Origin of the sequence: Pseudomonas sp. NFACC43, from assembly GCF_900119645.1 — a bacterium.
GTDB lineage: Bacteria > Pseudomonadota > Gammaproteobacteria > Pseudomonadales > Pseudomonadaceae > Aquipseudomonas.
Map to the genome: position 1 here is coordinate 57672 of NZ_FPKK01000004.1, position 57543 is coordinate 115214.

Below are 57543 nucleotides of genomic sequence, written 5' to 3' on the forward strand. Positions count from 1 at the left end.
GCATTCACCGACTTCTGGCCGCGAGCCGAATCCTCTACCGTACCGCCGACCTCCAGCAGGTAGCCATCCGGCAACTCGGCCCGAATCGGGTCCAGGGTCGGGAAGATCTGCTGGACCAGGGTCGCCGGTTGCTCCTTGCCGTAAATGTCGGCCCGCACGGTCACGCTCGGCAGGCGGTTGCGGTGCCAGATCACGCCTTCTTCGAAGCCGTACTCCAACGTCGCGATCTGGGACAGCGCAACGCTGGTGCCATTCTCGGTAGGCACCGCGAGGCTGGGCAGCAAGGACAGTTCGGTGCGTTCGTGCACGGTGCCACGCAGCAGGATCTCGATCAGCTCGTTGTCTTCGCGGTACTGGCTGACGCTGGAGCCGATGAGGGAACTCTGGAGGAACTTCGACAGGTCGACGGTGCTCACCCCCAGGGCCCGGGCGCGCTCCTGATCGACATTCAGGTACACGACCTTGCTCGGCTCTTCCCAATCCAGATGCACATTGGCCACGTAGGGGTTTTCACGCACCTTGGTCGCCACTTTCCTCGCCAGGGCCCGGACTTCTTCGATGTGCTCGCCGGTCACCCGGAACTGCACCGGGTAACCCACGGGTGGTCCGTTTTCCAGGCGAGTGACCCGTGAACGCAGGGTGGGAAACTGTTCGTTCAAGGTGCTGATCAGCCAGCTGCGCAACGGCTCGCGATCCTCGATGGTCTTGGCCAGCACCACGAACTGGGCGAAGCTGGGAGCAGGCAGTTGTTGATCCAGCGGCAGATAGAAACGAGGAGACCCGGTACCGACATAGGCCACGTAGTTATCGATGCCCGGATGATCCTTGAGCATCGCTTCCAGGCGCTTGACCTGTTCGGCGGTGTTGCTCAGGGAGGCGCCTTCCTCCAGCTTCAGGTCGACCATCAACTCCAGACGTCCCGACGCCGGGAAGAATTGCTGAGGGACAAAACGGAACAGCACCACTGAGCCGACAAACAGCAGCACCGTCAGTGCGATGACGGTTTTACGCCGACGCACGCACCACTCCACCAGGCGCCGGACGCGCTGGTAGAACGGCGTGCCATAGGGATCGGGCTGACCGTCACGAGTGCCGTGTCTGGCCGCATGGATTTTCGCCAGGTCCGGCAGCAGCTTTTCCCCCAGGTAAGGCACGAACACCACCGCAGCCACCCAGGACGCCACCAACGCCAGGGTCACCACCTGGAAAATCGAACGGGTATATTCGCCGGTGCCCGATTGCGCCGTGGCGATCGGCAGGAACCCCGCCGCCGTGATCAGCGTACCGGTGAGCATCGGGAATGCAGTGCTGGTCCAGGCATAGCTGGCGGCCTTGATCCGGTCGAAGCCCTGCTCCATCTTGATCGCCATCATCTCCACGGCGATGATCGCGTCGTCCACCAGCAGCCCCAGGGCCAGCACCAGCGCGCCAAGGGAAATCTTGTGCAGGCCGATCCCCAGGTAATACATCGCCGCGAAAGTCATCGCCAGCACCAGCGGAATCGCCAGGGCCACCACCATCCCGGTGCGCAGGCCCAGGGAAAAGAAGCTCACCAGCAACACGATCGTCAGCGCTTCCACCAGCACCTGGACGAACTCGCCCACACCGGTCTTCACCGCCGCCGGCTGGTCCGAGACCTTGCGCAGTTGCATGCCGGCCGGGAGATTGTTCTGGATCCGGGCAAACTCGGCCTCCAGGGCCTTGCCCAGGATCAGAATGTCACCGCCGTCCTTCATGGCCACAGCCAGGCCGATGGCGTCTTCGCCCATGAAGCGCATGCGCGGTGCCGGAGGATCGTTGAAACCGCGACGCACATCCGCCACATCGTCGATACGGAACGTACGATCGGCGACCCGGATGGGGAAGCTGCGAATCTCTTCCACGGTCTGGAAATTCCCCGACACCCGTAGCTGCAGGCGCTCGCTACCGGTTTCGAAGAAACCGGCGGTGGACACCGCATTCTGCTCCTCGAGGGCCTGCTGGACCGCCGCCAGGGGCAAGCCAAGGGTGGCCAGCTTTACGTTCGACAGTTCGATCCAGATCTTTTCGTCCTGCAGGCCAATCAGCTCGACCTTGCCCACGTCCTTGACCCGTTGCAGCTGGATCTGCACACGGTCGGCGTAATCCTTGAGCACACCGTAGTCGAACCCGTCGCCGGTCAGCGCGTAGATATTGCCAAAGGTCGTGCCGAACTCATCGTTGAAGAACGGCCCCTGGATACCCGGCGGCAACGTGTGACGGATATCGGCGACTTTCTTGCGGATCTGGTACCACAGCTCGGGGATCTGTGCCGAATGCAGGGAGTCGCGGGCCATGAAGGTCACCTGGGACTCGCCCGGCCGCGAGAACGAGACGATCTTTTCGTAATCGCCGGTTTCCATCAGCTTCTTTTCGATGCGCTCGGTGACCTGCCGCGACATTTCCTCGGCCGTGGCCCCCGGCCAGTTGGTGCGAATCACCATGGCCTTGAACGTGAACGGTGGATCTTCGCTCTGGCCCAGCTTGGTGTAGGAAAGCGCACCAACGATAGCCAGCAGCAACATCAGGAACAGTACGATCTGGCGATTACGCAGCGCCCACTCGGAAAGATTGAAACCCATCGGGATTACTCCTTGGCCGCCAGGTTGACCGCACGGTTGGAGCGATCCACAGGCCGTACCTGCTGGCCGTCGAGGAGCACATGCACGCCCGCCGCGACGACCCAATCGTCGGGGCTCAAGCCTTCCAGCACCGGCACGGTCTTCTCGCCGAAGGCGCCGACGCGCACCGGGACTTTTTTCAGGGTGTGGTTGGCATTGACCACCCAGACATAGGTGGCACCGTTCTCGGCGGTCAGTGCCGAGAGTGGCACCGACAGCGGAACCTTGTCGGCGGCCTGGATAAACACCCGCGCGCTCTGGCCCAGCTCGGCCGGCACGCTGCCGGCCGTGAAGGCCACCCGAGCGGCGAACGTGCGGGACTTGGGATCGGCGGCCGGCGAAAGTTCACGGATACGCCCACTGAAGCGCTGATCGGGCTGGCTCCATAGCTCCACGGAGACCGGCTGGCCGATCTTGAAGCGGCCGAAGCTCTGCTCCGGCAGGCTGATGAGCACCTCACGCTCCCCATCGGTGGCCAGGGTGAAGACCGTCTGACCGGCCGATACCACCTGCCCCACTTCCACCGAACGTCGGGCGACTACGCCATCCTGGGGTGCACGCAATACCGAATAGCTGGCCTGGTTGCTGGCCACGTCGAATTCGGCCTTGATCTGCTTGAGCCGCGCGGCGCCGGAGCGGTAAAGGTTTTCGGCGTTGTCGTATTGGGACCGGCTGACCATCTGCCGATCCAGCAAGGTCTTGTAGCGATCACGTTCGGCCCGCACCAGGTTGAGGTTGGCCTCGGCGGCGGCCACCTGGGCCCGGGTGGCCTCCAGTTGCAGGCGCACGTCCTCGGGGTCGAGCTCGGCCAATGGCTGGTTGGCCTTGACCCTCTGGCCTTCCTCCACCAGCCGGCGGCTTACCTTGCCACCGATACGGAAAGCCAGGTCCGGCTCGAAACGCGCCCGCACCTCGCCAGGATAGCTGTCCGTCGCCTGGGCCGAGGGCTCGGGCTTGACCACCATGGCAGGACGCACGGCAACGGGCACCGGTTCGTCATGGCCACACGCAGACAATAAAAAAGCCAGGCTGACTGGCAGGGCGAGGGACGACGCATAGCGGAACATGACGAGTGACCTTTCGCTAAGGGTGCTTGGAATAATTATACTGGCGAGTATGTTATTAATAGCAAACTCACCAGTCCAGTATTAACGCGAAGAATGTCGAACAATCTTTCATCCCCCAGCGGCCCCGGCCGTCCCAAGGACCTGGCCAAGCGCCAGGCCATTCTCGACGCCGCCAAGCGCCTGTTCCTGAGCATGGGCTACGCCAGTACCAGCATGGAGGCCGTGGCCGCCGAGGCTGGTGTGTCGAAACTGACGGTCTATAGCCATTTCAACGACAAGGAAACGTTGTTTTCCGCCGCGGTGATCGCCAAATGCGAGGAGCAGGTTCCCTTGCTGTTCTTCGAATGGCCGGAAGGCGTGCCGATTGAAAACGTGCTGCTGACCATCGCCCGAGGCTTCCATCAACTGATCAACAGTGACGAGTCGGTGAACCTGCATCGGCTGATCATGACCCTGGGCAGCCAGGATCCCAAGCTTTCGACGGTGTTCTACGAAGCCGGTCCCCAGCGGATGCTCACCGGCATGGAGCGTTTGCTGACCAAGGTCCACCAGAGCGGGGCCTTGAGCATCGACAAGCCCCGCCATGCCGCCGAACATTTCTTTTGCCTGATCAAGGGAGCGGCGAACTTCCGCTTGCTGTATGGCTGCGGCGAGCCGCTGGACCGCGACGCGGCCGAGGACCATGTGCGGGAAGTGGTGGGGTTGTTCATGCGGGCTTACCACCCCTAGTCCTCGGCGTATCGAAGGGCCCGATCGTGGGCTGGCCACGATGAAGGCCCCCGGTCTCAGGGCTTGAGGGCTTTCTTGGGATAGATATCGTAGCGGCTGGACTTGCCCTCCAGGCCATGACTCGGCTTGGGTCCTTCGATGCACGGTGCCTTGCGCGGACGCTTGACCACCACCCGATGGCTCGCCAGGGCCAGTGCTGCGGCCAGCAACGCCGGGGCGTCCAGGTCGTCGCCCACCAGGGGACGGAACAGGCGCATCTCCTTCTTCACCAAGGCGGTTTTCTCGCGATGGGGAAACATCGGGTCCAGGTAGATCACCTGGGGGGGCTCGCCTTCCCAGTTACGCATCACCTCGATGGCGTTGCCCTTGAACAGGCGCATGCGGGCCACGATGGGGGCGACGTCGAAATCCTCCGCGCCTCGGGCCAGGCCGTCCTCCAGCAAGGCGCCGATCAGCGGCTGGCGCTCGACCAGGCTCATGTCGCAGCCCAGGCTGGCCAGGACAAAGGCATCCTTGCCCAACCCGGCGGTGGCATCCAGCACCCGCGGACGCACGCCCTGGGCGATGCCCACCGCCTTGGCGATCATTTGCCCGCTGCCGCCACCGTACAACCGGCGATGCGCTGCGCCCCCCTCGACGAAGTCCACCCGTACCGGCCCCGGCGCGTCCGGCCCCAGTTGCTGCAGTTGCAACCCCTGCGCGCCGATCTGCAAGGCAAACTCGCCATCCTCCACCTGCAAGGGCAGCCCAAGCCGCTGGGCCCAGTGCTCGGCCTGTGGCTGGAAGGCCGGGGCCAGGGCCTCGACGTGGATGCGGCAGGCCGCGGTTCGCTCACTCATGGAAAACATGCTCAAAAAATTAAGGATCGGCAAAAACGGCCGATAACAACGGTGAACGGCATTTTGCCAGAGCTGAGCGTCGACCGAGAAAAATGTCAGACATTCAATCCACATCGATAGGCGTCATCTCCCCTTACGGCGATTACAGCCTGCGTAACACCCAAGCGCTGAGCGGCGTCAGTCACCTGTGGCAGGATTTCTTTGCCCGGGCCCTGGCCGATCAACTGGGTGAAAACGCACCGGCGCCCGGCAGCTACCAGCCGGTCGCCCTCGATGAGGCTGTTGAACCGACCCTCGGCGCCGAACTGCTGGACCACATCGTCAGCCAGCGCACCTGCGACGTGACACAAACCCAGGTCAAACCGCCAGAACCGCTGTTCCTGCCCATCGCCGAATTCGAACTCGACCTGCTGGACAAACCCTTCCCGCCCTTCCCGCCGGAAGAAATCGTCGCCCAGCAAAAACAGCAGAACTTCGAAAGCAACTGGGTCCGCCCAATCGTCCTCACCGCTGGCCAGCCACTGCCGGAACCTGGCCCTGCGCCACAACCTCGCCCCCTGCACTTGCCGATCGCCGAGTTCGAACTGGACCTGCTGGACAAGCCTTTCCCGCCATTTCCGGAAGAGGAATTGGTGGCGCAGCAGAAGGCACTGGATTTCGACACTCGCTGGGCACGTCCGATCGTGCTGCAGAACCTGCGTATCGCCGCCTGAGGCTATCCTGACTCTGTCTGGGATATGTCTGCGCGAAGGCCAGGCGTGGCGAAATGAGAACAGCAAGCCCCGTCTCAGGTCAGCATGAACGAGTATCAAGGCTTTTCGAACAGAGCCTAGCGACAGATCCACCAGGGCCCCACGTCCAGATGGAAATGATTGCGGTGCGCCGCGTTGTAGTCCGGGCTCAGGACCACACTGAACATATCGCAGGCGCCATCCCGGGCCTGACGTAGAAAACGCGCATCGGCATTGTCCTTGGGCCAGTCCCTGAGGACGCTGATCGCACGCCCGTCGGCCAGGCGAAACCCGGCTATGTCCAGGGCGCTTGCGGTGGCATGCTGGCTGCGCGCGCCGGTCTCACGACCGTACATGTTGCGGCAGGCAAAACTGCCCAGGTGATCGACCCGCTTCACTTTCTGCCCATAGGCCGCCATGGCCGCCGGCTGCAACGCATGGCGCTCGAACAGGGCGAATGCCACCGCCAGCGGGCAACTGGCCAGGAAGCTGCTGCTCAGCGCCACCTCGCTGCCCTGGACTCTTACGACATTGGTCAATGGGCAATTGCCCCTGGGATCGCTATCGGCCTGGCGAACGACCCGCAGGATAGAGGTCGCGAGGGCCTGGTCACAGAGTTGCGGATCGTTGCGCAGGGCCATCAGCTTGTAACGGGTCAGCAGGTTCGGCGGGCTGTTGATATCCAGCGGCGCCCAGGGGTTCCATTGCGGCGGCACCGCCAGCCAACCTTGCCACACACCCAGCACCGCGCCGCCAACGATCAGCAGCAGACACGCGAATACCTTCAATCCCCGCACAGCCCGACCTCAGCCCTTGAACAACTCGTTGGCCTGCCGGAACGGCATTGAACGCCGGGTAAAAGTGAAGGTGCCCTGCTGCCTGATCTCTTCGGCGGCACGCATGAACTCACCGTACGCCGCCAGGGCCAGGGCAGAGCCGACACTGATGCGCTTGACGCCCAGCTCGCTCAATTGCGCGACCGTCAGGTCCAGTGCGCCGGACATCAGGACATTCACCGGTTTGGGCGCCACCGCCTGCACCACCGCCAGCACCTGCCCGGCGCTGCTGAGCCCCGGTGCGTAGAGCACGTCGGCGCCAGCATCGGCGAAAGCCTTCAGGCGACGAATCGTGTCGTCCAGGTCGGGATTACCATGCAGGAAATTTTCCGCGCGAGCGGTCAGCACGAAGGGATATGGCAGGCTGCGCACCGCGTCTGCCGCGGCCTTCACCCGCGCCACGGCCTCTTCGAAGCAATAGATCGGGCTGCCTTCGCGCCCCGTGGCATCTTCGATGGAGCCCCCGACCGCGCCGGCCTGCGCCGCACGCAACAGATTGCGAGCGCACTCCTCGGGGGCATCGGCGAAACCGTTCTCCAGGTCGACTGCCACCGGCAGGTCAGTGGCCGCCACGATCGCCCGGACATTGGCGAGGGTATCTTCCAGCCCCAGCGCACCATCGGGACGTGCCAGGGAAAAGGCATGACCGGCACTGGTGGTGGCCAACGCTTCGAAACCCAGGCTGGCAAGCATCTTTGCCGAACCGGCGTCCCAGGGGTTGGGAATGACGAAAGCCTCTTCGCGTTCGTGCAGGGCCTTGAACGCCTGGGCTCGACGGGTTTGCGCATCCATGAAGTTCGCTCCTGGGCAGAGGGACGTTCGCCTCAGAGCAAACCCAGTTGCTCGGCGGCGGGCTCTCTGTATAACTCAGGCAGGGCCGGCAAGCCAGGCAATCGATGCATCAATCGCCGGTGAAAGTGTTGCGCGAGTTTTGCCGCCAGCACGTTATCGGCGGTGTGCAGGAAGATGTACGGCGTGCGTCCTTCTTCGATCCAGCCGGCGATTTTTTCTACCCAGGGCGTCAGGAACGGCTCGTTGGCCTCCAGCGCTGGATGACCGATGAAGCGTACCTGCGGGCATTGGGTGAACGCGGCCGGCCGCGGCGGCACCCGGGGCTTTTTCGACTGGGCATGAAGCACGCAGGGGTCGGTCGATGTGCAACTGAACAACGCCCGGGGGTCGAGGCAGATACGCTCCACCTCGCGGTCGAGCAACAGGCGGTTGAGCCGGCGCTCGGCATCGCCCTTGGCGAAGAATTCATCGTGACGCACCTCCACGGCCAAGGGACCTTCGAATGCGTCGATGAACCCTGCCAGCTCCGGCAATCGATCCGGCGTGAAGGCCTTGGATAACTGCAACCAGAACGGCGATACCCGTTCCCCCAAGGGGCGGAGCAATTGCACGAATGTGTCGACGGCGCTCTGGTGCTCACGCAAATCGCCTTGGTGGCTGATATCGCCGGGGAACTTGGCCGTGAAGCGAAAGTGCGAGGGCATGGTTTGCGCCCAACGCTGCACGATGGCCGCAGAGGGGCTGGCGTAGAAGGTCGTATTGCCTTCCACGGCGTTGAACACTTGGGAATAGAGGTCGAGAAAATCGGTGCTTCTGGCGTCCTGGGGATACAGGTAGTCGCGCCAGGCGTTTTCACTCCAGGACGGGCAGCCCAGGTAGTAAGGCAATGCCATCAGATGTAGAGATCGAGGCCCAGCACTTCCATATCCCAATCGACGAAGCCGGCGGTGCTCAGGTAGCTGGCCAGGGCCGTGGCGACGCTACGGGTCATGGCGCGATGGTAAATCATGTCCTGCTGACGGGCGGGAAGATTGCTCAGGCGTTGCGCGCTGGCCTTGGCGGCACGGGCAGCCAGTTGCTCTTCGGACGGGAACTCCAGTTCGCCATCGACTTCGTCGAAGTTCTCCTGATCAGCGATCCTGCCTGTACGAGGCCTGCGCTTGATGGGATAGGACTGGGATGAAACGCCGTCTATACGCATAACTGAATGCTCGGTATCAATGATGGCAATTTAGCGGCACTTTCGCAGCCGCGCAAACGCGCAAGTGATAACTAGAACACAGAAAGCCAAAAAGGTTTAAAAACCGGCAAAAAAAGTGACGACTGGCGATATCGGATGTGACTTTTGCGAGGGCAGATGACTTTGGCGGCGGATGCGCCTGTGCAGACGAATAGATGTGTGGCAAGGGGATTCATCCCCGCTCGAACGGGCAGCATTCGCCCACCAAGCGCACAGCGCAACACTATCGGGAGTCGCTTCGCGCCCCGGCGGGAATGAATCCCCTCGCCACAACCACAGCAGCGTTCTGGCCAAGATCGGTTCTAGCGTTCGGACTTGGGCGTGGCGACTTTGTCCCGCAGGTAAACCGGTTGGGCGTCGTCGGCGGGGATGGCTTCGCCGCGCTCCCAGGCGAAACGCGCCAGGGCCAGCAGGTCTTCGGCGTGCGGCAGCATTGTCGGATCCTGGCCGCTGAGGTTCACGGCGATTCGTGCCCCATAGCCCCATCCGGTGCCAGCGCCGAACCATTGCCCATCCGTTCCGGGCGGCAAAGCCGCGGCCTCGGGCGGCATCACCGCTTCCTGGCCCACCAGGCGCATCTCGCCGTCGATTTCGCGATAGCAGCCCCAATACACCTCATCCATGCGGGCGTCGATGGCGGCGGCCACCTGGCGGGCACCTTGCTCACGCAACGCCCGCTGGGCCAGCACCGCCAGGTTCGACACCGGCAACACCGGGCGCTCCAGCGCAAACGCCAGCCCCTGCACCACGCCGATGGCGATGCGCACACCGGTGAATGCCCCCGGTCCACGCCCAAAGGCAATCGCATCCACCGCCTGCAGGGTGGTTCCGGCATCGCTGAGCAACTGCTGGATCATCGGCAGCAGTTTCTGCGCGTGAAGGCGGGGGATCACCTCGTAATGGCTCGTGACCTTGCCGTCGTGCAGCAAGGCAACGGAGCAAGCTTCGGTCGCGGTGTCCAGGGCCAGCAGGGTGCTCATCGATGTATCCGTCAATCAGGGGAAAAAAGTGCGCCAGTATAAACAACTCCGGCCCGCAAGCGGGCCGGAGTTGGAACAGCGGATCGTTTTTTCAGCTCAGCGCCTTGAGCACCTTGTCGGTGATCGCATCCACCGAGCCGACGCCTTCGATATGGCTGTATTTCGGTTTGCCCTGGGCGGCGGACAGCTTCTGGTAGAAGTCCACCAGCGGCTTGGTCTGGGAGTGGTAGACCGAGAGGCGATGACGCACGGTTTCTTCGGTGTCGTCCTTGCGCTGCACCAGTGCTTCACCGGTGATATCGTCCTTGCCCGCGAGTTTAGGCGGGTTGTAGACGGTGTGATACACACGGCCCGAAGGCTCGTGGACGCGACGCCCGGCAATGCGCTGGACGATCTCTTCGTCATCGACGGCGATCTCGACCACGTGATCGAGCTCCACGCCAGCGGCGACCAGGGCTTCGGCCTGCGGGATGGTGCGCGGGAAACCGTCGAACAGGAAACCGTTGGCGCAGTCGGGTTGAGCGATACGATCCTTGACCAGGGCAATGATCAGGTCATCCGACACCAGGCCACCGGCATCCATGATGCCCTTGGCCTTGACGCCCAGCTCGGTTCCGGCCTTGACCGCAGCACGCAGCATGTCGCCGGTGGAGATTTGCGGGATACCGAATTTTTCAGTGATGAACTTTGCCTGAGTACCTTTACCGGCCCCGGGAGCTCCCAGCAGAATGACGCGCATCGATGTGCTCCTCAATTTTTTTATGTAAAACGCTCGGATTCGCCTCGTGGGGCCAATCTCGGAAAAACAGGATCGTGGCCGCCCAAACGGCCAAAGGCTGATCAAGATACACAGCAGGCCCGACCCACACAAGCCGCCGAAAGTCGGAGGAACCCGCGCTCGACGCGACCTTTGGAGGAGGTGGCGAACGTCGCAACCGGGCAACAAACTGTCGCCTGGTCGACCTGCTTTCCCTGGCTCCTCGCATCGCCCGGCGTCACCGGGCGAGCCGTTTCGCAGCGCTGCCTGAGCTTAGCCGGTGTTGCGCAAACCGGCGGCAATCCCTGCCACAGACACCAGCAACGCCTGTTCCACGGGGCTGCCCTGGGCCACCTCCTGCTGCCGCGAGCGCGCCAGCAGTTCGGCCTGCAGCAGGTGCAACGGGTCGAGGTAGGTGTTGCGCAGGCGAATGAATTCCAGCGTCTCTGGGCTATGTGCCAGTAGTTGCGACTGACCGGTCAACCCCAGGACCACGGAACAGGCCTGCGACAATAGGTCGCGTAAATGCGCACCCAAAGGTCTCAGCGCCGGTTCCACCAGACGCTCGTCGTAGGAGCGCGCGATGTCGGCGTCCGCCTTGGCCAGCACCATCTCCAGCATGTCGATGCGGGTGCGGAAGAACGGCCATTGCTCGCGCATCTGTCCCAGCAGTTCGCCCTCGCCGCGCTCCAGGGCCTTGCCCAGGGCGGTTTCCCAGCCAAGCCAGGCCGGGAGCATCAGGCGGGTCTGGGTCCAACCGAAGATCCATGGGATCGCCCGCAGGCTTTCGATACCGCCGGCCCGGCGTTTGGCCGGCCGGCTGCCCAGGGGCAGGCGGCCCAGCTCCTGCTCCGGCGTGGACTGGCGGAAATACTCGACGAACTGCGGGTTTTCCCGCACCACGGCGCGGTAGGCCTTGACCCCGTCGGCCGCCAGTTCGTCCATCAGGTGCCGCCATTCGGGCGTCGGCGGTGGCGGCGGAAGCAGGGTCGCTTCCAGCACTGCGGCCAGGTACAGGTTGAGGTTCTGTTCGGCGATATCCGGCAGGCCGAATTTGAAACGAATCATTTCGCCCTGCTCGGTGGTGCGGAAACGCCCCGCCACCGAACCCGGTGGCTGGGACAGGATCGCCGCATGGGCCGGACCGCCACCACGGCCCACGGTGCCGCCACGGCCGTGGAACAGCAGCAGTTCGACTTGCTGCTCCCGGCAGATGTCCACCAGCCGTTCCTGGGCGCGGTATTGCGCCCAGGCCGCCGCCGTGGTCCCGGCGTCCTTGGCCGAGTCGGAGTAGCCGATCATCACTTCCTGCGGCCCTTGCAGGCGCGAACGGTAGCCCGGCAGCAGCAACAGTCGCTCGATCACCGGCCCGGCATTGTCCAGGTCGGCCAGGGTCTCGAACAACGGCACCACGCGCATCGGCCGCAGCACGCCGGCCTCCTTGAGCAGCAGTTGCACCGCCAGTACATCGGAGGCCGCACCGGCCATGGAGATCACGTACGAGCCCAGCGACGCCGCTGGCGCCGCCGCCACTTCCCGACACGTGGCCAGGACTTCCGCCGTGTCGGCCGATGGCTTGAAGTTGGCCGGTAACAGCGGACGCCGGTTGTTCAGCTCATCCAGCAGGAAGCCGATGCGCTGCTCTTCGCTCCAGTCGCCGTAACGGCCCAATCCCAGGTAATCGGTGATCTCGGTCATGGCGGCGGTATGGCGCGTCGAGTCCTGGCGTACGTCGAGGCGCACCAGGAACAGGCCGAACGTCACCGCCCGGCGCAGGCAATCGAGCAGCGGCCCGTCGGCGATCACCCCCATGCCGCAGTCGTGCAACGACTGGTAGCACAGTTCCAGGGGATCGAGCAGCTCGCGGTTGTTCTGCAGCACTTGCGCCGGGGCCGGCGTAGTGGCCTTGAGGGAAGCCTGGGCCCAGTTGCGGGTGGCCCGCAAGCGTTCGCGCAACTGCTTGAGCACGGCCCGATAAGGCTCGGCACTGTCTCCGGCCTGTGCACGCAGGGCATCGCTGGCCTTTTGCATGGACAGCTCGGCGGCCAGTTGATCGACGTCACGCAGGTACAGGTCTGCCGCCATCCACCGCGCCAGCAGCAACACTTCACGGGTGACCGCGGCGGTGACATTCGGGTTGCCGTCGCGGTCACCTCCCATCCACGAGGCAAAGCGGATGGGCGCGGCCTCCAGAGGCAAGCGCAGCCCGGTGGCGGCGAGCAGGGCCTGGTCGGCCTTGCGCAGGTAATTGGGGATGGCCTGCCACAACGAATGCTCGATGACCGCGAACCCCCACTTGGCCTCGTCCACGGGTGTCGGCCGGGTGCGACGGATTTCCTCGGTGTGCCAGGCTTCGGCGATCAGTCGTTGCAGACGCTGATGAATCTGCGCCCGCTCGGCGGCGGTCAGGTCGCGATGATCCTGGGCCGCCAGTTGCGCGGCGATGGCGTCGTATTTCTGGATCAGCGTGCGACGGGCCACTTCCGTGGGGTGGGCGGTGAGGACCAGTTCGATCTCCAGCCGGCCCAGTTGCCGGGCCAGGGACTCGGCGCCATGCCCCTCGGCCCGAAGCCGGGCGAGCAGCTCGGGCAACACCCGCGCCTCGAAAGGCGCCGGCTGTGATTCGTCCCGCCTGTGGATGAGCTGGTATTGCTCAGCGATGTTGGCCAGATTGAGGAACTGGTTGAACGCCCGCGCCACCGGCAGCAGCTCATCCTCGCTCAACTGGTTGAGGCTGGCACTGAGTTCGGCATCCACGGAACCACGCCGGTCGGCCTTGGCGCCCTTGCGGATCTGCTCGATCTTGTCGAGAAACCGGTCCCCGTACTGTTCGCGAATGGTGTTGCCCAACAACTCGCCGAGCAGGTGAACATCCTCGCGCAAGCGTGCATCGATATCGGTCATCAGCAGTTCTCCAGCAAATAGGTCCGGACAGCTATCGGGTGAGACGCGTGAGACAGAGAGTGCCGATGCCCGTCGTGTATGACAAGCGAAGAACGGGCTCAAGGCTGCGCAGTGTCCTTGGCCATGACGGACGACTCGCGCAGCCTTGCCCGCCGAGTACCCGCCGCTCGTCAAGAAATGAACGCTTGCGTGCAACGGCGCTCTAGTCTTTTAGATAAGCCACACAACGGCTTGCCATTCACCGCGCCTGCCACGAGCAGACTGACTGAGGCCATCATGAAGATCCGTGAACTCGCCCAGCACTGGGAAGAAAACGCCAAGGGTCATCTGACCCAGACCGGCTACACGATTCATCTGGATGTGGAAGCCGCCGCACGCCTGGCGGCGATCTGCGAGATGTACCCCAAGCGCCAACCCGAGGAACTGCTCGGCGAACTGATTGGCGCCGCGCTGGAGGAGCTGGAAGCGAGCTTCCCCTATGTGAAGGGTTCCCACGTGGTTGCCACCGACGAAGAAGGCGATCCGCTGTATGAAGACGTCGGCCCGACGCCGCGGTTTCTCGCCCTGTCCCGTCGTCATCTGCATGAGCTTTGCTCGCAGAACGATAAATCCAAGCACTGACTTCCCCTGCCCTCTGCGCCTGGAAGCTGTCGAAGGCTGCGATCCGCTCGCTCGAACACGCAGGCGGATCGCGGCCCCGGGCAGTCTGCAGCCCCTTCTCAAACCCCCTCCCCATACCGCTGCGCGCCTTGAAAGTTCAGCTTTTTTTCGGTTGACCGATCAGTCAGCAATGCTTTTTGGCGATTGGCCATCTTCGCTGAACTTTTGAAAAACGCCTCGGGTCACACCGAGTAACCATACTGGAACGGTCGTTTAAATAAACGCACCCTGCCGTCAGCGGCAAACAGGCGTCCCGGCTTCGGTTTCAGCATGGATTTTTAGTTTCCCAGGAGTTTTCCAATGGAGTTGAAGCCTATGAATACCTGCACTGCCAAACCCTCGATCAATGGCCTGCGCGGTCTGAAGCTGGCCGCCCTGGCCATCGGTAGCAGCTTCATCCTGGCCGGTTGCGCCGGCAACCCACCGTCGGAGCAGTACGCGGTAACGCAATCGGCGGTCAACAGCGCCGTCAGCGCCGGCGGCACCGAGTTCGCCGCGGTGGAAATGAAGGCCGCCCAGGACAAGCTCAAGCAAGCCGAAATCGCGATGCACGACAAGAACTACGAAGAAGCCCGGCGACTGGCCGAACAGGCCGAGTGGGACGCGCGCGTCGCTGAGCGCAAGGCCCAGGCCGCCAAGGCTGAACAGGCACTCAAGGACTCTCAGAAAGGGGTTCAGGAATTGCGTCAGGAAGGCATGAACAAGGTTGTTCAGTAATCCATTCATGCCTCGACGTATTGCTCATTGATAAAAGGACGACCGACTATGATGCACAAACACTTGATGATGCCCGCCCTGCTTGCCGCCTGCGTATCCCTGGCCGCTTGCTCCCACGACCCGAACGTGAACCTGGAACAGGCCCGCACCAATTACAACGGCCTGCAGGCCGATCCGGCGGCCACCAAGGTCGCCGCACTGGAAACCAAGGAAGCCGCCGATTTCCTGGCCAAGGCCGACAAGGCCTACATGGACAAGGAAGACGAAGCCAAGGTCGACCAACTGGCCTACCTGACCAACCAGCGTGTTGAAGTAGCCAAGCAGACCATCGCCCTGCGCAACGCCGAAGCCGAGCTGAAAAACGCCGGTGACGAACGTGCCCGCGCGCTGCTGGAAGCCCGTAACGCACAGATCAAGCAGCTGCAGGACAGCCTCAACGCCAAGCAGACCGAGCGCGGTACGCTGGTGACCTTCGGCGACGTGCTGTTTGCCACCAACAAGTCTGACCTGCGCGCCAGCGGCATGACCAACGTGAGCAAACTGGCGCAGTTCCTCCAGGAAAACCCGGACCGCAAGGTGATCATCGAAGGCTATACCGATAGCACCGGTTCGGACTCCTACAACCAATCGTTGTCCGAGCGCCGCGCCAGCTCCGTGCGCACCGCCCTGGTGAAGATGGGCGTCGACCCGGCCCGCATCGTGACCCAGGGTTATGGCAAGGAATTCCCGGTGGCCGACAACACCAGCGTCTCGGGCCGCGCCATGAACCGTCGGGTGGAAGTGACCATTTCCAACGACAATCAGCCAGTGGCTCCGCGTTCGACCATGAGCGCCAACTGATCGGCTGAGTGCAACGAAAAAGCCCCGCCTGACTTCAATCAGGCGGGGCTTTTTCATGGCCGCACACATTTTGTTGAGCCCATCGTCTCCCCTGTGGGAGCGAGCTTGTTCGCGCTGGCGGCAGATCAGTCGACATAGGCGTTGGCGAGCAAGCTCGCTCTTACAGGGGGACTGTAGCGCCCTTGTGGTTACGGCTGGAGCTTCTGCGGCGTCTCCTGCCCCATGCACCGCACTGCACGTTTCTTGTTGTTGATCAGCACCCCGGTCAGGCCTTTCTGTTCGGTGTCGAACAGCACCAGCACGCCGTCGATGCACTGGGCCACCTGGGGCGCCGGTTCCAGGGAGACCTTGTAGTCTTCGCCCGGCACCGTCTTGAGCATGGTGAAGTCACTGAGCAGCAACGCATCCTCGGGCTTGGCGAAGTGCAGGTAACCGTAGTACCAGAGCACCGCAACGGTGCCGAGGATGCTGCAGATACCGGTGATGATCAGGGGGATGGCATTACGTTCTTCGCTCATTGCGTGCTCTCTGGAGATTCAGCGGAGGTTTTCGGGTAGTTGGGGACTTCGCCGAGGCGGCGCAGGCCGTCGAAATGCTGCGGGTCATCAAGATAGCGCAGCATCACCGTGCGCCAGACCGGGTCGGCGAACGTCTGCACGTGACCGCCGCGGGTCAGTTGCAGCACCCGCGGCGGCGGCGCAGCTTGATACAGACGGATGCCGTTGGAAAGCGGCACGATCGGATCGTCCAGGCTGTGGTAGATCAATTTCGGCACACCGGTCAGTCCAGACACCGAGCCGATGGCGCTGTCGCCATCGGGCACCAGCCAGGACAGCGGCACCTGGAAGGCCCAGGTCACCCAGGAGGTGCTCAGGGCGAAACGTCCGACGTCGCGATAACTGGCGGGCACGCCGTCCAGCACCAGGGCCTTGAGTTGCCGCTGGCGCTGCGGATGATCCACCAGGTAATGCACTGCCAGAGCGCCACCCAGGCTCTGGCCCAGCAGCACCAGTGGCTTGCCCTGGACCTGGGGCGCCTGGTCCAGCCACTGGAAAGCCGCATCGATGTCCTGGTAGATCGCCGGTAGGCTCGGCTCCCCTTCGGACAGGCCGTAGCCGCGATAATCGACCATCAACACCTGATACCCCTGCTCCGGCAGCCACCAACTGCCGCCCAGGTGCCAGGCCAGGTTGCCGCCATTGCCGTGCAGGTGCAGCACCGTGCCCTTGAGCTCCACGCCTGGTTTGACGGGCAGCCACCAACCCCGCAGCTTGAGGCCGTCAGCGGTGGTCAGGGTCACGTCGCGGTACTCGAGCCTGGCCCGCTCAGGGGTAAATGGCAGACCGCGCTCGGGGTAGAACAGCAGTGAGCTGCAACCGCTCAGGACCAGTAGCAGGCAAAAGATGCCGAGGATTCGCATCCGGTGAAACCTCGCAAGATCAGGGTTGAAACATACCCCCCTGGTGGGAGCGAGCTTGCTCGCGATAGGGGCGGTGCAGTCACAGCTATGTTGACTGTCCTGACGCTATCGCGAGCAAGCTCGCTCCCACAGGGGTGGGTGTTGTGTTCAAAGGATATTGGAATAATCCGCTTCGATCCGATCCAGGCTCAGGTGGTTCAGGAAGTTGGAGAAACACATCCAGGCCGACAGGGCGTTCATGTCGCGGAACTGCTCGGGCAAGTACTTGGGCGGCACCACCAGGCCTTCGTCCACCAATTGGCGCAGGGTGCGCATGTCCTCCAGGGTGGTCTTGCCGCAGAACAGCAGCGGCACCTGCTCCAGCTTGCCTTTGCGCACGGCCAGCTGAATGTAGTTGTAAACCATGATGAAGCCCTTGAGGTAGGACAAGTCTTTGGTGAATGGCAGACCGGTCGGCACCGAGCCACGGAAGACCCGGCTGGCGTTGCCGTAGCTTTCAGCCATCTCGAAGCCCTGCTCGCGGAAGAACTCGAAGATCTGCAGGAAGTCGGCGCCCTCTTCCACCATATGGATCGCCCGGGTGCGGTTGGTGAGCTTGCGCAGCCGGCTGGGGTAGGACGCGAAGGTGATGATTTCCATCAGGATCGCCAGGCCTTCCTGGGTGACCGTGGACGAGGGCGGGCCCTTGGACAGGAAGGTGCAGATCGGCTGGTTCAGCCCGTTGAGGGTGGTGCCCACATGCACCAGGCCTTCGTGGACCTCCAGGGCGCGCACGTCCCGCTCGTTGAACATCGCGTCGGTACGGATCTTGATGTAGTCGGCACCCGCCGCCGCGTCGGCCACGATCCCGTCGGACTCGAAAACCCGGATGGTCTCCTCCGCCTCGCCGAAGACACGGTTGAGGCGATGCTGCAGCAGGCTGACCGCCTCCTTGGCGCTGAGCACTTTCGGCTCATCCTTCAGATCGCCACGGCCGTCGATGTTGTTCAGGTAGTCGGAAAGCATCAGGCCCAGATCGGACAGGGTCGGGTCGCCGGCATGGAAGGCATCGGAGGCGGCGCCATACAGTTCCTGGGAAATCAGCCCGAAATCCTCGGTGCCGCGCGCTTCGAGCATGCGCACCACCATGCGGTACTCCTTGCACATGCGACGCATGATCTGGCCGACCGGGTTGAATTGCCCCAGCTGGCGGGTGATGTCCCGCTCGATGTTCTGGAACTCCAGCTTTACCCCGCTGGAGTCGAAGGACAACGGTCGGTTGAGGTAATAGTCGCGGTCCACGGCGGGCAATTCCTTGCCCTTGGCCTTGAGAAACCCCTTGCGGATGTTCTCGTCCCATTTCACCGCGTCGAGAATGCGAATCGGCGTTTGCGCCAGCACTATGCGATCGGACAAGGTGCGTATCGTCTGCTGGTATTCGTCCACCCGGAACTCCTGTGAAAAAACGTCCGCTTGTTGCAGTAATGGGCCTGGAGTCTACCGGGATTTGAGCCGCTGGTAGCGCACGGCTTCCGAGAACACGTCGGAATTGGCCGGATCGTCGAGGTAACTGAAGACCCTGCCCATGTCGCTGTCCACCAGCACGCCGTCGCCCTCTTCGCTGTGATTCGGCTGGCCGCTGAGGATTTTCTGGCCAATGGCCTGGTTGATCTGTTCCATGTCCAGGTTGTAGACCACCAGTTCCTGCTTGTCGGTCAGTTCGAAACCGGCGATCACGTAGTGCCCGCCATACCGGGCCGGGACCTTGGCCGACAGGTACCAGCGACTGCCATGACGGGACACGGTCAGCGCGATGGCCTCGCGCTCCTGGGGGCGGGCCCTGAAGTACGTGATGGCCTGGTAACGGTGCCTGCCGACCTGGGTCAGCTCCAGGTTCAGCGGCTCGCCCCAGGCATTGGTGCTGGTCCAGTGACCCAGCAGGCCTTGGGGCGCGGCCTCACTGTCGGGCAACGGCGCCGTGAAGGACACCAGGCAGCCGCTGAGCAGCAGCAACGACACAGCCATGACAACGACACGCCAGGCTTTCATTCGAACTCCCTAGGCACACGATGCGTTGTCCGCAGGGGGACCGGGTGTTTACACCGACGCCAGTACCAGGTGCATGTAGCGGGTCAGGATACCGAGCATGTCTTCTTCAGCGACCGGCTCGGCGCCATTGAGCAAGCCCTGATATTCCATCCGACCGATAATCGCCGTCAACACTTTGGCATCCTGTTGCGGCTCGCGGGAGCCCAACACCTGGAAAAACTGGCAGGTGCCATGCAACAGGATCTGCTGGTGGGAACGCACCAGGTCCGCCAGGCGCGGGTTGAGCAGCGCTTCCTGGCGGAAGGCCTGCTCGGCCATCAGGTAGTCGCGACGACTGTGCAGTTGATGCTGCACGTAGTCGGCCGTCATCCGGGCGATATCGTCGGCCAGTTGCGAGCGGGATTCGGGGCTGCCGTCGCCATAGGCGACCATTTCGCGCAGCAGCCCTTCGTTGTTGGTCCACAGCTTGGCCATGAAGGCCGCGCTGCGCTCCACGTATTGGGCGAAGGTATCGGTGAGCAGGTCATCGATGTCCTTGAAATAGTAGGTGGTGGCCGACAATGGCACACCGGCCTCGGCCGCCACCGCCCGGTGTCGCACCGCCCGCACGCCATCGCGCACCACGATACGCATGGCCGCATCGAGAATCTGCTGGCGACGCTGTTCACTGCCCTGTCGGCTGGCCTTGCGACCCTGGTACTGAACACTTTCAGCGACAGCGGTGGCGACGCCCGCTGCACCTTCTTGAGCCATTGCACGATTCACGACAGGTCTTTCCTCGCTATTTCAAAAGTAACCAATTGATACGTTTGTACCAGACAGGCAATAAAAAGCCGCCTGTGATAGGCGGCTTTTTAAATGAAGCACTTACGCTTGGGGCCGCATGTGCGGGAAGAGAATGACATCCCGGATCGACGGCGAGTTGGTCAGCAACATCACCAGGCGATCGATGCCAATGCCTTCACCGGCGGTTGGCGGCATGCCGTATTCGAGGGCCCGGACGAAATCGGCATCGTAGTGCATGGCTTCGTCGTCGCCGGCGTCCTTGTCGGCCACCTGGGCCATGAAACGCTCGGCCTGGTCTTCGGCATCATTGAGCTCGGAGTAGGCGTTGGCGATTTCGCGACCACCGATGAACAGCTCGAAGCGGTCGGTCACGTTCGGGTTCTCGTCGTTACGGCGAGCCAGCGGCGACACTTCGAACGGGTACTGGGTGATGAAGTGCGGCTGCTCCAGCTTGTGCTCCACCAGTTCCTCGAAAATCATCACCTGCAGCTTGCCCAGGCCTTCGAAGCCGAGCACCTTGGCGCCGGCCTTCTTGGCGATGGCACGGGCTTTCTCGATGTCCTGCAGGTCGGCCGCAGTGATGTCCGGGTTGTACTTGAGGATCGAGTCGAAGACCGACAGGCGCGCGAACGGCTCGCCGAAGTGGAACACCTTGTCGCCGTACGGCACGTCGGTGGTCCCCAGCACCAGTTGCGCCAGCTCGCGGAACAGCTCCTCGGTCAGGTCCATGTTGTCTTCGTAATCGGCGTAGGCCTGGTAGAACTCCAGCATGGTGAACTCGGGGTTGTGCCGGGTCGAAACGCCTTCGTTACGGAAGTTGCGGTTGATCTCGAAGACTTTCTCGAAGCCACCGACCACCAGCCGCTTGAGGTACAGCTCCGGCGCGATGCGCAGGAACATTTCCATGTCCAGTGCATTGTGGTGGGTTTCAAACGGCTTGGCCGCCGCGCCGCCAGGAATGGTCTGCAGCATCGGCGTCTCGACTTCGAGGAAGTCGCGCTTCATCAGGAAACTGCGGATGTGGGCGATGACCTGGGAACGCACGCGGAAGGTCTGGCGCACGTCTTCATTGACGATCAGGTCGACGTAGCGCTGGCGATAGCGCTGCTCGGTGTCGGTCAGACCGTGGTGCTTGTCCGGCAGCGGGCGCAGGGACTTGGTCAGCAGGCGCACGCTGGTCATTTCAACGTACAGGTCGCCCTTGCCGGAACGGGCCAGGGTGCCTTCGGCAGCAATGATGTCGCCCAGGTCCCAGGTCTTGACGGCGGCCAGGGTTTCTTCCGGCAGGGTCTTGCGGTTGACGTAGACCTGGATGCGACCGGTCATGTCCTGGATCACCATGAAGGAACCACGGTTGAGCATGATACGACCGGCCACCTTGACTGGAATCGCCGCCTCTGCCAGCTCTTCCTTGGTCTTGTCCGCATACTGTTTCTGCAGCACGTCGCAGTAGGCGTCGCGGCGGAAGTCGTTGGGGAAGGCCTGGCCCTTGGCGCGCTCGGCAGCAAGCTTTTCCTTGCGCAGGGCGATCAGGGAGTTTTCTTCCTGTTGCAGGGCTTGCGGGTCGAGTTCTAGGTCGCTCATGTCTTAAAGGATTCCATCACAGGTTCGTTGCCCCCGGCCCCGGGGCCAGGGTTTGCCGGCGAGCAGCGCTTTCATGCAAGCCTGCCCGCCCGCCGCATGGGTGTTGCGTTACAGCCCTTGTTTGAGGCTCGCTTCCAGGTATTCGTCGATGTCGCCGTCGAGCACCTTGTCGCAGTCACTGCGTTCGATGTTGGTGCGCAGGTCCTTGATGCGCGAGGCATCGAGTACATAGGAACGGATCTGGTGACCCCAACCGATGTCGGACTTGCTGTCTTCCAGTGCCTGGGAGGCCGCGTTGCGCTTCTGGATCTCCTGCTCGTACAGGCGGGCCCGGAGCATCTTCATCGCGGTGTCTTTGTTGGCGTGCTGGGAGCGTTCGTTCTGGCAGCTCACCACGGTGTTGGTCGGTACGTGGGTGATCCGCACGGCCGAGTCGGTGGTGTTGACGTGCTGGCCACCGGCGCCCGAGGAACGGTAGGTGTCGATGCGCAGGTCCGCCGGGTTGATCTCGATTTCCACCTTGTCGTCGATCTCGGGGGAGACGAACACCGCCGAGAACGAGGTGTGGCGACGGTTGCCGGAGTCGAACGGGCTCTTGCGCACCAGGCGGTGAACACCGATCTCGGTCCGCAGCCAGCCGAAGGCATATTCGCCCTTGATGTGCACGGTGGCGCCCTTGATCCCGGCGACTTCACCGGCCGACAGCTCCATGATGGTGGCGTCGAAACCGCGTTTGTCGGCCCAGCGCAGGTACATGCGCAGCAGGATGTTGGCCCAGTCCTGGGCTTCGGTGCCGCCGGATCCGGCCTGGATGTCCAGGTAGGCGTTGTTCATGTCCATCTCGCCGCTGAACATGCGGCGAAATTCCAGCTTGGCCAGGGACTCGTCGAGGCGTGTCAGTTCGGCGACCACGTCGGCGACCGCGCCTTCGTCGTTCTCTTCGACGGCCATGTCCAGCAGGTCGCGGCAATCGGCCAGGCCGCTGGACAACTCGTCCAGGGTCTCGACGATCTGCGCCAGCGCGGAACGTTCGCGGCCCAGTTCCTGGGCGTACTCAGGCTTGTTCCAGACACTCGGATCTTCAAGCTCGCGATTGACCTCGGTCAGACGCTCATGCTTTTGATCGTAGTCAAAGATACCCCCGAATAGTTTCGGAGCGCTCGGACAGGTCCTTGATGGTGTTAAGGATCGGGTTGATTTCCATGGCGGGCAGCACTCGTTGGCGAACTTTTGAAAGCCGGCGAGTATAACGTAATCAAGCGCCAGCGGCAGCCCGCCTGGCGGCTTTAGGGGCAATGAGATCAAGACCGGGCCTGGTACCCCCTGTGGCGAGGGGCGGTGCGACGTTTCGCTAAATCCCCTCGCCACAGCCGCGTGCATCATCGACCGAAGGTCATTCGATCCCCACCCGGTTGCGGCCATTGTGCTTGGCCATGTACAGCCCCTTGTCCGCCGCCGAGATCAACTGGCGACAATCGCCACCCTGCTGCGGCGTGACGGTGGAGACACCGATGCTGACGGTCAGGTTCTCGCCGCCGTCGGGCGTGGTGTGGGGGATTTTCAGGGCGACCACACTCTGGCGCAGCTTCTCGGCCATCAACCGGGCACCGCCGGGCGAGGTACCGGGCAGGACCAGGGCGAACTCTTCTCCCCCGTATCGAGCCGGCAGGTCGGATGGCCGGCTGCAAGCGTCTCGGATCGCCGTAGCGACCTTGCGCAAGGCCTCGTCGCCCTCCAGGTGACCGAAGTTGTCGTTGTAGGACTTGAAGTAGTCCACGTCGATCATCAGCAGCGACAGCTGGGACTGGTCCCGGATCGCCCGCCGCCATTCGAGCTCGAGGTACTCGTCGAAATGCCGGCGATTGGACAAGCCGGTCAGGCCATCGGAGTTCATCAAGCGTTGCAGCACCAGGTTGGTGTCGAGCAGTTGCTGCTGGCTGACTCGCAGGGCGCGATAGGCCGCGTCCCGCTGCAACAGCATCATGTAGGAGCGCGAGTGATAGCGGATGCGCGCCACCAGTTCGATATTGTCCGGCAGCTTGACCAGATAATCGTTGGCGCCAGCGGCGAAGGCCGCGCTCTTGACCAGGGGGTCCTCCTTGGTGGACAGGACGATGATCGGGATGTCGCGGGTGGCCGGGTGGTTGCGGTACTCGCGCACCAGGCTCAGGCCGTCGAGGCCGGGCATCACCAGGTCCTGGAGAATCACCGTCGGCTTGATGCGCACGGCATGGGCGATGGCCTGGTGCGGGTCGGAACAGAAATGGAAGTCGATGTTGTCTTCGTTCGACAGCCCGCGTCGCACCGCCTCGCCGATCATCGCCTGGTCGTCGACGAGAAGGACCATGGCGGCATTCTCGTCACGCTTGAAATCGTCGAGCTGTAATTCGTTCATGAGGCTCACCTGAGTACGGCTTTGACCAGGACTGCTGGGGTTGTCATTGTGCAAAAATCTCTACCAGCCGGGGGGCTATGTCGTCGAGGGTCAGGATCTGCGTCGCCGCGTCGATGGCCGCTGCCGCCTTGGGCATGCCATACACCGCGCTGCTTCGCTGGTCCTGGGCGATGGTCACGCAGCCTTGCTGGCGCATCAGTTTAAGCCCTTGTGCGCCATCGCGGCCCATGCCGGTAAGCAAGACACCCACCGCATCACCGTTCCAGAAGTGGGCGACGCTTTCGAAAAACACATCGATGGAAGGCCGATAGATCTCGTTGACCGGCTCGGCGGTGTAGGCCAGGGTGCCATTTTTCAGCAGGCGTAAATGATGGTTGGTGCCAGCCAGCAGCACCGTGCCATTTTGCGGCGGCTCGCCGTTTCGCGCCAGGCGCACCTTGTGGCCCGACACACTGGCGAGCCACTCGGCCATCCCGGCGGCGAACACCTCGTCCACACGCTGGACCAGGACAATGGCCGGGCCAAAGTCCCGTGGCAAGGCCTTGAGCAGGACTTCCAGCGCCGCCGGCCCGCCCGCGGACGAACCGATGGCCACCAGCCCGTTGCGGGACGCCGCGGCACGTTGGGCCGCCGGTACGGGACGCTCGCGACTGCCCCGCTCGCCGATCAGCCAGCCGATGTTGGTGATCTTGCGCAGCAACGGTGCCGCCGCGTCCTCCGGGTTGCCGACGCCCAGGGCCGGCGTATCCACCACGTCCAGGGCGCCGTTGCCCATGGCTTCGAACACCCGGTGCACGTTCTGCTGGCTGTCGCCGGTGACGATGAGGATGGCGCAGGGGTTGTCGGCCATGATCCGGCGCGTGGCTTCCACGCCATCCATGACCGGCATGAGCAGGTCCATCAGGATCAGGTCGGGGGTGTATTCGGCGCAACGCTGCACCGCCTCGGCGCCGTTGGCAGCCACCCAGACCAACTGGTGGGCCGGCTCGAACGCCAGCGCGCGGCGCAGGGCCTCGACTGCCAGGGGCATGTCATTGACGATGGCAATCTTCAAGAACGCGCTCCTCCGATCAGTTCCACCACGGCATCGAGCAAGGCGTCGTCATGGAAACTCGCCTTGGCCAGATAATAGTCGGCCCCCGCGTCCAGGCCACGGCGGCGGTCTTCTTCCCGATCCTTGTAGGACACCACCATCACTGGCAGCGATTGCAGGCGGTTGTCGCGCCGCAGCAGGGTCACCAGTTCGATGCCGTCCATGCGCGGCATGTCGATGTCGGTGATCAGCAAGTCGAAATCCTCGGAGCGCAGGGCATTCCAGCCGTCCATGCCGTCCACTGCCACGGCGACATCGTAGCCGCGCCCCAGCAGCAGCTTGCGCTGCAATTCACGCACGGTCAGGGAGTCATCCACCACCAGGATCCGCTTGCGCGGGGCCTGGGCCTGGTCCTGGCGGGCGATGCGCTCCAGGCGTCCGGTATCGAGCAGCTTGTCCACCGAGCGCAGCAGGTCTTCGACATCGACGATCAGTGCCACCGAGCCGTCGTCCAGCAAGGCGCCGGCGGAAATGTCCTGGACCTTGCCCAGGCGCTCGTCCAGCGGCAGGACCACCAGGGTCCTTTCGCCGATGATGCGCTCCACCGCCACGCCGTAGATCGTCTCGCGCTCGCGGATCACCACCACCTTGAGAGTCTGGCCACTGTTGCGGGTTGCCGGACGGTTGAGCAACTGGCTGGCGGCGACCAGCCCGACATGCCGGCCTTCATGCCAGAAATGCTGGCGACCCTCGACCTGTACGATGTCTTCCGGCGCCAGGTCGCACATGCGTTCGATGTGCGCCAGGGGAAAGGCATAGGCTTCGGAGCCGACTTCCACCACCAGGCTGCGCACTACCGAAAGCGTCAGCGGCACTTCCAGGTGGAAACGGCTGCCCTCGCCTGCGGTCTGCTCCAGTACCACCGCGCCACGCAGCTGCCGGACCATATGCTGGACGGCATCCAGGCCGACGCCGCGTCCGGAGACTTCGGTGACCCTGTCTCGCAGGCTGAAGCCGGGCAGGAAGAGAAAGGCCAGCAGTTCCTCTTCACTCAAGCTGGCAGCGGTGTGCTCGGGCGAAAGGCCGCGCTCGACGACGCTGCGGCGCACCCGTTCCAGATCGACGCCGGCCCCATCGTCGGACAATTGCAGGACCAGCAGACCGGCCTGATGGGAGGCACGCAGGCGGATCAGGCCCTCGGCAGGCTTGCCTGCCAGCAACCGTTGATCCGGGGATTCGATACCGTGGTCCACGGCGTTGCGCAGCAAATGAGTCAGCGGGGCTTCGAGCTTTTCCAGGACGTCGCGGTCCACCTGGGTTTTCTCGCCTTCGATTTCCAGGCGCACCTGCTTGCCCAGGCTGCGGCCCAGGTCCCGGACCATCCGCGCCTGGCCAGACAGTACGTCGGCGAATGGACGCATGCGACAGGCCAGCGCCGTGTCGTACAGCACCTGCGCCCGTTGGCTGGCCTGCCAGGCAAACTCATCCAGCTCGGCCACTTTCTGCGCCAGCAACTGTTGGGTCTCGGCCAGCAGGCGCCGGGCGTCACCCAGGGCCTCCTGGGCCTGAAGACTCAAGGCGTGATCCTTGAGGTGCACGTTCAGCTCTTCCAGGGCGCGCAAACCGTTGCCTTGCTGGCGCTTGAGCCGTTGCATCGTCGCCAGCCAGGGCCTGAGGCGCTGGGTTTCCACCAGGGATTTGCTCGACAGGTCCAGCAGGCTGTTCAGGCGCTCGGCGGTGACCCGCAGCACCCGCTCGCCCCCTTCACTGACCCGCTTGCCCTTGGGGGCCGGCTCCATGGGCGCGGGCGCTGGCTCCAGTTCCGGCAACTGGACCGGCATGGGCTCGATGGGCCTGGCGCTGACCGCCGCCGGTGCACCGGAGGGGTCGAGCAAGCGGGCCATCAGCGCCACGTATCCTTCGACATCGGACGCACCGACGCTGTTGCCCGGCGTGGCGATGCGCGTCAGCAGGTCGGTGCCTTGCAGCAAGGCATCGATGTGCTCGGCGCTCAGGCGCAGGCGTCCTTCCTGGGCGCTGACAAGACAATCCTCCATGACATGGGCCACGCTGACCCCGGCGTCCACCCCGACGATCCGCGCCGCGCCCTTGAGAGAGTGAGCGGCGCGCATGCACGACTCCAGGTGCTCGACCTGGGTCGGATCGCGCTCCAGGGCCAGCAGACCGGCGCTCAGCACCTGGACCTGGGCTTCGGCTTCCAGGCTGAACAGTTCCAGCAACGAGGCATCGCGCATCTGATCGGGGGTCATGACAGGCTCCGGGCCACGGCACTCAACAACTGCTCCTCGTCCAGCCAGCGCAGGCTGCGCTCCCTGAAGGGCAGCACGCCACGGGTGTATTTATCGCCAGATGGCGACGCGGCCGCCAGGATGCGTTCGTCGATGGCATGGATGCCGTCCACTTCATCCACAGGCATCACCACCGGCCCGCCCTGGGCCGCGACGATCAGCATGCGCGGCATGATCCGTCCACCGGATGCCGCGGCCGAGCCCGGTTCCAGATCCAGTAGTTGCACCAGCGACAGACAGGCCACCAGCGCCCCGCGCACATTCGCCACTCCCAGAAGGGCTCGCGAGCGCTGGTGCGGCAACGAATGGATCGGCTGCAAGGGCGCCACTTCCACCAGGCTGCGGGTGGTCAGCGCCAACCACTCCTCGCCCAGGCGGAACATCAGCAGCGAACGGGTGACAACATCGCTGTCCACTGGGGCATGGACCTGCTCCCGGTCGTCCTGTCGAAGGGCATAGCGGTCGAGCAGGCGAGTGGCCGCCGCCGAATACACCGAACAGTTGCGGCAATGAATATGCTCGGCCAGCAACGGACAGGACTTGTCCCCCAGTACGCCGATGCGGTTCCAGCAATCGTCGATGGCCTGGGCATCGTCACGGGTGACGTCATGGAAAACCGAACCGCTCATCGTGGATGCTCACTGTCAGCCGCGCGCCCGCTGCGGGCGGCGCGTTCCTGCAATCGACGGGCTCCGGCCGCGTCCCCCTGGGAAGCCAGCAGCGCCGCCAGATGCACCAGGGCCTCGGCGTGTTGCGGCTCAAGATAAAGCGCCTTGCGATAGAAACCCTGGGCCTGGAGCGCATTCCCGCCCATGTCGCTGAGCAGGCCCAGCCAGTAGAACACCTGGGCCTTGGGTGGATGGTTGCTCAAGTATCGCTCGCAGGCGGCCCGCGCCTCGGCGCTTTTGCCAGCATTGGCGAGCGTGGCGATATCGGCCAGCAAGGTGGCGGCGTCGCTGTCTTTCGCCGGAGCTACTTTCGTCGGAGCCACTTTCGGCGAGGCCATTGGCGTCACGCTCGCCATGAACGGCCGGGGCCGGGCGGGCGCAGGGGCCACGGGCGGCACGACACGGGGCGGCAGCGGCGCAGGCACCAGGGTGGGCAACGGCTGCGGTTCGGCGACACCCTGGCGGCTGAATGCGAACGACTGGGGCACGCCGATCGAGCGCAGGCCCAGCCGCCCCAGCAGGCTGCCCTCGGCGGGACCGATGAACAGCACGCCGTCCTGGTGGGTCAGGCGCTTGAGCACCTCGAATACCAGCCGTTGGGTCGGCTGGTCGAAATAGATCAGCAGGTTGCGGCAGAACACGAAATCGTAGGGGGCCTCGTTCGCCAGCAAGGCCGGATCCAGCAGGTTGCCCACCTGCAGGCGCACCTGCTCGCGGACCCGCTCGCCGAGACGATAGCCGTCCCCGTCGGCCGTGAAATATCGCTCGCGAAACGCCAGGTCCGCGCCCCGGAATGAATTCCTGCCATAACGAGCCTCCCGGGCGCGCTCCACAGAAAGCGGGCTGACATCCAGTCCATCGACCTTGAACTGGTGAGGCTGTACGCCGGCATCGAGCAGCGCCATGGCGATGGAATACGGCTCTTCGCCCGTGGAACACGGCAAGCTGAGAATGCGTAGCGCACGCAGGTGCCGGATCGCCGTCAGGCGCTGGACGGCCAGCCGGGCCAGGGTCGCGAAGGATTCCGGGTAACGGAAGAACCAGGTTTCCGGGACGATCACCGCTTCGATCAGTGCTTGCTGCTCCTGGGTCGATTGCAGCAGGCAGTGCCAATATTCTTCGACCGTTCGCCCTGGCACGGCGGTGATGCGCTGGCGTACGGCCCGTTCGATGATGGCCACGCCCACGGAGGTGACATCCAGGCCGATGCGCTCCTTGAGGAAAACGAAAAAACGCTGGTCGTTGTTCATGGCCGGGCCTTTGGCAGGTCAAGGCTCGGCGGCGTCGCGGGGAACAACAGCGCACGGACCGACTCATCGAGCAGGTCGTTGACCCGCACCCATTGCAGCAGCCCCTGGGCATCTTCGCGAACCGGCCCCAGGTACGGCGCCTGGCGGTTATCCAGGCCATAAGGCTGGAACTGCTCCGGGTCGCACCGCAAGGTATCGGTGGCCTGCTCCAGGATCAACCCCAGCACCTGCTCCGCCGATTGCCCCTCGGGCCGATAGTGCACCAGCACCAGCCGCGTACTGGTGCGGATCTCGGCGGGCTGGCCGAAGGTCAGGCTGCACAGATCGATCACCGGCACCACCGTTCCACGCCAGGCGAATACCCCGGCCACCCAGGACGGGGCCCGGGCAATCGGCTTGAGGGGCATGCGCGGCAACACCTCCACCACGTCGGTGGCCGCCAGGGCATAGCGCTCGTTGCCGATGCGAAACTGCAGGAACAGCATCTGACGGGCCGCCGGCGCGGTGCCACGTCTGGCCTCGAAGTCGCTCATCAGACTTTGAAACGCGAGACGCCGCTGCGCAGCCCCACGGCCACCTGGCTCAGTTCGTCGATGGCGGAACTGGCCTGGCGCAGGGACTCCACGGTCTGGCTGCTGGCATCGCCCAGTTGCACCAGGGCGTGGTTGATCTGCTCGGCGCCGGTGGCCTGGGCCTGCATGCCTTCGTTGACCATCAACACCCGCGGCGCCAGCGCCTGGACCTGATGGATGATCTGCGACAGTTGCTCGCCGACCTGCTGCACCTCGGCCATGCCCCGGCGTACTTCCTCGGAAAACTTGTCCATGCCCATCACGCCCGCCGACACGGCGGACTGGATTTCGCGCACCATCTGCTCGATGTCGTAGGTGGCCACGGCCGTCTGGTCGGCCAGGCGCCGCACTTCCGTGGCGACCACGGCGAAACCACGACCGTATTCACCGGCCTTCTCGGCTTCGATGGCGGCATTGAGGGACAGCAGGTTGGTCTGGTCGGCAACCTTGACGATGGTGGTCACCACCTGGTTGATGTTGCCGGCCTTCTCGTTGAGGATCGCCAGCTTGGCGTTCACCAGGTCGGCGGCCCCCATGACCGAATGCATGGTTTCCTCCATCCGCGCCAGGCCCTGCTGGCCGGAGCCGGCGGCCACCGAGGCCTGGTCGGCGGCGGTGGACACTTCGGTCATGGTGCGCACCAGGTCCCGGGACGTGGCGGCGATTTCCCGGGAGGTGGCGCCGATCTCGGTGGTGGTGGCGGCGGTCTCGGTGGCGGTGGCCTGTTGTTGCCGCGAAGTGGCGGCGATCTCGGTCACCGAGGTGGTGACCTGCACGGACGAGCGCTGGGCCTGGGACACCAGTGCCGTCAGCTCGGCCATCATGTCGTTGAAGCCGGTTTCCACGGCACCGAATTCATCCTTGCGCGCCAGGTTCAGGCGCCCGCTCAGGTCGCCGCTGCGCATGACGTCGAGGATCTCCACGATGCGGTTCATCGGCGCCATGATCGCGCGCATCAGCAACAGGCCGCAGAGCAAGGCAATGACCAGCGCGACGAGCAACGACAGCCCCATGGCGATCTTGGCTGCCATGACCGCTGTGCCGATGGTATCGGCCGCCTGCTCCGCCAACTCGCGGTTGCGCTCGATGATCTGGTTCAGATGTCCGCGTCCGTCGAGCCAGGCCGCTGTCAAATCCTTGTTCACGACCTGCCGCGCGCCTTCATAATCCTTGCGCTGATACAGGTCCAGGGCCTTGGCCAGGGCCTGGTTGAAAGTCTGGTGATTGACCTCGAATTCATCGAAAGAGACCTGGTCGGCGGGATCTTCGATCAGCTTCTGGTAATTCTGTATTTCCTCGCGCAAGTGCTGCTCGAAGCCCTGGTATTGCGCCCGGTCTTCGGCGGTGATTTCGCGATTGCCGGAAAGACCGACGATTTGCTGGGTCTTGACGTAGCTGTCGACCCAACCGCCACGAATCATGGAGCTGTAGTACACCCCCGGCAGCGCATCGGCCCGGACTTTTTCTTCACTGTCCTGGATCTTCAACAACCGTGAATACGAGACAACCACCATCAGCAGCATGATGGCGATGATCACCGCGAAACTCGCCAGGATGCGTTGGCGCAATGTCCAGTTCTTCACAGTAAAACCTCGGGCATTTGAAAATGCTGGGGAGTATAGCCGAGGGCGGCGTAGCGTCTGCATGGAGGCTTGGGAGGATTTTGATCAAGTCAGGATAGCGATGGAGTGCGTTCCTGTGAGAGCGAGCTTGCTCGCGATAACGATGTACCCGTCGAAACGCTGCGACTGACCAAACGCCATCGCGAGCAAGCTCGCTCCCACAGGAAATAGCGCTGGCACACAAGACTGCCAAACACTCCCACAGGGAATTGTGTTGGGGCTGTTCTAGGCACTCGCCTGGCGCACCTGCTTTTCCAGTTCTGCCTTCAACCCCGGCTCCAGCTTGAGTTGGCGCGCCAGTTCATCGAGGTAGGACTTCTCCATGAAGTTTTCCTCGTCCACCAGCATCACGCTGGCGATGTACATCTCCGCGGCGATTTCCGGCGTGCTGGCGGCACGGGCGACGTCGGCCGGATCCAGGGGTTTGTTGAGCTCGGCATGCAGCCAGTGCTGCAGTTCCTGGTCGCTGTCGAGCTTGGTGAATTCGCCCTCGATCAACTGCCGCTCACGCTCGTCCACGTGACCATCGGCCTTGGCCGCCGCCACCAGCGCCCTGAGGATCGCCTGGCTATGCTGCTCGACCTGCGCCGCAGGAACGCGGTCCAGGGTCTGCGGTTCGGTTTTCGGGGCGCTGCCCTGCTGGGCCTGCCAGTTGCCATAAGCCTTGTAGGCGATCACGCCCAGGGCGGCCAGGCCACCATAGGCCAGGGCCTTGCCGCCGAAATTGCGGGCTTTCTTGTTGCCCAGCAACAAGCCCATGGCCCCGGCGGCCAGCGCCCCGCCGCCTGCGCCGGACAGCAGGCCGCCGAGGTTGCCACCGGCACCGCCGAGCAGCCCGCCCAAGCCACCGGACGATTTGCCCTGGGAAGCGCCCGCCTTGTTCTGCAACATTTCCTGACCGGACTTGAGTAGCTGGTCGAGCAATCCGCGAGTGTTCATTTGCTGCCTCCACGCATTCGGGGTAACCGGATCATTAAGGCCATCAGCCTAGATCGAAAGTGCCCCGCTGCCCCTGGCGAGATTGCTTCGAGATGTTGCCCCTCCCCTCGCTACCCATTGAAAAAACCGATATACACTGCGGCAGATCGATAAAACCGCCGACCGGATGCTTTCCCATGATGACGTTGCGCCAGATTCGCCATTTCATCGCCGTGGCCGAGACCGGCTCGATTTCCGCCGCCGCACAGACGGCCTTCATTTCCCAGTCCACCCTGACCCTGGCCATCCAGCAACTGGAGCAGGAAATCGGCGTCAGCCTGTTCAATCGTCACGCCAAGGGCATGACCCTGACGCACCAGGGGCATCAATTCCTGCGCCAGGCCCATCTGATCCTGGCCACCGTCGACAATGCCAAGCGCAGCCTGCAACACAGCACCGACCAGGTGGCCGGCCAGGTCACCATCGGTGTCACCAGCCTGGTGGCCGGCTACTACCTGGCGGACCTGCTGACTCGCTTCCAGCGCGCCTACCCCAACGTGGACATCCGGGTGATGGAGGACGAACGGCCGTATATCGAGCACCTGCTGGTCAGCGGCGAAATCGATGTCGGGGTGCTGATCCTGTCCAACCTGGAAGACCGTCACGCCTTGCAGACCGAGGTGCTGACCCATTCCCCCCACCGCTTGTGGCTGCCGGCGCAGCACCCGCTGCTGGAGCGCGACAGCATCAACCTGGCCGATGTCACCCGTGAGCCACTGATCCAGCTGAATGTCGACGAAATGGACCGCAACGCCCAGCGCCTGTGGCGCGGTGCCGGCTTGCAACCGAAGATCACCCTGCGCACCGCTTCCACCGAAGCGGTGCGCAGCCTGGTGGCGGCGGGGCTTGGTGTGTCGATCCAGCCGGACATGACCTACCGCCCCTGGTCGCTGGAAGGCGACATCATCGAGGCGCGACCGATTGCCGACCTCAGCCAGACCCTCGACGTCGGCCTGGCCTGGCGCCGGGGCACGGCGCGGCCGGCGTCGGTCGATCCGTTCCTGGCCGTCGCCCGGGAACAGCCTCATGGCGGGCGCAAGCCATCTATTTAATCGAATGCAGCCTTGAGTATTTCGAATTTGTCGGCCTTGAGGCTGAGCACTAGTCTTGCTGCATGACCGCGACCCTGGTGGGAGCGAGCTTGCTCGCGATGGCGAAGTGTCAGCAACGCATTTGTCGTCGGATAGATAGACCGTCATCGCGAGCAAGCTCGCTCCCACAGGTTCTGTGTTTCAACCGAAAGAAGAGAAATCGGACATGGCTGACACGCAAACCCCGTTGTGCACCGCGTTGCTGATCGACGCAGAGCTCGTTGCCGGTGAAGGCCCTGTCGAGCCGATCCTCAACCCGGCCACCGGTGAGGTGCTGGCCCACATCGCCGAAGCCAGCAGCGAGCAGGTGGAAGCCGCGATCCTGGCCGCCCATCGCGCCTTCGACGGGTGGTCGCGCACCACGCCGCAACAACGCTCCAACCTGCTGCTGGACATCGCTGGCGCCATCGAAAGGAACGCCGATCAACTGGCTCGCCTCGAATCCCTGAACTGCGGCAAACCGCTGCACCTGGCGCGCCAGGATGACCTGAGCGCCACGGTGGACGTGTTCCGCTTCTTCGCCGGCGCCGTGCGCTGCCAGACCGGCCAGCTCAGCGGCGAATACCTGCCTGGCTACACCAGCATGGTGCGCCGCGACCCGATTGGGGTGGTGGCATCCATCGCCCCGTGGAATTACCCGATCATGATGGCCGCGTGGAAAATCGCCCCCGCCCTGGCCGCCGGCAATACCCTGGTGTTCAAACCGTCGGAGCACACGCCGCTGTCGATCCTGGCCCTGGCACCGGTATTGGCCCGGATCCTGCCGCCAGGCGTGATCAACATCATCTGCGGAGGCGGCGAAGGGGTGGGCAGCCACCTGGTCAGTCACCCCAAGGTGCGCATGGTTTCCCTGACCGGCGATATCGTCACCGGGCAGAAGATCCTCCAGGCAGCGGCAAAGACGCTCAAGCGTACGCACCTGGAATTGGGCGGCAAGGCGCCAGTGATCGTATGCGATGACGCCGACCTGCAGGCCGTGGTCGAAGGCGTGCGCACCTACGGTTATTACAACGCCGGACAGGATTGCACCGCAGCCTGCCGGATCTACGCCCAGGACGGCATTCACGACCGCCTGGTGGCCGAGCTCGGCGCGGCGGTCAGCAGCCTGCGCTTTGCCGGCAGGCGCGATGCCGACAATGAAATCGGCCCGCTGATCAGCACCCGCCAGCGCGACCGTGTCGCCAGTTTCGTCGAGCGCGCCCTCGGCCAGCCCCACATCGAACGCATCACCGGCGCGGCGGTGCATTCCGGCGCGGGTTTCTTCTATCAGCCCACCCTGCTGGCCGGTTGCAAGCAAAGCGACGAGATCGTCCAGCGTGAGGTGTTCGGCCCGGTCGTCACCGTGACCCGCTTCGACGAGCTCAGCCAGGCGGTGGATTGGGCCAACGACTCCGAATACGGCCTGGCCTCCTCGGTATGGACACAGAACCTGGACAAGGCGATGCAGGTGGCGGCACGGCTGCAATACGGCTGCACCTGGATCAACAGCCACTTCATGCTGGTCAGCGAAATGCCCCATGGCGGCCTGAAACGTTCGGGTTATGGGAAAGACCTGTCCAGCGACTCGCTCCAGGACTACAGCGTGGTGCGCCACATCATGGCCCGCCACGGCCAGCATCTGTAGATAACAGCACTACTCTAATAACAGGCCTTCAATGGCGCTTCACCCTGTTGAAACACTGCCCCGACCATAATTAAAGCAAGAGGGATTTCCATGTACGCGCACAAGACCGCATTGCTCAGCGCAATCACCACGGCGCTGCTGACCAGCGTCAGCCTGCAGGCCGCCGAACCAGCCAAGGCTGTTGGCGCAGGGGAAGGCCAACTGGATATCGTCGCCTGGCCGGGCTACATCGAACGCGGTGAAACCGACAAGGCCTACGATTGGGTGACCGGATTCGAGAAAGAAACCGGCTGCAAGGTCAATGTGAAAACCGCCGCGACCTCCGACGAAATGGTCAGTCTGATGACCAAGGGCGGCTACGACCTGGTCACCGCCTCCGGCGATGCCTCGCTGCGGCTGATTGCCGGCAAGCGCGTGCAGCCGATCAATACCGCCCTGATTCCCAACTGGAAGAACCTCGATCCACGTCTCAAGGATGCGCCGTGGTACGTGGTCAACCAGCAGACCTACGGCACCCCGTACCAGTGGGGGCCGAACGTGCTGATGTACAACACCGACGTGTTCAAGCAACCGCCCACCAGCTGGAGCGTGCTGTTCAGCGCCCAGGACCTGCCGGACGGCAAGCCGAACAAAGGTCGCGTACAAGCCTATGATGGCCCGATCTATATCGCCGACGCGGCGCTGTACCTCAAGACCGCCAAGCCCGAGCTGGGCATCAAGGACCCGTACCAACTCGATGAAGCGCAATACAAGGCCGTGCTGGAATTGCTGCGGGCCCAGCAACCGTTGATCCACCGCTACTGGCACGACACCACCGTGCAGATGAGCGACTTCAAGAACGAAGGTGTGGTGGCGTCCGGCGCCTGGCCGTATCAGGTCAACGGCCTGATGAACGAGAAACAACCGATCGCCTCGACCATTCCAAAAGAAGGCGCCACCGGCTGGGCCGATACCACGATGCTCCACGCCGACGCCAAGCACCCCAACTGTGCGTACAAGTGGATGGACTGGTCGCTGCAACCGAAAGTCCAGGGTGACGTGGCGGCCTGGTTCGGTTCCCTGCCAGCGGTGCCGGCAGCGTGCACGGGCAGTGAACTGCTGGGGGCCGAAGGCTGCAAGACCAACGGCTTCGACCAGTTCGACAAGATCGCCTTCTGGAAAACTCCACAGGCCGAGGGCGGCAAGTACGTGCCCTACAGCCGCTGGACCCAGGACTACATTGCGATCATGGGTGGGCGCTAAGTCCCTCAGTCGGCGAAAAAACCGGAGCTGAGCACCGCTCTTGTGACGAGGGGATTTATCCCCTCGCCACAGGTCCGTGCCCGACAATCCAGCCATGACTCAATAGAAGCCCCGCTTTCTGGAGCACCGCACCATGACACTTGCAGTCCAGTTCACCCAGGTATCCCGTCAGTTCGGTGAAGTGAAGGCCGTTGACCGGGTTTCCATCGACATCCAGGACGGCGAGTTCTTTTCCATGCTGGGCCCTTCCGGTTCGGGCAAGACCACCTGCCTGCGGCTGATCGCCGGTTTCGAACAGCCCAGCGCCGGCTCGATCCGTATCCATGGCGAGGAAGCCGCCGGATTGCCGCCCTATCAGCGCGACGTGAACACGGTCTTCCAGGATTACGCCCTGTTTCCCCATATGAATGTGCGCGACAACGTCGCCTATGGCCTGAAAGTCAAAGGCGTCGCCAAGGCCGAGCGCATCCAGCGCGCCGATGAAGCCCTGCAGATGGTTGCCCTGGGCGGCTATGGCGAGCGCAAGCCGGTGCAACTTTCCGGCGGCCAGCGCCAGCGCGTGGCCCTGGCCCGGGCGCTGGTCAACCGTCCACGGGTGTTGCTGCTGGACGAACCCCTGGGCGCCCTCGATCTCAAGCTGCGCGAACAGATGCAGGGAGAGTTGAAGAAACTGCAACGCCAGTTGGGCATCACCTTCATTTTCGTCACCCACGACCAGACCGAAGCCTTGTCGATGTCCGACCGCGTGGCGGTGTTCAACAAGGGGCGCATCGAACAGGTCGATACGCCGCGCAACCTGTACATGAAACCGGCGACCACCTTCGTCGCCGAGTTCGTCGGCACCTCCAATGTGATCCGTGGCGAACTGGCTCGGCAATTGAGTGGTTATCCACAGGCGTTTTCGATCCGCCCGGAACACGTGCGCTTCGCCGAAGGCCCGCTCGCCGGCAATGAAATCGAAGTCCAGGGACTGCTTCACGACATCCAGTACCAGGGCAGCGCCACGCGCTACGAGGTGAAACTCGACAACGGCCAGACCCTGAACCTCAGCCAGGCCAATACCCAATGGACCGACAACGCGGCCCAGCATCAGGCCGGCCAACCGTTGCGCATTCGCTGGGCCCGGGAAGCGATGGTCGTGTTGCATGACACCGTCGGCGGCGAGGTGTGACATGAACACCCAGGCCCTGCCCCAGACGTCCACCTCCGGTTCTGCGTTGCGACGTTTTTCCAACCTGCTCTACCGACGCCCCAACCTGTACCTGTCGCTGCTGCTGGTACCGCCGCTGATCTGGTTCGGCGCGATCTACCTGGGCTCGCTGCTGACGTTGTTGTGGCAGGGTTTCTACACCTTCGACGACTTCACCATGGCGGTCACGCCTGACCTGACCCTGGCGAATTTCATCGCGCTGTTCCAGCCCTCGAACTTCGACATCATCCTGCGCACCCTGGGCATGGCCATCGTCGTGTCCATCGCCAGCGCCATCGTCGCGTTCCCGATTGCCTACTACATGGCCCGCTACACCCGCGGCAAGACCAAGGCGTTTTTCTACATCGCGGTGATGCTGCCGATGTGGGCCAGTTATATCGTCAAGGCCTATGCCTGGACACTGTTGCTGGCCAAGGGCGGCGTGGCCCAGTGGTTCGTCCAGCACCTGGGCCTGGAGCCGGTGTTGCAGTTCGCACTGGGGATTGCCGGCGTGGGCGGCAGTACCTTGTCCACGTCGCACCTGGGCCGTTTCCTGGTGTTCGTCTACATCTGGCTGCCGTTCATGATCCTGCCGATCCAGGCCTCCCTGGAGCGCCTGCCGCCGTCATTGCTGCAAGCCTCGGCGGACCTGGGCGCCAGGCCGCGCCAGACCTTCATGCACGTGATCCTGCCGTTGTCGATCCCGGGCATCGCCGCCGGCTCGATCTTCACCTTCTCACTGACCCTGGGGGATTTCATCGTGCCGCAGCTGGTGGGCCCGCCGGGCTACTTCGTCGGCAGCATGGTCTACGCCCAGCAAGGCGCCATCGGCAACATGCCCATGGCCGCGGCGTTCACCCTGGTGCCCATCGTGCTGATTGCCATCTACCTGTCTATCGTCAAACGCCTGGGGGCTTTCGATGCACTCTGACTCTCAAGACCGGGCCTCCTGGGGCTTGCGGATCGCGGCGTGGGGCGGACTGGTGTTCCTGCATTTCCCGATCCTGATCATCTTCCTCTACGCCTTCAACACCGAGGATGCAGCCTTCAGTTTTCCGCCCAAGGGCCTGACCCTGAAGTGGTTCAGCGTGGCGTTCTCGCGCCCTGACGTCCTGGAGGCCATCAAGCTGTCATTGCAGGTGGCGGCCATTGCCACGCTGATCGCCATGGTACTCGGCACCCTGGCTTCGGCCGCGCTGTATCGCCGTGACTTCTTCGGCAAACAGGGGATCTCGCTGATGCTGATCCTGCCGATCGCCCTGCCGGGCGTCATCACCGGCATTGCCCTGCTGGCCTCCTTCAAGACCCTGGGAATCGAGCCCGGGATGTTCACGATCGTCGTGGGCCACGCGACCTTTTGCGTGGTGATCGTCTATAACAACGTCATCGCCCGCCTGCGTCGCACTTCCCACAGCTTGATCGAAGCGTCCATGGACCTGGGCGCCGACGGCTGGCAGACCTTTCGCTACATCATCCTGCCCAACCTCGGCTCGGCGTTGCTGGCAGGCGGGATGCTGGCGTTCGCGCTGTCGTTCGACGAGATCATCGTCACCACCTTTACCGCCGGTCACGAACGCACCTTGCCGCTGTGGCTGCTCAACCAGCTCAGCCGCCCCCGCGACGTGCCGGTGACCAACGTGGTGGCGATGCTGGTGATGCTGGTGACGATGTTGCCGATACTGGGCGCCTATTACCTGACCCGAGGGGGTGAGAGCGTGGCCGGTAGCGGCGGGAAATAATCCACAGTGATCGCTCACTGGGAAACCGCAACCGCGTGGGAGCGAGCTAGCTCGCGAAGGCGTCGAGTCAGTCGCTGCAAAGGCTCAATGACCACCGCTATCGCGAGCAAGCTCGCTCCCGCAGGGGACTTGGGAAAACATTCAAGAGAGGACTTGGACATGCAAACCAAACTGCTGATCAACGGCCAGCTGGTGAACGGCGAAGGCCCCGGCCAGGCGGTGTTCAACCCTGCCCTGGGACGGGTGCTGGTGGAAATCAACGAGGCCAGCGAGGCCCAGGTCGATGCCGCCGTGCGTGCCGCCGACGGCGCCTTCGACAGTTGGTCGCAAGTGCCCCCCAAGGACCGTGCCCTGCTGCTGCTCAAGCTCGCCGATGCCATCGAGGCCAACGGCGAGGAACTGGCGAAGCTGGAGTCGGACAACTGCGGCAAACCCTTGAGCGCCGCGCTGAACGACGAGATCCCGGCGATCGCCGACGTGTTCCGCTTCTTTGCCGGCGCCAGCCGCTGCATGAACGGTTCGGCCGGCGGCGAATACCTGCCGGGTCACACCTCGATGATCCGTCGCGACCCGGTGGGGGTCATCGCATCCATCGCGCCGTGGAACTACCCACTGATGATGGTCGCCTGGAAGATCGCACCAGCCCTGGCCGCCGGCAATACCGTAGTGCTCAAGCCGTCGGAACAGACCCCGCTGACGGCGTTGCGGCTGGCGGAACTGGCGTCCGGAATTTTCCCGGCCGGCGTGCTCAATGTCGTGTTCGGCCGTGGACAGACCGTCGGCCAGCCGTTGGTGACCCATCCGAAAGTGCGTATGGTGTCGCTGACCGGCTCCATCGCCACCGGCTCGAACATCATTTCCAGCACCGCCGACAGCGTCAAACGCACGCACATGGAACTGGGCGGCAAGGCCCCGGTGATCATCTTCGACGACGCCGACATCGACGCGGCAGTGGAAGGCATCCGCACCTTCGGTTTCTACAATGCTGGCCAGGACTGCACAGCGGCCTGCCGGATCTATGCCCAGCAAGGCATCTACGAAAAGTTTGTTGAAAAGCTCGGCGCGGCGGTGGGCAGCATCAAGTACGGCCTGCAAACCGCGCCGGACACCGAGATGGGCCCGCTGATCACCGCCCAGCATCGCGACCGCGTGGCCGGTTTCGTCGAACGGGCCATCGCCCAGCCGCACATCCGCCTGGTCACCGGGGGCAAGGCGGTGGAGGGCAATGGGTTCTTCTTCGAACCGACGGTACTGGCCGACGCCCAGCAGGACGACGAAATCGTGCGCCGGGAAGTCTTCGGGCCGGTGGTATCCGTCACGCCGTTCCTCGACGAGGCGCAAGTGCTGGCCTGGGCCAATGATTCGGACTACGGCCTGGCTTCATCGGTATGGACCGCCGACATCGGACGTGCCCACCGCTTGTCGGCACGCCTGCAATATGGCTGCACCTGGGTGAATACCCACTTCATGCTCGTCAGCGAAATGCCCCACGGCGGTCAGAAACGCTCCGGCTATGGCAAGGACATGTCCATGTATGGGCTGGAGGATTACACCGTAGTGCGGCATGTCATGTTCAAGCATTGAATGCCAGGCAATGTCGGCAACCCATCCGCGGTTGCCGCGCCTTGTTCCTGCCAAGGGTTTCGTCGATCGGTGCAGGCTGGCCGGTTGACGCCAACCCAGGCAGCGGTGGCCGGTACGGATATACGCAATGATTGGCCACGCCCACCGCCCGGCCGCTCTTAGAATCTCGACACGCTCCTCATCGCGTCCACCAGATAACGCATGGCGATCCGGTCGTTTTCCGACAGCTCCCGGTAGCGTTCCACCAATCTCAATTCTTCCAGGCTGAGTCGGCGTTTCCTGCGCCCATGGGTCAAGTTTGGAAAGAGCCCCAGCATTTCGGTAATGCCCTGAATTTTTGTCATGAACTTGTCCTTCATACGTCGAATTGGATTACCTGAATCCTGATAGCCCTTTGAATTGACGGCCCGAGCCGTTCTTTCAGCCTAAGAATAGGGATGATTCATAGGGTGAGAAGAGATTTTTAGAGTAATTAGTCAAAAATTGCAGGCACTTCCAATAAAAAAGAAATATCTGTAAGAAAATTTAACCAGGTCATGGTTTCCCCTCTCACTCCTGCCTGTGTATCCCCTATGATTTCGCGCCGCGGTGAACCGATCCGGCTCTCAGGCATCTGTTCTTACGTTTGTCGCGTTTGGCCAAAGGCATTGTCCGAACTCCCTAATCACTCTCCGTTGCCAGGAACGGCTCGGGATTGCTTCGAATAAGGTTGTATTTATGCATCGTAGGAACCTGCTCAAAGCCTCCATGGCGTTCGCCGCCTACACCGGTCTATCCGCTTCCGGGCTCATGGCCGCGCGCGCCTGGGCCGCCGACCAGGCCGCCGACGGCGAAGCCCGGCCCTTTGACTTCAAAGGGTTGAAGGAACAGGCCCGGCGCCTGGCCGAACGTAGCTATGTCGATACCAAGCAAGTCTTGCCCGAAACCCTGGCGATGATGTCGCCGCTGCAGTTCAACGCCATCCGGTATGACGCCAACCATTCGCTATGGAATGAGCTGGACGGTCAGCTGGACGTGCAGTTCTTCCACGTCGGCATGGGCTTCAAGCAGCCGGTGCGCATGCACAGCGTCGATCCCAAGACCCGCATGGCCCGCGAGGTGCACTTCCGCCCCGAGTTGTTCAACTATGAGAAAACCACGGTCAACACCTCCCAACTGAAGGGTGACCTGGGGTTCGCCGGATTCCGTGCGTTCAAGGCTCCGGAACTGGACCGGCACGACATCGTTTCATTCCTGGGCGCCAGTTACTTCCGCGCGGTGGACGCCACCGGCCAGTACGGGCTTTCGGCCCGTGGATTGGCCATCGATACCTACGCCAAACGGCGTGAGGAATTCCCGGACTTCACCCAGTTCTGGTTCGAGACCCCGGAGAAGAACAGCACCCGCTTCGTGGTCTACGCCCTGCTCGATTCCCCCAGCGCTACCGGTGCCTATCGATTCGACATCGATTGCCAGCCGACCCGGGTGGTGATGGAAATCGATGCCCACGTCAATGCCCGTACCGCCATCGAGCAACTGGGCATTGCCCCGATGACCAGCATGTTCAGCTGCGGCACCGTGGAGCGGCGCATGTGCGACACCATTCACCCGCAGATCCACGACTCCGACCGGCTGGCCATGTGGCGCGGCAACGGCGAATGGGTCTGCCGTCCACTGAACAACCCTGCCACCTTGCAGTTCAACGCCTTCGCCGACAAGAACCCGAAGGGCTTCGGCCTGGTGCAGAGCGACCATGATTTCGAGAGCTACCAGGACACCGTGGACTGGTACAGCAAGCGTCCAAGCCTGTGGGTCGAGCCTACGACCGCATGGGGAGAGGGCTCGGTGGACCTGCTGGAGATTCCTACGACCGGCGAAACCCTGGATAACATCGTCGCGTTCTGGTCGCCGAAGAAACCGGTCGCGGCCGGCGATTCGCTGAACTATGGCTACAAACTCTACTGGAGCGCACTGCCGCCAGTGAGCACGGACCTGGCGCAGGTCCATGCGACTCGTTCGGGCATGGGCGGTTTCATCGAGGGCTGGGCGCCGGGCGAACATTACCCGACCGTCTGGGCGCGTCGCTTCGCCGTGGATTTCAATGGCGGCGGTCTCGACCAACTGCCACCGGGCACCGGCATCGAACCGGTGGTGACCTGCTCCCATGGCGAGGTGAAGGATTTCAACGTGCTGGTGCTGGATGCGATCAAGGGTTATCGCATCACCTTCGACTGGTACCCCACGGATGACCGTGTGGACCCGGTGGAAATGCGCCTGTTCATTCGCACCAAGGACCGGACCCTGAGCGAGACCTGGCTGTACCAGTACTTCCCGCCAGCGCCGGATAAGCGCAAGTATCCCTGACACAATCCGGGTGTCCGGGCTGGCCCATCGCGAGCCTGCTCGCGATGGGGTCGACCCAGAAACCGACTATCCCGACCCGATCAAACAACAAGCCCCGGCCAGAACGACCGGGGCTTGTTGTTTGATCGGCATTCAGTCCCGAAGATCCGACTCGTGGATCGGCTGGTCCCGATGCGTCGCCCGCTGGTACTGCGCCGGCCAGGTGGCCTTGCGTCCGCCCAGGTCATCATCGGCATGCAGGGCCCAGTACGGATCGCGCAACAACTCGCGGGCCAGGAAAATGATGTCTGCCTGGCAGGTGCGCAGGATGTGCTCGGCCTGGGCCGGCTCGGTGATCATGCCGACAGTGCCGGTGGCGATTTCCGACTCCTTGCGCACCCGCTCGGCGAAACGGGTCTGGTAGCCCGGACCGGTGGGGATCTCCGCATTCGCCGCGGTGCCGCCCGAGGATACGTCGATCAAGTCCACCCCCACCGCCCTGAGTCGCCGTGCCAGCTCGACGGTTTCATCGGGGTTCCAGCCATCCTCGACCCAGTCGGTGGCCGATACCCGCACGAACACCGGCAACTCCTCGGGCCATACGGCCCGCACCGCCTCGGTGACCTGAAGCACCAGGCGGATGCGATTCTCGAACGAACCGCCGTACAGGTCACGGCGCTGATTGCTCAACGGCGACAGGAACTGATGCAGCAGGTAGCCATGGGCCGCATGGACCTCGACCACTTTGAAACCGGCCGTCAGGGCGCGCCGGGCGGCCTCCACGAACGCCTGGATGACCGCATGGATCTGGCCTTCGTCCAGTTGGACCGGCTGGGTGTGCTGCGGATCGAAGGCAATCGGCGACGGACCGACCGGGATCCAGCCGCCGTCCTCCGGCTTCACGCTGCCATGCTTGCCAAGCCAGGGGCGCCAGGTGCTGGCCTTGCGCCCGGCATGGGCCAGTTGAATGCCCGGCACGGCGCCCTGGGCAGTGATGAAGCGGGTGATCCGCTGCAGCGGTTCGATCTGTTCGTCGTTCCACAACCCGAGGTCCTGGGCGGTGATACGACCTTCGGCGGTGACGGCGGTGGCTTCGGTGAACACCAGGCCGGCGCCGCCCACGGCACGGCTGCCCAGGTGCACCAGGTGCCAGTCATTGGCCAGGCCATCGGCGCTCGAATACTGGCACATCGGCGACACCGCGATGCGATTGGGCAGGGTCAGTTGGCGTAGGGTATAGGGTTCCAGCAGCAGACTCATGGGGCACCTCTCGAATCAGTGGGCAGGCTCCAGGGTTCTGTTTGAAAAGTCGACGAGTGACAGAAGGTGCAACACCCGCCCCCGCGGGCAAAATAGAAATGGACAAGACGTCACAAGGGCTATCAACCAGTGCTTAGAGCCTAGTCGACAACCCGCAAGGACGGAGGGTTCAGAACTTAAAAAACGACGGTGTGACGCAATGGCGTCCCCCTGTGGCGAGGAGCTTGCTCCGGCAGGGCTGCGAAGCGGCCCCCGTCCAGCCATCACATCGCAAGAGGACGCAGGCGCGCCCAGCGCGAGCAAGCTCCCTCGCCACAAAGGCCCATCGGCTAGCGCGGTTCGATATGGGCAATCATCAACTGCACCGTTTCCTGACCACGGAACTCGTTGAGGTCGAGTTTGTAGGCCAGTTCGACCCAGCGCACAGTGGGGTTCGGCCACACCTCGCGGTCGATGCCGAAGGCGATGCCATCGAGCTTCACCGACCCGCACTCGCTCTTGAGGACGACCTTAAGGTGCCGTTCGCCCACCACGCGTTGTTCGACCAACTGGAACACGCCATGGAACATCGGCTCCGGGAAATGCTGGCCCCAGGGACCGGCATGGCGCAGCGCCCGGGCCAGTTCGAGGTGAAATTCCTCCACCGCCAGGGTGCCGTCCGACAACAGCCGGCCGGTCAGGTCTTCTTCGCGCAGCTGCCGGCGCACTTCCGCATCGAACGCCTCGGCGAACAGCGGGAAGTTCGCCTCGGGCAAGGTCAGCCCGGCCGCCATGGCGTGACCGCCGTACTTGCTGATCAGGGTGGGATGCTGCGCCGCCACCACGCTCAGCGCATCACGAATGTGAAAGCCCGGCACCGAGCGCCCCGAACCCTTGAGCAAGCCGTCCCCGGCATCGGCGAAGGCAATGGTCGGACGGAAATAGCGCTCCTTCATCCGCGAGGCGAGAATGCCGATGACCCCTTGGTGCCACTGGGGATCGAACAGGCACAAGCCGAACGGCATCGAGTCCACCGGCAGCTCCTTGAGCTGGGCCAGCGCCTCGCGCTGCATCCCCTGCTCGATGGATTTACGGTCCTGGTTCATGCCATCCAGTTGCGCGGCCATGTCCCGGGCCAGGTTCGGGTCGTCGGTGAGCAGGCATTCGATACCCAGGCTCATGTCATCCAGGCGCCCGGCCGCATTCAGTCGTGGTCCGAGGATGAACCCCAGGTCAGTCGAGGTGATGCGCGAGTGATCGCGCCGGGCGACTTCCAGGATGGCCTTGATGCCGGGACGGGCGCGCCCGGCGCGGATGCGTTCCAGGCCCTGGTGCACCAGGATCCGGTTATTGGCGTCCAGGGGCACCACGTCGGCGACGCTGCCCAGGGCCACCAGGTCCAGCAGCTCGCCGATGTTCGGCTGCGGTGTGTCGGCGTATCGGCCGAGGCTGCGCAGGCGCGCTCGCAGGGCCATCAGCACATAGAAAATGACGCCCACGCCAGCCAGCGCCTTGCTCGGGAATTGGCAGCCCGGCTGGTTCGGGTTGACGATGGCGTCGGCCGCCGGCAGTTCGGGTCCGGGCAAGTGGTGATCGGTGACCAGCACCTTGAGCCCCGCCGCTTTCGCCGCCGCCACGCCTTCCACGCTGGAAATGCCGTTATCCACGGTGATCAGCAATTGCGGCTCGCGGGCCAGGGCGACCTGGACGATTTCCGGGGTCAGCCCGTAGCCGTATTCGAAGCGGTTGGGAACCAGGTAATCGACATGAGCCGCCCCCAGCAGGCGCAGCCCCAGCATGCCCACCGTGCTGGCCGTCGCGCCGTCGGCATCGAAGTCGCCGACGATCAGGATCCGTTGGCGCTGCTCCAGGGCCGCCACCAGCAGGTCCACCGCGGCATCGATGCCCTTGAGCTGCTGGAAAGGGATCAGGCGCGCCAGGCTCTTGTCCAGTTCAGCCTCGGACTGTACGCCACGCGCCGCGTACAGGCGGGTCAGCAAGGGTGGCAGGTCACCAAGGAACGGCAGGGTGTCGGGCAGCGGGCGAGGTTCTATGCGCATGGGGTAGCAGACATTCTTCTGTAGATCATGGGGTCAATTGTGTCGCAGAGGGAGCGGTGCGGGAGCAAGCGCGCCCCCTACACGGTGTCATTCGCTCAACCGCGCTCGCCCAGCAACCATTGCAACTGCACTTCATGCTGCCCACGGTCGTCGGTGACGAAAATCGTCCCTTCGCTGATCATCACATCCCACTTGATCACGCGGGGCATGTCCTGGGCCAGGGTTTCCAGTACCTCTTGCGGAACGGCGGCGATATTGACGTTCTTCAGGCCCTTGACGGCCGGCACAACCTTGCCTTCCCACACCCGCAGGCTGCCATACGCCAGCAGGCTGGTGCGTTCGGTACGACGCGAGCACCAGGTCAGGCGCTCGGCATCGGGCTGGCCGACTTCGATCCAGTGCAGCACCCGATCATCCAGGCTTTTTTCCCACAGTGCGGGTTCGTCGACATCTGACAGACCCCGGCCAAATGACAGCTGCTCGTTGTACCAGAAGGCGTAGGCCAACAGGCGCACGGTCATGCGCTCTTCGGTTTCCGAAGGATGGCGGGCGATGGTCTGCTTCACGTTCTCGTAGATACCGCGATCGAGGTCGGTGAGGTTCAGTTCAAACTTGTAGGTCGTGGACGGCTGGGCCATGAACGGGCTTCTTGAGACGGGGAAAGTCGGCAAGTCTAACCGATGACGCGGGCATTCCGAGAATTGCCGACCATCGACTTGCGCCAGCGAGTGGCCTGCTTGACCCGGTGCGCGCGAAAAGCCCAGGGCGAGTAACCGCCATGGATTGGACGCGAGACATGCCAATGAGTCTGACAGAACATGCCATATAGGCGGCTGGCCTATGATAAAACCTCTATCCGTTCTGCCTTTGTCCTACAGGATCGCTCATGTCGCTCACTGCCAAACCCCTCGCCGGCGTCAAAGTCATCGAACTCGGCACCCTGATCGCCGGCCCTTTCGCTTCGCGGATCTGCGCCGAATTCGGCGCAGAGGTGATCAAGATCGAATCGCCGGACGGCGGCGATCCGCTGCGCAAGTGGCGCAAATTGTATGAAGGCACGTCCCTGTGGTGGTTCGTCCAGGCCCGCAACAAGAAGTCCCTCACCCTGAACCTCAAGCACCCCGAAGGCCTGGACATCCTCAAGAAGCTGATCGGCGACGCCGACATCCTGATCGAGAATTTTCGCCCCGGCGTGCTGGAAAAACTTGGCCTGGGCTGGGACGTGTTGCACGCGCTGAACCCGAAACTGGTCATGGTGCGCCTGTCAGGCTTCGGCCAGACCGGCCCGATGAAGGATCAACCGGGGTTTGGCGCGGTGGGGGAATCCATGGGCGGCCTGCGCTACATCACCGGGTTCGAGGATCGCCCGCCGGTGCGCACCGGGATCTCCATCGGCGACTCCATCGCGGCCCTCTGGGGCGTGATCGGTGCGCTGATGGCCCTGCGTCACCGCGAAGTCAACGGTGGCACCGGGCAAGTGGTGGACGTGGCTTTGTACGAAGCGATCTTCGCCATGATGGAGAGCATGGTCCCGGAATTCGACGTGTTCGGTTTCATTCGCGAACGCACCGGCAACATCATGCCGGGTATCACCCCGTCATCCATCCACACCAGCGCCGACGGCAAGCATGTGCAGATCGGCGCCAACGGCGATGCGATCTTCAGGCGCTTCATGCAGGTCATCGGGCGTGACGACCTGGCCAACGACCCGCAACTGGCCAGCAATGACGGCCGGGACAGCCGCCGCGACGAGTTGTATGGGGTCATCGACCGCTGGGTCAATTCCCTGCCCCTGGACGTCGTCATGGAGCGACTGAACCACGCCGACGTGCCGGCCAGTCGGATCTTCAGCGCCGAAGACATGTTCAGCGACCCACAATTCCTGGCCCGGGAGATGTTCCTGCAGGCCCGGCTGCCGGATGGCAAGCCGTTCAAGATGCCGGGTATCGTACCGAAGCTCTCAGACACACCGGGCAGCAGCGAGTGGGTCGGCCCGGCCCTCGGCGAACACAATGCCCAGGTCCTCGGCGAACTGGGCTTCGATGCGCAGCAGATCGCTCGCCTGCGGTCGGAGGGGGCCATCTGAAGGCACTCGGCACCCGAAACGGGTGCCCCCCTTTTCAGCAGGCAAAAAGAAACCCCGAGAAGTGGGGAGACAACTCGGGGTTAAACGTGACCATTCAAGGTCCGTACAACAAGCGACAAGCACCGGAGCACAATGCTCGCTCTTGTTGGTAAAGGGTCTGACTCGTAAGGACGTAGGAAGGTTCCCACGACCTATCATTCAATTCGTTACGGGGATCACCTTGTCACGCGCCAGATTACGCAGTGCCGCAATCACACAGGGCTCCAGGCGCCCCTCGGCAATCATCACATCGCGATGCAGGCCATCGACCACGTCGGTCAGTTGACGTTTGTCGGTCAATTGCGCCTGGTTGAACATCCGCTCAACCATGATGGCCCCGGAGGCATTCCTGAGCGTCACCAGGCATTCACCCTTGGCGCCGGAAGGCGTCAGTGTGACCTGATAGGGGCTCAAGGCCTCACCCAGCAATAGGCTGATACTTTCCATTCGATCACCCTTCAATAGTCCGAAAACAACTGCATGTGCACAGTAAGTGACCGTGAGCCGCAGCAGAAAGTTCTTCAGCGCACCGAAACGGCTTGCTTCCAACCTGTTCGACCGAGCATGCGCGCCCAATATGACAGGCAAACAACAGTCCTGCCGGGACACGACCGCTTGGTGTCGCGACGCCTTCACTCAGCACGACGCCAGCGCCGCCCCGCATCGCTCCAGCCACCCAGGAGGCCGCGCAACTGCCCATCGGCGCCGTAGAACGGCACCGACCAATGGTAGATATCCCTCAGGCCGCCGTTGAACATCAGTTGGCGATCGATGAACCGAGACTGCCCCGTTCGCAGCTGCTGCATCATTTCCCCATGCAGCAGCTCGGCAGTGGCCGGGGGAAACGCCGTGGAGTCGGTCAGGCGCGTCCCACGCAGCTTTTCGAAGCGGATCGCGAAGTGCTCCTCATAGCTCCTGTTGCACATGAGCAGGCGCCCTTCCAGGTCACGGATGAAGATCGGATCGGGGATGGCATCCATCAACGCCCGCTGGAGCAGCAACTGGTCGTTGAGAATGGCCTCTGCCTTCAGCCGCTGGTCGATCTGCGCCTGCAGGCGACGGTTCCACAGCAGCGACAGCAGGCCGAACACGCCAATCGCCACCACGCACCAATAGCCCCATCGGGACACACGCAGCCAGAGCGATGGCGCCTGGCTGGGCACCACACCCGCCATCCATTTGCTGCGCAGGGCACGCATCTCTTCGGCCGGAAACGCTTCCAGAGCCTTGTTCAGAATACTCAACAGTGGCAGCAGGTCCTGGCGGACAGCCAGATAATCCGGTTCCCACTTGCCCTCAAGGCTGTTTCCTACCTTCAACTGCCCGGCCGGATACAGGTGGACCCCGGTTTCATTCTCGATGGTGGCGTGAGCCTCACGGCTCTCCACCAGCGCCCTCGCCTCGCCGTAGGTCTTGACCGTGCGCAGTTCGATACTGGGGTAGTCGCGCCTGATCTCCGCCTCCAGGGCGTGCCGGGCCGGCAGCGCCAGGATCTTGCCCTTGAGCTGCTCCAGCGAATGGAGCGCCGAGTCCCCGTCACGCCCGACGAAGACCCAGCCCGAACCGCCGAATGCATGGCTGAAGGCAAGGAAGTCCCGGCGCTCGTCATTCATCGCCAGGGTGGTGGTCATGTCGGCTTGGCGGCCCTCCAGCATCGCCAGCAACTGGTCCGGAGAGAATGACTCCCGGTACACGAATTCCAGACCGGTCATTTGTGCGATGCGCTGGAGAATATCGTGGTTCAACCCATTCCACTGCCCCAGCTCATTCTTGAACAGGTACAGGGGAAACTGCATCGACGCCACGACGACCCTGGGGTGCTCCTCGATCCACTTGAGTTCCTGCGTGTCCAGCGCCAGCCCTTGGCCCGCCTTGAACGGTCGTGATTCCAGGGCCGCCAGTTGCGCCGTGCTCGCCCACTGCATCCAGCACATCAGGGCCAGACCTGTCGCCCAGCTCAGCGCTGGTTTGCATTTGATAAAAAACAACATCTGCATTTCCTTCGAGATGGCTCGCCCCGTCCCTCCAAGGGGCGAAAACCCGACCAGTTTGGCATGCAGAAACAAGAAAGCCCGTCAGGAGACGGGCTTCAAAATGTGACAGGTTTCAGCGGTCAGAGCGGCTTGCCGCGGTTGCCATGCTGGCTGACAAAGGCCTGTACGGCTTTCAAGTCATTAGGCAGCACGGTGCAGCGCTCTTCTCGCTCAAACAAATCAGAAAGGTGTGCAGGTAGTTCAAGCGCTTTTCCTACGCCTGCTTTCTCCACCGCGTCCGGGAACTTGACCGGGTGAGCGGTGCCCAGCACCACCATCGGAATGTCCAGGCTGCGACGGCACTCGCGGGCAGCCTTCACGCCGATGGCCGTGTGCGGATCGAGCAGTTCGCCGGATTGCTCGAATACCTCGGCGATGGTTTCGCAGGTCTGCGCATCATCCACGGCCAGGGAGTCGAACAGCTTGCGGGCCTCGGTCCAGCGCTCGGGCTCGACGCTGAAGCCGCCGCCCTGCCTGAAGCTGTCCATGAGGCCGGCAATCGCCGCACCGTTGCGCCCATGCAGGTCGAACAGCAGGCGTTCGAAGTTCGACGACACCATGATGTCCATGGATGGCGACAGCGTGGCGTGCAGGGTTTCCTTGACGTACTGGTTGCCGCTCATGAAGCGGTGCAGGATGTCGTTGCGGTTGGTGGCGACGATCAGCTGATTGATCGGCAGGCCCATGTTGCGCGCCAGGTAGCCAGCGAAGATATCACCGAAGTTGCCAGTGGGCACCGAGAACGCTACCGAGCGGGCCGGGCCGCCCAACTGCAGGGCCGCGTGGAAGTAATAGACGATCTGGGCCATGATCCGCGCCCAGTTGATCGAGTTCACCGCCACCAGGCGTGTGCCCTTGAGGAAGCCCTGGTCGGCGAAGCTGGCCTTGACCATTTCCTGGCAATCGTCGAAGTTGCCTTCGATGGCGATGTTGTGGATGTTTTCGCCGAAAATCGTCGTCATCTGCCGGCGCTGCACTTCCGAAACACGGTTGTGCGGGTGCAGGATGAAGATATCGACGTTCTCGCAGTGCTTGCAGCCTTCGATGGCGGCCGAACCGGTATCGCCGGAGGTCGCGCCGATGATCACCACACGCTCGCCACGCTTTTGCAGCACGTAGTCCAGCAGGCGACCCAGCAGCTGCAGGGCGAAATCCTTGAACGCCAGGGTCGGGCCGTGGAACAGCTCCATCACCCACTCGTTACCGTTGAGCTGACGCAGCGGTGCGATGGCGTTGTGGGAAAAGACGCCGTAGGTTTCTTCCAGGATCTTCTTGAAATCGGCATCCGGGATGCTGCCGGTGACGAACGGGCGCATCACCCGGAACGCCAGCTCGTGATACGGCAGGCCGGCCCAGGAAGCGATTTGCTCCTGGGTGAAACGCGGCAGGTTTTCCGGCACGTAGAGGCCGCCGTCCGTGGCCAGGCCGGCCAGCAGGACATCTTCGAAATTCAGGGCCGGTGCCTGGCCGCGGGTGCTGATATAGCGCATAGGGGCAAACCTTTGGTTTGAGCCTCAAGCTTCAAGCGGCAAGCCTCAAGTGAGAGCAGATCTGCTTTTACCTGGAGCTTGCAGCGTGCTGCTTGCAGCCTTGATTAATTCAAATGCTCGACGCGGATACGGACCACGGGGCCCACCACGCCCTGGAGCGCTTCCAGCGCGGTGATCGCGTCGTTGATGCGCTGCTCGACCACACGGTGGGTCAGCAGGATCATCGGCACCAGGCCATCGTGCTCTTCGACTTCCTTCTGCATGATCGACTCGATGTTGATGCCACGCTCCGAAAGGATACTCGCCACTTGGGCCAACACGCCCGGGTGATCCTTGGCCTGGATACGCAAGTAGTAGGAGCTTTCGCACGCTTCGATCGGAAGAATCGGGTGAGCCGACAACGAGTCTGGCTGGAAGGCCAGGTGAGGCACACGGTTTTCCGGGTCTGAAGTCATGGCGCGAACCACGTCCACCAGGTCGGCCACCACCGAAGAGGCCGTCGGCTCCATGCCAGCGCCAGCGCCGTAGAACAGCGTAGAACCGGAGGCATCGCCGTTGACCATCACCGCGTTCATCACCCCGTTGACGTTGGCGATCAGGCGGTCGGCCGGAATCAGCGTCGGGTGCACGCGCAGTTCGATGCCACTGACGGTGCTGCGTGCCACGCCCAGGTGCTTGATGCGATAGCCCAGGGCTTCGGCATAATTCACATCGGCGGTGGTCAGTTGGGTGATGCCCTCGGTGTAGGCCTTGTCGAACTGCAACGGAATGCCGAACGCGATGGAAGCCAGGATCGTCAGCTTGTGGGCCGCGTCGATGCCTTCCACATCGAATGTCGGGTCGGCCTCTGCGTAGCCCAGGGCCTGGGCTTCGGCGAGTACGTCCTCGAAAGTACGACCCTTCTCGCGCATTTCGGTGAGGATGAAGTTACCGGTACCGTTGATGATGCCGGCGACCCAGTTGATACGGTTGGCCGAGAGGCCTTCGCGAATCGCCTTGATCACCGGGATGCCACCGGCCACGGCGGCTTCGAAAGCCACGATCACGCCCTTCTCCCGGGCCTTGGCGAAAATTTCATTACCGTGAACAGCGATGAGCGCCTTGTTCGCGGTGACCACATGCTTGCCATTGTCGATGGCCTTGAGTACCAGCTCGCGGGCAACGGTATAGCCGCCCACCAGCTCTATGACGATGTCGATCTCAGGGTTCGTGGCCACTTCGAAGACATCGTTGGTAATCGCAATACCGGTCGTCTGGAACTGAGGCTTTGGCGTGCGCGTGGCAATCTGTGCCACCTGGATCCCACGCCCGGCACGACGAGCAATTTCCTCGGCGTTGCGCTGAAGTACGTTGAAGGTGCCGCCACCGACGGTACCTAACCCACAGATGCCTACTTTGACCGGATTCACTCTTGACTCCCCATGAAACGGCCGACACAAGGTCGGCCGTGAAATACAGCCGCGCAGCTACGCGACTTTGTGTTTAACGGCCCGACGAAGGTTTTCGCCGAGCCGTGATCTTCAACAGCGGATCATTCATGCTCATTTCGCGCCAAGGGCCAGTTTGGCGACTTGTGGCGCCGGCTGGTAGCCCGGAATTACCTGACCATCGGCCAAAACAATTGCCGGTGTACCGTTCACACCTATTGACTGACCGAGGGCAAACTGCTTGGAGACCGGGTTCTCGCATTTGGCGGACTTGATTTCCTTACCATCGACCATCTTGTCCATGGCCGCTTTCTTGTCCTTGGAACACCATACCGCCTGCAACTGCTCATCGCCCGGCGATCCCAGGCCCTGGCGCGGGAACGCCACATAGCGCACTTCGATGCCGCGCTTGTTCAGCTCCGGCACTTCGGCGTGCAGCTTGTGGCAATACGGGCAGGTGGTGTCGGTGAACACGGTGATGTGGGACTTGGTCTCGCCCACCGCCGGATACACCACGGTTTCGGCCACCGGGATACCGTTGATCAGCTTGGAAATGCCCTGGCGCTCGGTGAGCTCGGTCAGGTTGACCGGCTTGCCGTCCTTGAGCTCAAACAGGTTGCCCTGGACGATGTACTGGCCATCGGCGCTGGCGTAGAGCACACGACTGCCCTTGAGCTTGACTTCATACAGGCCGGACATGGGGCTGGCGGAGATGGCTTCGATCGGCACTTCGATCTGGAGGTTTTCCAGGCTCTTGCGAATAGCCTTGTCGGCCGCGTCGTCGGCGATGGCAAAGGTGCTGGCCAGCGCAAGGGCGGCGGCGGTGAACAACTGGGTCAAGCGCATGGGGACTCCTGAGGCGAACAAATGGGACGGGAAACGCCGACACGAATTCGGGTTCCAACCGCCCACTGTGCAAACCGCCCAAGCCTACCACATAAGGCTGGCGTGACCGAATGCCGCTGACGCACGACAACACGCAATGCATGAGGACAAGACTTGTGGCGAGGGGCGCTTATCCGCGTGGATGATGCTTCGCATGCAGGTCCTGCAGCCGTGCCCGGGCCACATGGGTATAGATCTGGGTGGTGGACAGGTCGCTATGACCCAACAGCATCTGCACCACCCGCAGGTCGGCACCGTGGTTGAGCAGATGCGTGGCGAAAGCATGACGCAGGGTGTGGGGCGAAAGGGACTTGCCGATCCCGGCCACCTTGGCCTGATGCTTGATACGGTGCCAGAAGGTCTGGCGGGTCATCTGCTCGCCGTTGCGGCTGGGGAACAGGACATCGCTGGGGCGCCCGGCCAGCAGCTCGTTGCGGCCATCGCGCAGGTAACGCTCCACCCATACAATCGCCTCTTCACCCATCGGCACCAGGCGCTCCTTGCTGCCCTTGCCCATCACCCGCAGTACCCCCTGGCGCAGGTTGACCTGTTCCAGGGTGAGGCTGACCAGCTCGGTGACCCGCAGGCCGCAGGCATACAACACCTCCAGCATGGCACGGTCGCGCTGGCCGATGGCTTCACTGAGGTCCGGCGCTGCCAGCAGGGCCTCCACGTCGGCTTCGGACAAGGATTTAGGCAACGGACGGCCCAGTTGCGGCATTTCCACCCGCAGGGTCGGGTCCACCGCGATGAGCTTTTCCCGCAGCAGGTAGCGATAGAACCCACGCAGCCCGGAGAGAAACCGTGCGGTCGAGCGGGGTTTGTAGTTTTGCTCCAGGCGCCACGACAAATGATCGAGGATCAGCTCCCGCCCGGCATGGGCCAGCTCCAGGTTTCTTTCCTGCAACCAGCCATTGAACAGCGCCAGGTCGCTGCGATAGGCGTCTCGAGTGTTATCCGAGAGGCCCTTCTCCAGCCACAGGGCATCGAGAAACTGGTCTATTAGGGGATGATCGATGGCTGGCATAAAGACTCATCAAGGGTGCCGGGGGCACGACATCGAAATGGGAAACGAAAGTAGGCAGGGTGAGCAAAGACCAAATTCCAGGCAACAAAAAAGCAGCCCGCAGGCTGCTTTTTTTTGCATCGGAAGCTGGACTTAAGCCAGTTTTTCCTTGATGCGTGCTGCTTTACCAGACAGGTCGCGCAGGTAGTACAGCTTGGCTTTACGCACGTCACCGCGACGCTTGACAGCCATGCTGTCGATTTGCGGGCTGTAGGTCTGGAAAGTACGCTCTACGCCAACACCGTTGGAGATTTTACGAACGGTGAAAGCACTGTTCACGCCACGGTTGCGCTTGGCGATAACGACGCCTTCGAATGCCTGCAGACGGGAACGGTCACCTTCCTTCACTTTCACCTGGACGACGATGGTGTCGCCTGGGGCAAAGGTAGGGATTTCTTTGGTCATCTGCTCTGCTTCGAGTGCAAGAATGATTTTGTTGGTCATGCTGTGCTCCTAAGGCAAGTCTTTGGACTTACCATCGATACGTTGTGAACTATCGTCCCGCTCGTGGATATATTCCTCGAGCAGCTTCTTCTCTTCTCCAGAAAGCGAGCGGCTTTCCAGAAGATCGGCGCGTCGTTCCCAGGTCCGACCAAGGGACTGCTGTAAACGCCAACGCCGGATGTGCGCGTGGTTGCCACTCAGCAACACGTCGGGAACACGCTGATCCGCATACACCTCCGGTCGGGTGTAGTGCGGGCAATCCAGCAGACCATCCGTAAAGGAATCTTCCTCAGCGGAATCTGCATGCCCTAAAGCTCCAGGCAGCAGTCGTGTAACCGCATCGATCAGGACCATCGCCGGCAGCTCGCCGCCAGACAGTACATAGTCGCCAATCGACCACTCTTCATCGACATGAGCTTCAATGAAACGCTCGTCAATGCCTTCATAACGGCCGGCAATCAGGATCAATGCATCCGAATTCGCCAGCTCGCGTACCGCCGACTGAGTCAGCTGACGGCCTTGGGGCGACAGGTAGATCACCTTCGCACCCTCCCCGGCTGCCGCCCTGGCCTGAACCAGTGCATCTTCCAGGGGCTTGATCTTCATCACCATGCCCGGACCACCGCCAAACGGGCGATCGTCCACAGTGTGATGCCGATCCGTGGTGTAGTCCCGCGGATTCCAACAGGTCAGCTGCAAGAGCTCCTGTTTCACCGCGCGGCTGGTTATGCCGTACTCGCTGATGGCGGAAAACATCTCGGGAAACAGCGTGATGACTTCAACGCGCAAATTGGCCACGTTCAGAAATCCGCATCCCATTCCACCTTCATCTCGCCTGCCTCCAGGTCGACGGCCAACACGCACTGCCCGGTATAGGGCAACAGGCGCTCGCGATCATCCAGGCTGCCGACGCAAGGCTTTACCACCATGACATCGTTCGAACCGGTCTCGAGCAGGTGATCGATTTTCCCGAGCAGTTGCCCGAGTTGGTCGATGACCTTCAGACCAACCAGCTGGTACCAGTAGTACTCGCCGTCGGTCAGTTCAGGGAACAGGTTGCGCGGCACGCAGATCTCATAACCGGCCAGAAGACGTGCTTCTTCACGATCGTCGAGACCCTTGAGCTTCGCGACCAGGAACTTGTCGTTCCCGCGTCCGCTGACCAGCTCAACCTGCTTCACGCTGCCTTCGCGCTTTAGCGTCCAGGCCTTGTAGTTCAACAGGTTCTTGATCGGATCAGTAAAGGAATAAACCTTCACTTCGCCGCGAACGCCATGTACAGAATAGATTTTGCCGACAACGATCAGATCATCAGCATCTTTTGGCGTCGCGTTCATATTGCTCAGGCCGCAGCCTTAGCCGATTCCTTCAACAACTGAGCAACACGCTCAGAAGGTTGTGCACCAACGCTCAGCCAGTAGGCAACACGCTCTTGGTTCACGGACAGACGAACTTCCTGACCACGGGCGATAGGGTTGAAGAAACCAACCTGCTCTTTGTGGGAACCGTCACGCGGGTTGCGGCTGTCGGTTACGGTCAGGTGGTAAAACGGGCGCTTTTTGGAGCCGCCAAGGGCAAGACGGATTGTTAGCATGTGAACATCGTTC

Annotated in this window: 53 protein-coding genes (1 of these 53 cut by a window edge); 14 read left to right on the forward strand and 39 right to left on the reverse strand. The window is 62.9% G+C overall.

Annotation, left to right across the window (positions count from 1 at the left end):
• Window positions 1–2600, reverse strand: the 5' portion of a protein-coding gene (locus tag BT179_RS08885; protein WP_072387998.1) for an efflux RND transporter permease subunit. Its footprint begins 466 nt before the window's first position; 2600 of the gene's 3066 nt are visible here — the first part of the coding sequence; it begins with the start codon at window positions 2598–2600; the stop codon falls past the left edge of the window.
• Between the two features lie 5 nt (window positions 2601–2605).
• Window positions 2606–3706 (reverse strand): efflux RND transporter periplasmic adaptor subunit, encoded by a 1101-nt coding sequence (locus BT179_RS08890; RefSeq protein WP_072388000.1) that lies wholly within the window; start codon window positions 3704–3706, stop codon window positions 2606–2608.
• A gap of 93 nt (window positions 3707–3799) precedes the next feature.
• Here BT179_RS08890 and BT179_RS08895 point away from each other — a divergent pair, with 93 nt between their 5' ends.
• Window positions 3800–4435 (forward strand): TetR/AcrR family transcriptional regulator, encoded by a 636-nt coding sequence (locus tag BT179_RS08895; protein WP_072388002.1) that lies wholly within the window; start codon window positions 3800–3802, stop codon window positions 4433–4435.
• Window positions 4436–4491: 56 nt separating this feature from the next.
• Here BT179_RS08895 and BT179_RS08900 read toward each other — a convergent pair whose 3' ends face one another.
• Entirely contained in the window at window positions 4492–5274 is a 783-nt protein-coding gene (locus BT179_RS08900) for a class I SAM-dependent methyltransferase (protein WP_072430836.1), read from the reverse strand.
• Between the two features lie 92 nt (window positions 5275–5366).
• Here BT179_RS08900 and BT179_RS08905 point away from each other — a divergent pair, with 92 nt between their 5' ends.
• Window positions 5367–5987, forward strand: a complete 621-nt coding sequence (locus tag BT179_RS08905) for an energy transducer TonB (protein WP_072388006.1) — start codon at window positions 5367–5369, stop codon at window positions 5985–5987.
• Between the two features lie 116 nt (window positions 5988–6103).
• Here the strand turns inward: BT179_RS08905 and BT179_RS08910 are convergent, their stop codons facing one another.
• The 7 genes from BT179_RS08910 to ppc form a co-directional block, all read right to left on the reverse strand.
• Window positions 6104–6802, reverse strand: a complete 699-nt coding sequence (locus BT179_RS08910) for an extensin-like domain-containing protein (RefSeq protein ID WP_072430835.1) — start codon at window positions 6800–6802, stop codon at window positions 6104–6106.
• 9 nt (window positions 6803–6811) lie between these two features.
• Window positions 6812–7633: an isocitrate lyase/PEP mutase family protein gene (locus tag BT179_RS08915; protein ID WP_072388010.1), complete on the reverse strand. Its 822-nt coding sequence runs from the start codon at window positions 7631–7633 to the stop codon at window positions 6812–6814.
• Window positions 7634–7665: 32 nt separating this feature from the next.
• Complete coding sequence (locus BT179_RS08920) at window positions 7666–8526, reverse strand: DUF72 domain-containing protein (protein WP_072388012.1); 861 nt, start codon at window positions 8524–8526, stop codon at window positions 7666–7668.
• Window positions 8526–8834, reverse strand: coding sequence for a hypothetical protein (locus BT179_RS08925; protein WP_072388014.1), 309 nt, complete (start codon window positions 8832–8834; stop codon window positions 8526–8528). The genes BT179_RS08920 and BT179_RS08925 overlap by 1 nt, the downstream gene beginning before the upstream one ends.
• Window positions 8835–9175: 341 nt before the next feature.
• Window positions 9176–9853 (reverse strand): tRNA (adenosine(37)-N6)-threonylcarbamoyltransferase complex dimerization subunit type 1 TsaB, encoded by a 678-nt coding sequence (tsaB, locus tag BT179_RS08930; protein ID WP_072388016.1) that lies wholly within the window; start codon window positions 9851–9853, stop codon window positions 9176–9178.
• Between the two features lie 91 nt (window positions 9854–9944).
• A complete protein-coding gene (adk, locus tag BT179_RS08935) occupies window positions 9945–10592 on the reverse strand; it encodes an adenylate kinase (RefSeq protein WP_072430834.1) in 648 nt (215 codons plus the stop codon).
• Between the two features lie 291 nt (window positions 10593–10883).
• Window positions 10884–13514, reverse strand: a complete 2631-nt coding sequence (ppc, locus tag BT179_RS08940) for a phosphoenolpyruvate carboxylase (RefSeq protein WP_072430833.1) — start codon at window positions 13512–13514, stop codon at window positions 10884–10886.
• A 276-nt stretch (window positions 13515–13790) separates the two neighbouring features.
• On the opposite strand from ppc, the gene BT179_RS08945 reads away from it, so the two are divergent.
• From BT179_RS08945 to BT179_RS08955, 3 genes are all read left to right on the forward strand, one after another.
• A complete protein-coding gene (locus BT179_RS08945) occupies window positions 13791–14135 on the forward strand; it encodes a pilin assembly protein (protein WP_072388023.1) in 345 nt (114 codons plus the stop codon).
• 339 nt (window positions 14136–14474) lie between these two features.
• Window positions 14475–14891, forward strand: a complete 417-nt coding sequence (locus tag BT179_RS08950) for a DUF4398 domain-containing protein (RefSeq protein WP_072388026.1) — start codon at window positions 14475–14477, stop codon at window positions 14889–14891.
• Window positions 14892–14942: 51 nt separating this feature from the next.
• Window positions 14943–15731: a lipotoxin F family OmpA-related lipoprotein LptF gene (locus BT179_RS08955; RefSeq protein ID WP_072388733.1), complete on the forward strand. Its 789-nt coding sequence runs from the start codon at window positions 14943–14945 to the stop codon at window positions 15729–15731.
• Window positions 15732–15919: 188 nt separating this feature from the next.
• On the opposite strand, the gene BT179_RS08960 is transcribed toward BT179_RS08955, so the two are convergent.
• The 15 genes from BT179_RS08960 to BT179_RS09030 form a co-directional block, all read right to left on the reverse strand.
• Window positions 15920–16249: a PA3694 family proteiin gene (locus BT179_RS08960; RefSeq protein WP_072388028.1), complete on the reverse strand. Its 330-nt coding sequence runs from the start codon at window positions 16247–16249 to the stop codon at window positions 15920–15922.
• Entirely contained in the window at window positions 16246–17151 is a 906-nt protein-coding gene (locus tag BT179_RS08965) for an alpha/beta hydrolase (RefSeq protein WP_072388030.1), read from the reverse strand. Before BT179_RS08965 ends, BT179_RS08960 begins: the two co-directional genes overlap by 4 nt.
• Window positions 17152–17298: 147 nt before the next feature.
• The gene (locus tag BT179_RS08970; protein WP_072388032.1) at window positions 17299–18576 is read right to left on the reverse strand and encodes a flavohemoglobin expression-modulating QEGLA motif protein; all 1278 of its coding nucleotides are present in this window, start codon (window positions 18574–18576) and stop codon (window positions 17299–17301) included.
• A 51-nt stretch (window positions 18577–18627) separates the two neighbouring features.
• Complete coding sequence (locus BT179_RS08975; RefSeq protein ID WP_072388034.1) at window positions 18628–19179, reverse strand: hypothetical protein; 552 nt, start codon at window positions 19177–19179, stop codon at window positions 18628–18630.
• A gap of 48 nt (window positions 19180–19227) precedes the next feature.
• On the reverse strand, window positions 19228–19944 hold the full coding sequence (locus BT179_RS08980) for a TetR/AcrR family transcriptional regulator (RefSeq protein ID WP_072388036.1): 717 nt from the start codon (window positions 19942–19944) through the stop codon (window positions 19228–19230).
• A gap of 102 nt (window positions 19945–20046) precedes the next feature.
• Window positions 20047–21549, reverse strand: a complete 1503-nt coding sequence (lysS, locus tag BT179_RS08985) for a lysine--tRNA ligase (RefSeq protein WP_072388038.1) — start codon at window positions 21547–21549, stop codon at window positions 20047–20049.
• Between the two features lie 108 nt (window positions 21550–21657).
• Window positions 21658–22753, reverse strand: a protein-coding gene (gene prfB, locus BT179_RS08990) for a peptide chain release factor 2 (RefSeq protein WP_103893945.1) whose coding sequence is annotated in 2 segments (ribosomal slippage) — window positions 21658–22680 and window positions 22682–22753 — 1095 coding nt in all. Because the reading frame shifts where the segments join, the coding sequence is not laid out codon by codon here.
• Window positions 22754–22942: 189 nt separating this feature from the next.
• The gene (locus BT179_RS08995; RefSeq protein WP_072388040.1) at window positions 22943–23944 is read right to left on the reverse strand and encodes a diguanylate cyclase domain-containing protein; all 1002 of its coding nucleotides are present in this window, start codon (window positions 23942–23944) and stop codon (window positions 22943–22945) included.
• Between the two features lie 43 nt (window positions 23945–23987).
• The gene (locus tag BT179_RS09000; RefSeq protein ID WP_072449244.1) at window positions 23988–24998 is read right to left on the reverse strand and encodes a chemotaxis response regulator protein-glutamate methylesterase; all 1011 of its coding nucleotides are present in this window, start codon (window positions 24996–24998) and stop codon (window positions 23988–23990) included.
• Window positions 24995–27247 carry a hybrid sensor histidine kinase/response regulator gene (locus BT179_RS09005; protein WP_072430832.1) on the reverse strand — a complete coding sequence of 751 codons (2253 nt, stop codon included), beginning with the start codon at window positions 27245–27247 and terminating at the stop codon, window positions 24995–24997. Before BT179_RS09005 ends, BT179_RS09000 begins: the two co-directional genes overlap by 4 nt.
• Window positions 27244–27915 carry a chemotaxis protein CheW gene (locus tag BT179_RS09010; protein ID WP_072388046.1) on the reverse strand — a complete coding sequence of 224 codons (672 nt, stop codon included), beginning with the start codon at window positions 27913–27915 and terminating at the stop codon, window positions 27244–27246. The genes BT179_RS09005 and BT179_RS09010 overlap by 4 nt, the downstream gene beginning before the upstream one ends.
• The gene (locus tag BT179_RS09015) at window positions 27912–29204 is read right to left on the reverse strand and encodes a CheR family methyltransferase (RefSeq protein ID WP_072430831.1); all 1293 of its coding nucleotides are present in this window, start codon (window positions 29202–29204) and stop codon (window positions 27912–27914) included. Before BT179_RS09015 ends, BT179_RS09010 begins: the two co-directional genes overlap by 4 nt.
• The gene (locus tag BT179_RS09020) at window positions 29201–29737 is read right to left on the reverse strand and encodes a chemotaxis protein CheW (protein WP_072388050.1); all 537 of its coding nucleotides are present in this window, start codon (window positions 29735–29737) and stop codon (window positions 29201–29203) included. The genes BT179_RS09015 and BT179_RS09020 overlap by 4 nt, the downstream gene beginning before the upstream one ends.
• Complete coding sequence (locus BT179_RS09025) at window positions 29737–31359, reverse strand: methyl-accepting chemotaxis protein (protein ID WP_072388052.1); 1623 nt, start codon at window positions 31357–31359, stop codon at window positions 29737–29739. Before BT179_RS09025 ends, BT179_RS09020 begins: the two co-directional genes overlap by 1 nt.
• Window positions 31360–31623: 264 nt before the next feature.
• Entirely contained in the window at window positions 31624–32337 is a 714-nt protein-coding gene (locus tag BT179_RS09030; protein ID WP_072430830.1) for a tellurite resistance TerB family protein, read from the reverse strand.
• Between the two features lie 176 nt (window positions 32338–32513).
• Here BT179_RS09030 and BT179_RS09035 point away from each other — a divergent pair, with 176 nt between their 5' ends.
• The 7 genes from BT179_RS09035 (at window position 32514) to BT179_RS09065 (ending at window position 40845) form a co-directional block, all read left to right on the forward strand.
• Entirely contained in the window at window positions 32514–33428 is a 915-nt protein-coding gene (locus BT179_RS09035; RefSeq protein WP_072388056.1) for a LysR family transcriptional regulator, read from the forward strand.
• Window positions 33429–33633: 205 nt separating this feature from the next.
• A complete protein-coding gene (locus BT179_RS09040) occupies window positions 33634–35091 on the forward strand; it encodes a gamma-aminobutyraldehyde dehydrogenase (RefSeq protein WP_072430829.1) in 1458 nt (485 codons plus the stop codon).
• A 90-nt stretch (window positions 35092–35181) separates the two neighbouring features.
• A complete protein-coding gene (gene ydcS / locus BT179_RS09045) occupies window positions 35182–36333 on the forward strand; it encodes a putative ABC transporter substrate-binding protein YdcS (RefSeq protein ID WP_072388060.1) in 1152 nt (383 codons plus the stop codon).
• Between the two features lie 133 nt (window positions 36334–36466).
• A complete protein-coding gene (locus tag BT179_RS09050) occupies window positions 36467–37504 on the forward strand; it encodes an ABC transporter ATP-binding protein (protein ID WP_072388062.1) in 1038 nt (345 codons plus the stop codon).
• 1 nt (window position 37505) lies between these two features.
• Entirely contained in the window at window positions 37506–38453 is a 948-nt protein-coding gene (locus BT179_RS09055) for an ABC transporter permease (protein WP_072430828.1), read from the forward strand.
• Window positions 38443–39261: an ABC transporter permease gene (locus tag BT179_RS09060; protein WP_072430827.1), complete on the forward strand. Its 819-nt coding sequence runs from the start codon at window positions 38443–38445 to the stop codon at window positions 39259–39261. Before BT179_RS09055 ends, BT179_RS09060 begins: the two co-directional genes overlap by 11 nt.
• 159 nt (window positions 39262–39420) lie before the next feature.
• Window positions 39421–40845, forward strand: a complete 1425-nt coding sequence (locus tag BT179_RS09065; protein ID WP_072388068.1) for a gamma-aminobutyraldehyde dehydrogenase — start codon at window positions 39421–39423, stop codon at window positions 40843–40845.
• Between the two features lie 158 nt (window positions 40846–41003).
• Here the strand turns inward: BT179_RS09065 and BT179_RS09070 are convergent, their stop codons facing one another.
• Window positions 41004–41189, reverse strand: a complete 186-nt coding sequence (locus tag BT179_RS09070; RefSeq protein ID WP_072430855.1) for a hypothetical protein — start codon at window positions 41187–41189, stop codon at window positions 41004–41006.
• A 373-nt stretch (window positions 41190–41562) separates the two neighbouring features.
• Here BT179_RS09070 and BT179_RS09075 point away from each other — a divergent pair, with 373 nt between their 5' ends.
• The gene (locus BT179_RS09075) at window positions 41563–43188 is read left to right on the forward strand and encodes a glucan biosynthesis protein D (protein ID WP_072388070.1); all 1626 of its coding nucleotides are present in this window, start codon (window positions 41563–41565) and stop codon (window positions 43186–43188) included.
• A gap of 132 nt (window positions 43189–43320) precedes the next feature.
• On the opposite strand, the gene BT179_RS09080 is transcribed toward BT179_RS09075, so the two are convergent.
• The 3 genes from BT179_RS09080 to BT179_RS09090 all read right to left on the reverse strand — a co-directional run bounded on the left by BT179_RS09080 (window position 43321) and on the right by BT179_RS09090 (window position 47104).
• Window positions 43321–44427 (reverse strand): NADH:flavin oxidoreductase/NADH oxidase, encoded by a 1107-nt coding sequence (locus BT179_RS09080; protein WP_072430826.1) that lies wholly within the window; start codon window positions 44425–44427, stop codon window positions 43321–43323.
• A gap of 329 nt (window positions 44428–44756) precedes the next feature.
• A complete protein-coding gene (gene recJ, locus BT179_RS09085) occupies window positions 44757–46466 on the reverse strand; it encodes a single-stranded-DNA-specific exonuclease RecJ (protein WP_072388074.1) in 1710 nt (569 codons plus the stop codon).
• Window positions 46467–46561: 95 nt separating this feature from the next.
• On the reverse strand, window positions 46562–47104 hold the full coding sequence (locus BT179_RS09090; protein ID WP_072388076.1) for a YaeQ family protein: 543 nt from the start codon (window positions 47102–47104) through the stop codon (window positions 46562–46564).
• A 248-nt stretch (window positions 47105–47352) separates the two neighbouring features.
• Here BT179_RS09090 and BT179_RS09095 point away from each other — a divergent pair, with 248 nt between their 5' ends.
• Window positions 47353–48552 (forward strand): CaiB/BaiF CoA transferase family protein, encoded by a 1200-nt coding sequence (locus BT179_RS09095; RefSeq protein ID WP_072388079.1) that lies wholly within the window; start codon window positions 47353–47355, stop codon window positions 48550–48552.
• 198 nt (window positions 48553–48750) lie between these two features.
• Here the strand turns inward: BT179_RS09095 and BT179_RS09100 are convergent, their stop codons facing one another.
• From BT179_RS09100 to rpsP, 10 genes are all read right to left on the reverse strand, one after another.
• Entirely contained in the window at window positions 48751–49038 is a 288-nt protein-coding gene (locus BT179_RS09100) for a DUF3509 domain-containing protein (protein ID WP_072388080.1), read from the reverse strand.
• A gap of 185 nt (window positions 49039–49223) precedes the next feature.
• Window positions 49224–50582 (reverse strand): transporter substrate-binding domain-containing protein, encoded by a 1359-nt coding sequence (locus BT179_RS09105; protein WP_072388082.1) that lies wholly within the window; start codon window positions 50580–50582, stop codon window positions 49224–49226.
• Window positions 50583–50704: 122 nt separating this feature from the next.
• Complete coding sequence (gene thrC, locus BT179_RS09110) at window positions 50705–52114, reverse strand: threonine synthase (protein ID WP_072388084.1); 1410 nt, start codon at window positions 52112–52114, stop codon at window positions 50705–50707.
• A 104-nt stretch (window positions 52115–52218) separates the two neighbouring features.
• Window positions 52219–53523, reverse strand: a complete 1305-nt coding sequence (locus tag BT179_RS09115) for a homoserine dehydrogenase (protein ID WP_072388086.1) — start codon at window positions 53521–53523, stop codon at window positions 52219–52221.
• Between the two features lie 132 nt (window positions 53524–53655).
• Window positions 53656–54387 carry a DsbC family protein gene (locus tag BT179_RS09120; RefSeq protein ID WP_072388088.1) on the reverse strand — a complete coding sequence of 244 codons (732 nt, stop codon included), beginning with the start codon at window positions 54385–54387 and terminating at the stop codon, window positions 53656–53658.
• 169 nt (window positions 54388–54556) lie between these two features.
• Window positions 54557–55453, reverse strand: a complete 897-nt coding sequence (xerD, locus tag BT179_RS09125) for a site-specific tyrosine recombinase XerD (RefSeq protein WP_072430825.1) — start codon at window positions 55451–55453, stop codon at window positions 54557–54559.
• Window positions 55454–55585: 132 nt separating this feature from the next.
• Window positions 55586–55936: a 50S ribosomal protein L19 gene (gene rplS, locus BT179_RS09130; protein ID WP_003175895.1), complete on the reverse strand. Its 351-nt coding sequence runs from the start codon at window positions 55934–55936 to the stop codon at window positions 55586–55588.
• 9 nt (window positions 55937–55945) lie between these two features.
• Window positions 55946–56755: a tRNA (guanosine(37)-N1)-methyltransferase TrmD gene (gene trmD, locus BT179_RS09135; RefSeq protein ID WP_172834632.1), complete on the reverse strand. Its 810-nt coding sequence runs from the start codon at window positions 56753–56755 to the stop codon at window positions 55946–55948.
• Entirely contained in the window at window positions 56737–57273 is a 537-nt protein-coding gene (gene rimM, locus BT179_RS09140; protein ID WP_053152601.1) for a ribosome maturation factor RimM, read from the reverse strand. Before rimM ends, trmD begins: the two co-directional genes overlap by 19 nt.
• Window positions 57274–57278: 5 nt before the next feature.
• Window positions 57279–57530 carry a 30S ribosomal protein S16 gene (gene rpsP / locus BT179_RS09145; RefSeq protein WP_007927680.1) on the reverse strand — a complete coding sequence of 84 codons (252 nt, stop codon included), beginning with the start codon at window positions 57528–57530 and terminating at the stop codon, window positions 57279–57281.
• Window positions 57531–57543: the final 13 nt, after the last annotated feature.

Bases quoted from the DNA above. Each gene is read 5' to 3' on its own strand.
- BT179_RS08890 (WP_072388000.1), bottom strand. From the start codon at position 3,706: ATGTTCCGCTATGCGTCGTCCCTCGCCCTGCCAGTCAGCCTGGCTTTT.
- BT179_RS08895 (WP_072388002.1), top strand. From the start codon at position 3,800: ATGTCGAACAATCTTTCATCCCCCAGCGGCCCCGGCCGTCCCAAGGAC.
- BT179_RS08900 (WP_072430836.1), bottom strand. From the start codon at position 5,274: ATGAGTGAGCGAACCGCGGCCTGCCGCATCCACGTCGAGGCCCTGGCC.
- BT179_RS08905 (WP_072388006.1), top strand. From the start codon at position 5,367: ATGTCAGACATTCAATCCACATCGATAGGCGTCATCTCCCCTTACGGC.
- BT179_RS08915 (WP_072388010.1), bottom strand. From the start codon at position 7,633: ATGGATGCGCAAACCCGTCGAGCCCAGGCGTTCAAGGCCCTGCACGAA.
- BT179_RS08920 (WP_072388012.1), bottom strand. From the start codon at position 8,526: ATGGCATTGCCTTACTACCTGGGCTGCCCGTCCTGGAGTGAAAACGCC.
- BT179_RS08925 (WP_072388014.1), bottom strand. From the start codon at position 8,834: ATGCGTATAGACGGCGTTTCATCCCAGTCCTATCCCATCAAGCGCAGG.
- tsaB (WP_072388016.1), bottom strand. From the start codon at position 9,853: ATGAGCACCCTGCTGGCCCTGGACACCGCGACCGAAGCTTGCTCCGTT.
- adk (WP_072430834.1), bottom strand. From the start codon at position 10,592: ATGCGCGTCATTCTGCTGGGAGCTCCCGGGGCCGGTAAAGGTACTCAG.
- ppc (WP_072430833.1), bottom strand. From the start codon at position 13,514: ATGACCGATATCGATGCACGCTTGCGCGAGGATGTTCACCTGCTCGGC.
- BT179_RS08945 (WP_072388023.1), top strand. From the start codon at position 13,791: ATGAAGATCCGTGAACTCGCCCAGCACTGGGAAGAAAACGCCAAGGGT.
- BT179_RS08950 (WP_072388026.1), top strand. From the start codon at position 14,475: ATGGAGTTGAAGCCTATGAATACCTGCACTGCCAAACCCTCGATCAAT.
- BT179_RS08955 (WP_072388733.1), top strand. From the start codon at position 14,943: ATGCACAAACACTTGATGATGCCCGCCCTGCTTGCCGCCTGCGTATCC.
- BT179_RS08960 (WP_072388028.1), bottom strand. From the start codon at position 16,249: ATGAGCGAAGAACGTAATGCCATCCCCCTGATCATCACCGGTATCTGC.
- BT179_RS08965 (WP_072388030.1), bottom strand. From the start codon at position 17,151: ATGCGAATCCTCGGCATCTTTTGCCTGCTACTGGTCCTGAGCGGTTGC.
- BT179_RS08975 (WP_072388034.1), bottom strand. From the start codon at position 19,179: ATGAAAGCCTGGCGTGTCGTTGTCATGGCTGTGTCGTTGCTGCTGCTC.
- lysS (WP_072388038.1), bottom strand. From the start codon at position 21,549: ATGAGCGACCTAGAACTCGACCCGCAAGCCCTGCAACAGGAAGAAAAC.
- BT179_RS08995 (WP_072388040.1), bottom strand. From the start codon at position 23,944: ATGAACGAATTACAGCTCGACGATTTCAAGCGTGACGAGAATGCCGCC.
- BT179_RS09005 (WP_072430832.1), bottom strand. From the start codon at position 27,247: ATGACCCCCGATCAGATGCGCGATGCCTCGTTGCTGGAACTGTTCAGC.
- BT179_RS09010 (WP_072388046.1), bottom strand. From the start codon at position 27,915: ATGAGCGGTTCGGTTTTCCATGACGTCACCCGTGACGATGCCCAGGCC.
- BT179_RS09015 (WP_072430831.1), bottom strand. From the start codon at position 29,204: ATGAACAACGACCAGCGTTTTTTCGTTTTCCTCAAGGAGCGCATCGGC.
- BT179_RS09020 (WP_072388050.1), bottom strand. From the start codon at position 29,737: ATGAGCGACTTCGAGGCCAGACGTGGCACCGCGCCGGCGGCCCGTCAG.
- BT179_RS09030 (WP_072430830.1), bottom strand. From the start codon at position 32,337: ATGAACACTCGCGGATTGCTCGACCAGCTACTCAAGTCCGGTCAGGAA.
- BT179_RS09035 (WP_072388056.1), top strand. From the start codon at position 32,514: ATGATGACGTTGCGCCAGATTCGCCATTTCATCGCCGTGGCCGAGACC.
- BT179_RS09040 (WP_072430829.1), top strand. From the start codon at position 33,634: ATGGCTGACACGCAAACCCCGTTGTGCACCGCGTTGCTGATCGACGCA.
- ydcS (WP_072388060.1), top strand. From the start codon at position 35,182: ATGTACGCGCACAAGACCGCATTGCTCAGCGCAATCACCACGGCGCTG.
- BT179_RS09050 (WP_072388062.1), top strand. From the start codon at position 36,467: ATGACACTTGCAGTCCAGTTCACCCAGGTATCCCGTCAGTTCGGTGAA.
- BT179_RS09055 (WP_072430828.1), top strand. From the start codon at position 37,506: ATGAACACCCAGGCCCTGCCCCAGACGTCCACCTCCGGTTCTGCGTTG.
- BT179_RS09060 (WP_072430827.1), top strand. From the start codon at position 38,443: ATGCACTCTGACTCTCAAGACCGGGCCTCCTGGGGCTTGCGGATCGCG.
- BT179_RS09065 (WP_072388068.1), top strand. From the start codon at position 39,421: ATGCAAACCAAACTGCTGATCAACGGCCAGCTGGTGAACGGCGAAGGC.
- BT179_RS09070 (WP_072430855.1), bottom strand. From the start codon at position 41,189: ATGACAAAAATTCAGGGCATTACCGAAATGCTGGGGCTCTTTCCAAAC.
- BT179_RS09075 (WP_072388070.1), top strand. From the start codon at position 41,563: ATGCATCGTAGGAACCTGCTCAAAGCCTCCATGGCGTTCGCCGCCTAC.
- BT179_RS09080 (WP_072430826.1), bottom strand. From the start codon at position 44,427: ATGAGTCTGCTGCTGGAACCCTATACCCTACGCCAACTGACCCTGCCC.
- recJ (WP_072388074.1), bottom strand. From the start codon at position 46,466: ATGCGCATAGAACCTCGCCCGCTGCCCGACACCCTGCCGTTCCTTGGT.
- BT179_RS09090 (WP_072388076.1), bottom strand. From the start codon at position 47,104: ATGGCCCAGCCGTCCACGACCTACAAGTTTGAACTGAACCTCACCGAC.
- BT179_RS09095 (WP_072388079.1), top strand. From the start codon at position 47,353: ATGTCGCTCACTGCCAAACCCCTCGCCGGCGTCAAAGTCATCGAACTC.
- BT179_RS09100 (WP_072388080.1), bottom strand. From the start codon at position 49,038: ATGGAAAGTATCAGCCTATTGCTGGGTGAGGCCTTGAGCCCCTATCAG.
- BT179_RS09105 (WP_072388082.1), bottom strand. From the start codon at position 50,582: ATGTTGTTTTTTATCAAATGCAAACCAGCGCTGAGCTGGGCGACAGGT.
- thrC (WP_072388084.1), bottom strand. From the start codon at position 52,114: ATGCGCTATATCAGCACCCGCGGCCAGGCACCGGCCCTGAATTTCGAA.
- BT179_RS09120 (WP_072388088.1), bottom strand. From the start codon at position 54,387: ATGCGCTTGACCCAGTTGTTCACCGCCGCCGCCCTTGCGCTGGCCAGC.
- xerD (WP_072430825.1), bottom strand. From the start codon at position 55,453: ATGCCAGCCATCGATCATCCCCTAATAGACCAGTTTCTCGATGCCCTG.
- rplS (WP_003175895.1), bottom strand. From the start codon at position 55,936: ATGACCAACAAAATCATTCTTGCACTCGAAGCAGAGCAGATGACCAAA.
- trmD (WP_172834632.1), bottom strand. From the start codon at position 56,755: ATGGGATGCGGATTTCTGAACGTGGCCAATTTGCGCGTTGAAGTCATC.
- rimM (WP_053152601.1), bottom strand. From the start codon at position 57,273: ATGAACGCGACGCCAAAAGATGCTGATGATCTGATCGTTGTCGGCAAA.
- rpsP (WP_007927680.1), bottom strand. From the start codon at position 57,530: ATGCTAACAATCCGTCTTGCCCTTGGCGGCTCCAAAAAGCGCCCGTTT.